At 67.2% G+C, this 54517-nt stretch carries 56 protein-coding genes (1 of these 56 cut by a window edge); 29 read left to right on the top strand and 27 right to left on the bottom strand.

Annotated elements, in window-relative coordinates; translation table 11 throughout:
- The first annotated feature begins 1 nt into the window (after position 1).
- Both ACZ5CM_RS13390 and ACZ5CM_RS13385 read left to right on the top strand, forming a co-directional pair.
- Positions 2-598: a hypothetical protein gene (locus ACZ5CM_RS13390; protein ID WP_464639295.1), complete on the top strand. Its 597-nt coding sequence runs from the start codon at positions 2-4 to the stop codon at positions 596-598.
- 74 nt (positions 599-672) lie between these two features.
- On the top strand, positions 673-1101 hold the full coding sequence (locus tag ACZ5CM_RS13385; RefSeq protein ID WP_464639294.1) for an FKBP-type peptidyl-prolyl cis-trans isomerase: 429 nt from the start codon (positions 673-675) through the stop codon (positions 1099-1101).
- A 22-nt stretch (positions 1102-1123) separates the two neighbouring features.
- On the opposite strand, the gene ACZ5CM_RS13380 is transcribed toward ACZ5CM_RS13385, so the two are convergent.
- The 4 genes from ACZ5CM_RS13380 to fabA form a co-directional block, all read right to left on the bottom strand.
- Positions 1124-1432: a hypothetical protein gene (locus ACZ5CM_RS13380; RefSeq protein WP_464639292.1), complete on the bottom strand. Its 309-nt coding sequence runs from the start codon at positions 1430-1432 to the stop codon at positions 1124-1126.
- Between the two features lie 91 nt (positions 1433-1523).
- Positions 1524-2315 carry an enoyl-ACP reductase FabI gene (locus tag ACZ5CM_RS13375; protein WP_464639290.1) on the bottom strand — a complete coding sequence of 264 codons (792 nt, stop codon included), beginning with the start codon at positions 2313-2315 and terminating at the stop codon, positions 1524-1526.
- Between the two features lie 7 nt (positions 2316-2322).
- Positions 2323-3552, bottom strand: a complete 1230-nt coding sequence (gene fabB / locus ACZ5CM_RS13370) for a beta-ketoacyl-ACP synthase I (RefSeq protein WP_464639288.1) — start codon at positions 3550-3552, stop codon at positions 2323-2325.
- Positions 3553-3606: 54 nt separating this feature from the next.
- Positions 3607-4116, bottom strand: coding sequence for a bifunctional 3-hydroxydecanoyl-ACP dehydratase/trans-2-decenoyl-ACP isomerase (fabA, locus tag ACZ5CM_RS13365; protein WP_464639286.1), 510 nt, complete (start codon positions 4114-4116; stop codon positions 3607-3609).
- 193 nt (positions 4117-4309) lie between these two features.
- On the opposite strand from fabA, the gene irrA reads away from it, so the two are divergent.
- Complete coding sequence (irrA, locus tag ACZ5CM_RS13360; RefSeq protein ID WP_464639284.1) at positions 4310-4729, top strand: iron response transcriptional regulator IrrA; 420 nt, start codon at positions 4310-4312, stop codon at positions 4727-4729.
- Between the two features lie 37 nt (positions 4730-4766).
- Here the strand turns inward: irrA and ACZ5CM_RS13355 are convergent, their stop codons facing one another.
- Positions 4767-5696: an AEC family transporter gene (locus tag ACZ5CM_RS13355; RefSeq protein ID WP_464639282.1), complete on the bottom strand. Its 930-nt coding sequence runs from the start codon at positions 5694-5696 to the stop codon at positions 4767-4769.
- Between the two features lie 12 nt (positions 5697-5708).
- The gene (gene mbfA / locus ACZ5CM_RS13350; protein WP_464639280.1) at positions 5709-6683 is read right to left on the bottom strand and encodes an iron exporter MbfA; all 975 of its coding nucleotides are present in this window, start codon (positions 6681-6683) and stop codon (positions 5709-5711) included.
- A gap of 124 nt (positions 6684-6807) precedes the next feature.
- Here mbfA and ACZ5CM_RS13345 point away from each other — a divergent pair, with 124 nt between their 5' ends.
- Complete coding sequence (locus ACZ5CM_RS13345) at positions 6808-7428, top strand: TetR/AcrR family transcriptional regulator (RefSeq protein WP_464639278.1); 621 nt, start codon at positions 6808-6810, stop codon at positions 7426-7428.
- Between the two features lie 27 nt (positions 7429-7455).
- Here ACZ5CM_RS13345 and ACZ5CM_RS13340 read toward each other — a convergent pair whose 3' ends face one another.
- On the bottom strand, positions 7456-8172 hold the full coding sequence (locus ACZ5CM_RS13340; protein ID WP_464639276.1) for an NYN domain-containing protein: 717 nt from the start codon (positions 8170-8172) through the stop codon (positions 7456-7458).
- A gap of 183 nt (positions 8173-8355) precedes the next feature.
- On the opposite strand from ACZ5CM_RS13340, the gene ACZ5CM_RS13335 reads away from it, so the two are divergent.
- Positions 8356-10005: a Y-family DNA polymerase gene (locus ACZ5CM_RS13335; RefSeq protein WP_464639275.1), complete on the top strand. Its 1650-nt coding sequence runs from the start codon at positions 8356-8358 to the stop codon at positions 10003-10005.
- A 106-nt stretch (positions 10006-10111) separates the two neighbouring features.
- Positions 10112-10456, top strand: a complete 345-nt coding sequence (locus ACZ5CM_RS13330) for a DUF2794 domain-containing protein (RefSeq protein ID WP_464639273.1) — start codon at positions 10112-10114, stop codon at positions 10454-10456.
- A 139-nt stretch (positions 10457-10595) separates the two neighbouring features.
- On the opposite strand, the gene ACZ5CM_RS13325 is transcribed toward ACZ5CM_RS13330, so the two are convergent.
- The 4 genes from ACZ5CM_RS13325 to ACZ5CM_RS13310 all read right to left on the bottom strand — a co-directional run bounded on the left by ACZ5CM_RS13325 (position 10596) and on the right by ACZ5CM_RS13310 (position 16921).
- On the bottom strand, positions 10596-11195 hold the full coding sequence (locus ACZ5CM_RS13325; protein WP_464639272.1) for a Crp/Fnr family transcriptional regulator: 600 nt from the start codon (positions 11193-11195) through the stop codon (positions 10596-10598).
- Positions 11188-12747 (bottom strand): murein biosynthesis integral membrane protein MurJ, encoded by a 1560-nt coding sequence (gene murJ, locus ACZ5CM_RS13320; RefSeq protein WP_464639270.1) that lies wholly within the window; start codon positions 12745-12747, stop codon positions 11188-11190. The genes ACZ5CM_RS13325 and murJ overlap by 8 nt, the downstream gene beginning before the upstream one ends.
- 213 nt (positions 12748-12960) lie before the next feature.
- A complete protein-coding gene (locus tag ACZ5CM_RS13315) occupies positions 12961-15789 on the bottom strand; it encodes a [protein-PII] uridylyltransferase (RefSeq protein ID WP_464639268.1) in 2829 nt (942 codons plus the stop codon).
- Positions 15749-16921: a penicillin-binding protein activator gene (locus ACZ5CM_RS13310; RefSeq protein WP_464639266.1), complete on the bottom strand. Its 1173-nt coding sequence runs from the start codon at positions 16919-16921 to the stop codon at positions 15749-15751. The genes ACZ5CM_RS13315 and ACZ5CM_RS13310 overlap by 41 nt, the downstream gene beginning before the upstream one ends.
- Before the next feature lie 87 nt (positions 16922-17008).
- On the opposite strand from ACZ5CM_RS13310, the gene rsmI reads away from it, so the two are divergent.
- The 3 genes from rsmI to gshB all read left to right on the top strand — a co-directional run bounded on the left by rsmI (position 17009) and on the right by gshB (position 19278).
- Entirely contained in the window at positions 17009-17866 is an 858-nt protein-coding gene (gene rsmI / locus ACZ5CM_RS13305) for a 16S rRNA (cytidine(1402)-2'-O)-methyltransferase (RefSeq protein ID WP_464639264.1), read from the top strand.
- A gap of 6 nt (positions 17867-17872) precedes the next feature.
- Positions 17873-18271 carry a YraN family protein gene (locus ACZ5CM_RS13300; RefSeq protein ID WP_464639262.1) on the top strand — a complete coding sequence of 133 codons (399 nt, stop codon included), beginning with the start codon at positions 17873-17875 and terminating at the stop codon, positions 18269-18271.
- A gap of 71 nt (positions 18272-18342) precedes the next feature.
- Positions 18343-19278, top strand: coding sequence for a glutathione synthase (gene gshB / locus ACZ5CM_RS13295; protein ID WP_464639260.1), 936 nt, complete (start codon positions 18343-18345; stop codon positions 19276-19278).
- 46 nt (positions 19279-19324) lie between these two features.
- On the opposite strand, the gene ACZ5CM_RS13290 is transcribed toward gshB, so the two are convergent.
- The 3 genes from ACZ5CM_RS13290 to cobU all read right to left on the bottom strand — a co-directional run bounded on the left by ACZ5CM_RS13290 (position 19325) and on the right by cobU (position 22137).
- Positions 19325-20839 (bottom strand): YifB family Mg chelatase-like AAA ATPase, encoded by a 1515-nt coding sequence (locus ACZ5CM_RS13290; protein ID WP_464639259.1) that lies wholly within the window; start codon positions 20837-20839, stop codon positions 19325-19327.
- A gap of 201 nt (positions 20840-21040) precedes the next feature.
- Entirely contained in the window at positions 21041-21619 is a 579-nt protein-coding gene (locus ACZ5CM_RS13285; RefSeq protein WP_464639257.1) for a histidine phosphatase family protein, read from the bottom strand.
- Positions 21616-22137, bottom strand: a complete 522-nt coding sequence (gene cobU / locus ACZ5CM_RS13280) for a bifunctional adenosylcobinamide kinase/adenosylcobinamide-phosphate guanylyltransferase (protein ID WP_464639256.1) — start codon at positions 22135-22137, stop codon at positions 21616-21618. Before cobU ends, ACZ5CM_RS13285 begins: the two co-directional genes overlap by 4 nt.
- Before the next feature lie 97 nt (positions 22138-22234).
- Here cobU and ACZ5CM_RS13275 point away from each other — a divergent pair, with 97 nt between their 5' ends.
- The 3 genes from ACZ5CM_RS13275 to coaBC all read left to right on the top strand — a co-directional run bounded on the left by ACZ5CM_RS13275 (position 22235) and on the right by coaBC (position 25215).
- A complete protein-coding gene (locus ACZ5CM_RS13275) occupies positions 22235-23116 on the top strand; it encodes an RNA polymerase factor sigma-32 (RefSeq protein ID WP_464639254.1) in 882 nt (293 codons plus the stop codon).
- A complete protein-coding gene (locus ACZ5CM_RS13270) occupies positions 23113-23931 on the top strand; it encodes a ChaN family lipoprotein (protein ID WP_464639253.1) in 819 nt (272 codons plus the stop codon). The genes ACZ5CM_RS13275 and ACZ5CM_RS13270 overlap by 4 nt, the downstream gene beginning before the upstream one ends.
- Before the next feature lie 84 nt (positions 23932-24015).
- The gene (gene coaBC, locus ACZ5CM_RS13265; RefSeq protein WP_464639251.1) at positions 24016-25215 is read left to right on the top strand and encodes a bifunctional phosphopantothenoylcysteine decarboxylase/phosphopantothenate--cysteine ligase CoaBC; all 1200 of its coding nucleotides are present in this window, start codon (positions 24016-24018) and stop codon (positions 25213-25215) included.
- A 20-nt stretch (positions 25216-25235) separates the two neighbouring features.
- On the opposite strand, the gene ACZ5CM_RS13260 is transcribed toward coaBC, so the two are convergent.
- Complete coding sequence (locus ACZ5CM_RS13260) at positions 25236-25463, bottom strand: hypothetical protein (protein WP_464639249.1); 228 nt, start codon at positions 25461-25463, stop codon at positions 25236-25238.
- A gap of 258 nt (positions 25464-25721) precedes the next feature.
- Here ACZ5CM_RS13260 and ACZ5CM_RS13255 point away from each other — a divergent pair, with 258 nt between their 5' ends.
- Positions 25722-26111, top strand: a complete 390-nt coding sequence (locus ACZ5CM_RS13255; protein WP_464639248.1) for a metallopeptidase family protein — start codon at positions 25722-25724, stop codon at positions 26109-26111.
- 75 nt (positions 26112-26186) lie between these two features.
- Here ACZ5CM_RS13255 and ACZ5CM_RS13250 read toward each other — a convergent pair whose 3' ends face one another.
- Positions 26187-27845 carry an NAD+ synthase gene (locus ACZ5CM_RS13250; protein ID WP_464639247.1) on the bottom strand — a complete coding sequence of 553 codons (1659 nt, stop codon included), beginning with the start codon at positions 27843-27845 and terminating at the stop codon, positions 26187-26189.
- 151 nt (positions 27846-27996) lie between these two features.
- On the opposite strand from ACZ5CM_RS13250, the gene ACZ5CM_RS13245 reads away from it, so the two are divergent.
- From ACZ5CM_RS13245 to ACZ5CM_RS13205, 9 genes are all read left to right on the top strand, one after another.
- Positions 27997-29394, top strand: a complete 1398-nt coding sequence (locus tag ACZ5CM_RS13245) for an MORN repeat-containing protein (RefSeq protein WP_464639245.1) — start codon at positions 27997-27999, stop codon at positions 29392-29394.
- Positions 29395-29632: 238 nt separating this feature from the next.
- Positions 29633-31213, top strand: a complete 1581-nt coding sequence (locus ACZ5CM_RS13240) for a 2-isopropylmalate synthase (RefSeq protein WP_464639243.1) — start codon at positions 29633-29635, stop codon at positions 31211-31213.
- Positions 31214-31448: 235 nt separating this feature from the next.
- The gene (locus tag ACZ5CM_RS13235; protein WP_464639241.1) at positions 31449-32495 is read left to right on the top strand and encodes a rod shape-determining protein; all 1047 of its coding nucleotides are present in this window, start codon (positions 31449-31451) and stop codon (positions 32493-32495) included.
- Positions 32496-32556: 61 nt separating this feature from the next.
- Positions 32557-33504 (top strand): rod shape-determining protein MreC, encoded by a 948-nt coding sequence (gene mreC / locus ACZ5CM_RS13230; RefSeq protein ID WP_464639239.1) that lies wholly within the window; start codon positions 32557-32559, stop codon positions 33502-33504.
- Positions 33497-34036, top strand: coding sequence for a rod shape-determining protein MreD (locus ACZ5CM_RS13225; RefSeq protein WP_464639238.1), 540 nt, complete (start codon positions 33497-33499; stop codon positions 34034-34036). The genes mreC and ACZ5CM_RS13225 overlap by 8 nt, the downstream gene beginning before the upstream one ends.
- The gene (mrdA, locus tag ACZ5CM_RS13220; RefSeq protein ID WP_464639237.1) at positions 34033-35976 is read left to right on the top strand and encodes a penicillin-binding protein 2; all 1944 of its coding nucleotides are present in this window, start codon (positions 34033-34035) and stop codon (positions 35974-35976) included. The genes ACZ5CM_RS13225 and mrdA overlap by 4 nt, the downstream gene beginning before the upstream one ends.
- Positions 35973-37118 (top strand): rod shape-determining protein RodA, encoded by a 1146-nt coding sequence (gene rodA, locus ACZ5CM_RS13215; protein ID WP_464639236.1) that lies wholly within the window; start codon positions 35973-35975, stop codon positions 37116-37118. The genes mrdA and rodA overlap by 4 nt, the downstream gene beginning before the upstream one ends.
- 7 nt (positions 37119-37125) lie before the next feature.
- On the top strand, positions 37126-38058 hold the full coding sequence (locus tag ACZ5CM_RS13210; protein WP_464639235.1) for a 2-hydroxyacid dehydrogenase: 933 nt from the start codon (positions 37126-37128) through the stop codon (positions 38056-38058).
- 91 nt (positions 38059-38149) lie between these two features.
- Positions 38150-39358: a trans-sulfuration enzyme family protein gene (locus ACZ5CM_RS13205; RefSeq protein WP_464639234.1), complete on the top strand. Its 1209-nt coding sequence runs from the start codon at positions 38150-38152 to the stop codon at positions 39356-39358.
- A gap of 84 nt (positions 39359-39442) precedes the next feature.
- On the opposite strand, the gene ACZ5CM_RS13200 is transcribed toward ACZ5CM_RS13205, so the two are convergent.
- Positions 39443-40501: a HesA/MoeB/ThiF family protein gene (locus ACZ5CM_RS13200; protein WP_464639233.1), complete on the bottom strand. Its 1059-nt coding sequence runs from the start codon at positions 40499-40501 to the stop codon at positions 39443-39445.
- Complete coding sequence (dut, locus tag ACZ5CM_RS13195; protein ID WP_464639232.1) at positions 40501-40956, bottom strand: dUTP diphosphatase; 456 nt, start codon at positions 40954-40956, stop codon at positions 40501-40503. Before dut ends, ACZ5CM_RS13200 begins: the two co-directional genes overlap by 1 nt.
- A gap of 123 nt (positions 40957-41079) precedes the next feature.
- Between dut and gltX the strand changes: the two genes are divergently transcribed.
- On the top strand, positions 41080-42429 hold the full coding sequence (gene gltX / locus ACZ5CM_RS13190; RefSeq protein ID WP_464639231.1) for a glutamate--tRNA ligase: 1350 nt from the start codon (positions 41080-41082) through the stop codon (positions 42427-42429).
- Between the two features lie 234 nt (positions 42430-42663).
- On the opposite strand, the gene zapE is transcribed toward gltX, so the two are convergent.
- The 7 genes from zapE to ACZ5CM_RS13155 all read right to left on the bottom strand — a co-directional run bounded on the left by zapE (position 42664) and on the right by ACZ5CM_RS13155 (position 48378).
- Positions 42664-43728, bottom strand: coding sequence for a cell division protein ZapE (gene zapE / locus ACZ5CM_RS13185; RefSeq protein ID WP_464639230.1), 1065 nt, complete (start codon positions 43726-43728; stop codon positions 42664-42666).
- 59 nt (positions 43729-43787) lie between these two features.
- Complete coding sequence (locus ACZ5CM_RS13180) at positions 43788-44705, bottom strand: ornithine cyclodeaminase family protein (protein ID WP_464639229.1); 918 nt, start codon at positions 44703-44705, stop codon at positions 43788-43790.
- Positions 44702-45319 (bottom strand): HAD family hydrolase, encoded by a 618-nt coding sequence (locus ACZ5CM_RS13175; protein ID WP_464639228.1) that lies wholly within the window; start codon positions 45317-45319, stop codon positions 44702-44704. Before ACZ5CM_RS13175 ends, ACZ5CM_RS13180 begins: the two co-directional genes overlap by 4 nt.
- Positions 45316-45792, bottom strand: a complete 477-nt coding sequence (locus ACZ5CM_RS13170) for a YaiI/YqxD family protein (protein WP_464639227.1) — start codon at positions 45790-45792, stop codon at positions 45316-45318. The genes ACZ5CM_RS13175 and ACZ5CM_RS13170 overlap by 4 nt, the downstream gene beginning before the upstream one ends.
- A 5-nt stretch (positions 45793-45797) precedes the next feature.
- Complete coding sequence (gene fghA, locus ACZ5CM_RS13165) at positions 45798-46628, bottom strand: S-formylglutathione hydrolase (protein ID WP_464642612.1); 831 nt, start codon at positions 46626-46628, stop codon at positions 45798-45800.
- A 129-nt stretch (positions 46629-46757) separates the two neighbouring features.
- Positions 46758-47375, bottom strand: coding sequence for a thioredoxin family protein (locus ACZ5CM_RS13160; protein ID WP_464639226.1), 618 nt, complete (start codon positions 47373-47375; stop codon positions 46758-46760).
- Positions 47376-47511: 136 nt separating this feature from the next.
- Positions 47512-48378 carry a hypothetical protein gene (locus ACZ5CM_RS13155; RefSeq protein WP_464639225.1) on the bottom strand — a complete coding sequence of 289 codons (867 nt, stop codon included), beginning with the start codon at positions 48376-48378 and terminating at the stop codon, positions 47512-47514.
- 127 nt (positions 48379-48505) lie between these two features.
- Between ACZ5CM_RS13155 and miaB the strand changes: the two genes are divergently transcribed.
- The 4 genes from miaB to ACZ5CM_RS13135 all read left to right on the top strand — a co-directional run bounded on the left by miaB (position 48506) and on the right by ACZ5CM_RS13135 (position 52116).
- Positions 48506-49831 carry a tRNA (N6-isopentenyl adenosine(37)-C2)-methylthiotransferase MiaB gene (gene miaB, locus ACZ5CM_RS13150; protein WP_464639224.1) on the top strand — a complete coding sequence of 442 codons (1326 nt, stop codon included), beginning with the start codon at positions 48506-48508 and terminating at the stop codon, positions 49829-49831.
- 305 nt (positions 49832-50136) lie between these two features.
- On the top strand, positions 50137-50655 hold the full coding sequence (locus tag ACZ5CM_RS13145; protein WP_464642610.1) for an OmpA family protein: 519 nt from the start codon (positions 50137-50139) through the stop codon (positions 50653-50655).
- Between the two features lie 9 nt (positions 50656-50664).
- The gene (locus ACZ5CM_RS13140; protein WP_464639223.1) at positions 50665-50961 is read left to right on the top strand and encodes a hypothetical protein; all 297 of its coding nucleotides are present in this window, start codon (positions 50665-50667) and stop codon (positions 50959-50961) included.
- 147 nt (positions 50962-51108) lie between these two features.
- A complete protein-coding gene (locus ACZ5CM_RS13135; protein WP_464639222.1) occupies positions 51109-52116 on the top strand; it encodes a PhoH family protein in 1008 nt (335 codons plus the stop codon).
- Positions 52117-52189: 73 nt separating this feature from the next.
- Here the strand turns inward: ACZ5CM_RS13135 and ACZ5CM_RS13130 are convergent, their stop codons facing one another.
- Entirely contained in the window at positions 52190-52834 is a 645-nt protein-coding gene (locus tag ACZ5CM_RS13130; RefSeq protein WP_464639221.1) for a Fe2+-dependent dioxygenase, read from the bottom strand.
- A 4-nt stretch (positions 52835-52838) separates the two neighbouring features.
- Complete coding sequence (locus ACZ5CM_RS13125) at positions 52839-53678, bottom strand: hypothetical protein (protein WP_464639220.1); 840 nt, start codon at positions 53676-53678, stop codon at positions 52839-52841.
- Positions 53679-53785: 107 nt separating this feature from the next.
- Between ACZ5CM_RS13125 and ybeY the strand changes: the two genes are divergently transcribed.
- Complete coding sequence (gene ybeY, locus ACZ5CM_RS13120; protein ID WP_464639219.1) at positions 53786-54301, top strand: rRNA maturation RNase YbeY; 516 nt, start codon at positions 53786-53788, stop codon at positions 54299-54301.
- 35 nt (positions 54302-54336) lie between these two features.
- A protein-coding gene (locus tag ACZ5CM_RS13115) for a hemolysin family protein (protein ID WP_464639218.1) crosses the window boundary here: on the top strand, positions 54337-54517 show its beginning. The gene runs 725 nt beyond the window's last position; 181 of the gene's 906 nt are visible here — the first part of the coding sequence; it begins with the start codon at positions 54337-54339; the stop codon falls past the right edge of the window.

Below are 54517 nucleotides of genomic sequence, written 5' to 3'. Positions count from 1 at the left end.
CATGGCAAGCAGGATCGACACATTGCGCGACCGGATTCGCGATCTGCAGCGGCAACTTGACGCCGAATGGGAGGCGCGCCGGCAGCGTCTGCGCTATCACCTGGAGCGGGGACGCGTGGTGTTCGAGGAGGGCGTTCGCGAACGCCACCGCGCCGCGCGGATGCGCCTGCGCGACTTCCTGTCGGCGACGCGTCCGCTGGTGGTGCTGACCGCGCCGGTGATCTACGGGCTGATCGTGCCGCTGGTGCTGCTCGACCTGGCCGTCACCCTGTATCAGCGGATCTGTTTTCCGGTCTATGGCATCCCGCGCGTGCCGCGGCGCGATTTCATCGTCATCGACCGTCATCACCTTGCCTATCTCAACGCGTTGCAGAAACTGAACTGCGTCTATTGCGGCTATGCCAACGGCCTGATCGCCTATGTGCGCGAGATCGCCTCGCGGACCGAGGCCTACTGGTGCCCGATCAAGCATGCCGCAAGGGTGCGCGGGGTGCATGAGCGCTATGCCGACTTCATGGATTACGGGGACGAGGACCGCTTCATCGAGAAATGGGCGCAAAGCCGGGCAAGGCTGAAGGGGGGGAACGGGACGGTTTGACGCGGTCGGGTTTACATCCCCCGCAGGCCCTGTAGGCTGGGGCTTTCTGCAACTCCCGAAGGATCGGAGCATATATGACCCAAGTGAAGACCGGCGACACCGTTCGCATCCATTACACCGGTACGCTGGATGACGGCAGAACATTCGACAGCTCTGCGGGGCGCGATCCTCTGGAGTTCCAGGTCGGGTCCGGCCAGATCATCCCCGGCCTCGACAAGGCGCTTCCGGGCATGGAAGTGGGCGAGACGAAGACCGTGAACATCCCCTGCGACGAGGCCTACGGCCCGGTCAATCCCGAGATGCGCCAGGCGGTGCCGCGCGAAGGCATCCCGGAGGACATCCCGCTGGAGATCGGGACCATGCTGCAGATGCAGACGCCGCAGGGTCAGGTGGTGCCGGTGACGGTGGTGGAGGTGACCGAAACCGAAGTGACGCTTGATGCCAACCATCCGCTGGCAGGTCAGAACCTGACCTTCGCTATCGAACTGGTCTCTATCGGCTGAAATACGATTCCGGCCGCGGCCGTCAGTCACCAGGGCTGGCGGCCGCGCTGACACCCGCACCCTGCGGGATGATCTCGACGGGGGGCGGAGGGTCGATGCTGTGAGCCACGGGCACGCTCTCGACCGGGTTCGGCAGGACCATCCCGATCTGTTCGGTCAGCTGACCGGTCGCCTTCTCCAGCCGGTCGAACATGCTTTCTTCGGCCAGAAACGCGATTGCCACCAGAAGGCCGCAGGTGGCAACCACCGCAAGCAGAACCAGACGATGTGAAAGCGGGCGCCGTTGCGGCGCATCCGAAGGGTCGTCGATGATGAAACCATCCCGTGCCATGCCCCCCGGTTAGCGCCGGACTGTGACCTTCTTGCGGCGCCTTGGTGAAATTCCGCGGGAAACCTCGCGGAAAGGCCGCCAAGTGTTGCGATCACATGTTTTCGGGCTGAGGCATTCCCAATACGTGGTAGCCGCCATCGACCCGGACGATTTCGCCGGTGGTGAAGCGCCCCGCGTCCGAGGCAAGCCATACTGCCGTGCCGCCCACGGCATCCAGCGTCGCATTCGATCGCAGTGGCGCGTTTGCCTCGGTGAACTTGTAGGTCTTGCGCGCCCCGCCGATCGCCGCACCGGCCAGCGTCTTCATGGGCCCGGGCGAGATCGCGTTGACGCGGATGCCCTCGGGGCCCAGATCGTTGGCCAGGTAGCGCGTGGCCGCCTCCAGCGCCGCCTTGGCCACGCCCATGACGTTGTAGTTGGGCACCACGCGGAGCGAGCCCTGATAGGTCAGCGTCAGCAGCGTGCCCCCGTTCTCTTTCATCAGCGGATGCGCCCGCCGGGCGACCTCGATGAAGGAATAGGCGCTGATGTCCAGGGATCTCTTGAAATTCTCGCGGCTGGTATTGATGAACCGCCCGGTCAGTTCCGCCTTGTCCGAATAGGCGATGGCGTGAACCAGGAAATCCATGGTCGGCCAGCGCTCGGCCAGCGCCGCGAAAGCCGTGTCCAGCGATGCGTCGTCGGTGACATCCACGTCGACCATGAAATCCGAGCCCACGCTTTCGGCCAGCGGTGCCAGCCGCTTGCCGAAGGCTTCGCCCTGGTAGGTAAAGGCCAGCTCGGCGCCGGCCTCATGCATCGCTTTGGCGATGCCCCACGCGATCGAGCGTTCATTGGCAACGCCCATGATCAGCCCGCGCTTGCCCTGCAACTGCATGGTCATGGCCCGTTTACCCGCGATACCTGGAAAGGATCATCGACCCGTTGGTGCCGCCAAAGCCGAAGCTGTTGGTCATCACGCTGTCGAGGCCGGCATTCATCACCGCCTCGGTGGCGATTTCGCCGGGCCGGATCGCCGGATCCAGCGTCTCGACATTGATCGAGGGCGCGATGAAGTCATTGTCCAGCATCAGCAGGCTGAAGATCGCCTCCAGCGCGCCGGCGGCGCCCTGCGCGTGGCCGGTCATCGATTTGGTCGAGCTGATCGGCGGCGTGCTGCCCTCGCCGAACACCCGGCGCACGGCCTCGACCTCGCCCACATCGCCCACCGGGGTCGAGGTGCCATGGGCGTTGATGTAGCTGACCTCGCGCCCCTCGGGCAGGGTGGACAGGGCCAGCCGCATGGCCCGTTCGCCGCCCTCTCCCGACGGGGCCACCATGTCGTGCCCGTCCGAGGTGGCGGCGTAGCCGGTCACCTCGGCATAGATCTTCGCACCGCGGGCAAGGGCGTGCTCCAGCTCTTCCAGAACCACGATGCCGCCACCGCCCGAGATCACGAACCCGTCGCGATCGGCGTCAAACGCGCGCGAGGCCCGTTCGGGCGTGTCGTTGTACTTGCTGCTCATCGCGCCCATCGCATCGAACAGGCAGGACAGGGTCCAGTCCAGCTCTTCCCCGCCGCCGGCGAACATCACGTCCTGCTTGCCCATCATGATCTGTTCGGCCGCGTTGCCGATGCAGTGCAGCGAGGTCGAGCAGGCCGAGGTGATGGAATAGTTGATGCCCTTGATCCTGAAGGCGGTGGAGAGGTTGGCGCTGACCGTGGACGACATGCATTTGGGTACGGCGAAGGGGCCGATACGCTTGGTGGCTCCGGTCTTGAGAACCGTCTGATGCGCAACCAGAAGCGCGCTTGTCGTCGGGCCGCCCGACCCGGCCACCAGCCCGGTGCGCGGGTTCACGATATCGGCCTCTTCCAAGCCGGAATCGGCAATCGCCTCTTTCATCGCGATATAGGCATAGGCCCCGCCCGGCCCCATGAAGCGCAGCGTGCGCTTGTCCACATGCTCGGTCACGTCGATCTTGAGCGTGCCGGCGATCTGGCTGCGGAATCCGTGTTCGATCATGTCGGGGCTGGTTTCGACCCCCGACCTGCCGGCCTTGAGCGAGTCCACCACTTCTCGGGCATTGTTGCCGATGGAGGACACGATCCCCAGACCGGTAACGACGACGCGACGCATATGCGTTCTCCTGTTGCGAATTTCGTCCAAGCTTGACCGCCCTGCGGCCGGTGGTCAACTCTCGGACAGGGCCACTTTCATGTCCTTGACCAGATAGATCACTTCGCCATCGGCCTCCACCCGGCCGTCGGCCACGCCCATGGTCAGGCGGCGGGTCTGGATCGCCTTGGTGAAATCGATGTGATAGGTCAGCATCTTGCGGTCGGGCCGGACCATGCCGGTCAGCTTCACCTCGCCCACGCCCAGCGCATAGCCGCGCCCCTGCCAGCCGCGCCAGCCCAGGTTGAACCCGGTCAGCTGCCACAGCCCGTCAAGCCCGAGGCATCCGGGCATGATCGGGTTGCCGGGAAAGTGGCATTCGAAGAACCACAGGTCGGGGTGAATGTCGAATTCGGCCACCACATGGCCCTTGCCGTGTTCGCCGCCATCGGCGCTGATGTCGGTGATCCGGTCCACCATCAGCATCGGCGGGGCCGGAAGCTGCGCATTGCCGGGGCCGAAAAGTTCCCCTCGCGCGCATTTCAGCAGGGCTTCCTTGTCGAAGCTTGTCGGGTATCGGGCCATGCTGCCGCGTCTCCTTCCTTGAGCGCCTGCCTGCCAGGCGCCTTTGCGCCCGTCTATCACCGGGCCCGCCACCGCTGCAAGAGCGCAAGCCGCCGGGGCGACAACCTGCCCGCGCGAGAAGCTGCGAATGAAATTCAATTGAATTCCAACCTGCCTGCGTCATATATGGAAGGGAAGGAAAGACGGAACGCGCATGACGACCCGCAGCCAGACCATCGCCACCGAGTGGCTGACCGGGGCCGGTCTCAGGCCCACGCGCCAGCGGCTTGCGCTGGCCGAACTTCTGGTCGGTGACGGCCAGCACCGCCACGTCACCGCCGAAAGCCTGTTCGAGGCCGCCCGCGAGGCTGGTGCCGCGGTGTCCCTGGCGACCGTCTACAACACGTTGCGTGCCTTCTGCGCGGCCGGCGTGCTGCAGGAAATCACCGTGGACGGGTCGAAAAGCTATTTCGACACCAACACCCACGATCACCCGCATTTCTACTGGGAGGACGAGGGCCGTCTTTCCGATGCCCCCGCCGACCAGCTTGAAATCCGGCGCCTGCCCGAGCCGCCGGAAGGGGTGGAGGTCGCCTCGGTCGATGTGGTGATCCGCCTGCGCCGCAAGGCCTGAGCTGCGTCCCCGGCCCGGGCCGTGGCGCGAGGGCTGGTCAGAAGGTTCCGACCCAGGAGATGATCGTCGGGATGGTCAGGATGCTGGCCGCGGTGGACAGCAGGATCGCGGCCGAGGCACGATGCGGGGCGATGCCGTAATGCTGGGCCAGCATGAACACGTTTCCCGCAACCGGCATCGCCGCGGTCGAAATCACCACCGCCGCCGAAAAGGCGTCGATCGGGAAGATGTAGAGCACCCCCAGAGCCACGAACAGCGGGTGCAGGATCAGCTTGGCAAACCCCAGCCATGCCGCGATCCGGACCCGTTCGGCGCTGCGGGCGGCAAGCGACGCGCCGATCGCGAACAGCGCCCCCGGCGTTGCCGCCCCGCCCAGGATGGTGAGAAAATCATCAAGCGCGCCCGGCACCGGCAGCGACAGCGCCGACCAGATCAGACCGGCGGTGATTGACATGATCATCGGGTTGCGCAGCAGCCCCGCGCCGATCAACCGGAAGGTCGCCCACGACAGCGTGCCGTCGCGCCCACCACTGACGAGAATCACGATCAGGCTGGAAAACACGATCAGATCGACCGACAGGGCCAGCATGATCGGGCCGATGGCGGCTTCTCCGAACAGGACCGCCAGCATCGGCAGGCCGAGAAAGCCGGTATTGCCGATGGCGGCGCACTGGGCCTCGATGGCGGCGGTGGGCACGTCCAGCCGCCGCAGGAAGGCGACGGCGGTGGCAATGCCGTAGACGAAGGCGGTCCCCCACAGATAGCCGGCAATCAGGCGGCCGTCGAAGATCTCGGAAAAGGGCAGGGTGGCGGCAAAGCGGAACAGCATTGCCGACAGCGCGAAGAAGAACACGAACTTGGTCAGGAAGGCGGTCGCCTCCTGGGTGAAGAACCGGGTATGCCCGGCCCAGTACCCCAGCCCGATGATGGCGAAGAAGGGCAGGGTGCGGATGAAGACTTCGAGCATGTGGCGGGCGCTTTAGCCGCTGCCGATCAGCACGCCGGCCGCCAGCACCAGCGCGCCGCCCAGCACCACCTGGAAGGTGGCGCGCAGGAAAGGCGTCTGCATGTAGCGGTTCTGGATCCAGGCAATCGCCCACAGTTCGATGAAGACGATGATGCCGGCCAGGATCGTGGCCGTCCAGAAGGCGGGGATCAGGTAGGGCAGGGCGTGCCCCAGCCCGCCCACGGTGGTCATGACGCCCGAGGCCAGCCCGCGCTTGAGCGGCGAGCCGCGCCCGGACAGCTCTCCGTCATCCGAGGCGGCTTCGGTAAAGCCCATGGAAATGCCCGCCCCGACCGAGGCCGCCACGCCGACAAGGAAGGTTGTCCATGTATCCTGGGTTGCAAAGGCGGTGGCAAAGATGGGGGCCAGGGTCGAGACCGACCCGTCCATCAGCCCCGCCAGCCCCGGCTGCACCCAGGTCAGGACGAACTGGCGGTGGGAGTGGCGCTCTTCCGCGGCGCGGGTTTCGTCATCCAGGTGTTCCTCGGCCAGTTCGCCGGCCATGTGCTGATGCTGCGCCTCGGTGGCCGCCAGGTCGCCCAGAAGCTTGCGCGTGGCCGCGTCGGTGGTGCGCTTTGCGGCGGTGAGATAGAAATGCGCGGCCTGACGCTCCATCTCTTCCGCCTCGGCGCGGATCTGTTCGATCCCGAGATTTTCCACCAGCCAGACGGGGCGCCGCGCGTAGAACCCGGCCACATGTTCGCGCCGGATCAGCGGGATCACCGGGCCGAAACGGGCATTGTGCAGGTCGATCAGCCGCTTGCGGTGCTCGTCCTCCTCCCGCGCCATGTCATCGAAGATGCGGGCGGTGTCGGGATAGTCCTTGCGCAGCCGCTCGGCATAGTTGCGGTAGATCTGGGCATCGTCCTCTTCGGACGAAATCGCCAGGGCAAGGACTTCCTGTTCCGTCAGGTCGCTGAACCGCTTGCGCGAAGAGAAGAACTGCATGTGGCTGCTCCGGTTTAGAACGATTCCAGCTTATAGGGCGCGCAGTGGCGAGCGCAACCGGATGCGGCAGCTTGCCCGAACTGAACCGGACGGTTTACACTGATCGCGAAGGGCGGGAGAGCCGATGAACGAGATCACCACCGTACCGCGCAAGGGGCGCAAGTTCGACCAGGTGCTGAAGGGGGCGCGCGAGGTGTTCCTGGCAGACGGGTTCGAAGGCGCCAGCGTGGACGACATTGCGCGTGCCGCCGGCGTCTCGAAGGCGACGCTGTACAGCTATTTCCCGGACAAGCGCGTGCTGTTCAAGGAGATCGCCCGCTGCGAGTGCGAACGGATGGCGGAACGGATCACCGAGACGATCGACGAAAGCCGCCCCCCGCGCGAGGTCCTGACCGTGGTGGCCCGTCACGCGGTGACCTTCATGCTGTCGCGGTTCGCGCTGCGGATCTTCCGGATCTGCGTGGCCGAACAGGAACGGTTTCCCGATCTGGCGCGAGCGTTCTACGCGAACGGGCCGGAAATGGGGCGCCGCCGGCTGTCGGAATACCTGTCCTGCGCGGTGGCGCGCGGCGAACTGGCGATCGAGGATGTGGGGATGGCGGCCGACCAGTTTTCCGAACTGTGCAAGGCCAGGCTTTGGCCACGGGCCGTGTTCGGGGTGCAGGCGGAGTTTTCCGAGGACGAGATCGAGGAGGTCGTGCGCCACGCGGTGGAAACGTTCATGGCCCGTTACGGTACCGCCTGAACGCGAGGCCGGCGTGCCCGGCCCGGCTCAGTCCACGCGGCGAACCATGGGCTGGTTGCCGTCGCCGCGGCGGATCTCGAACCGCTTGAGCCGCTCGACAAGCGAGCTGAGTTTGGACTCGCCATAGGTGCGGGTGTCGAAATCGGGATGACGGGCGATGATGGCCTGCCCGATCTGTCCCAGCGGGAACCATTCCTGATCCGGGTCGATCTGGTTCATTGCCTCGATGATGAGGGGGATCGCCTTGTCCGGCCGGGTGCGTGCGGGCTTGACCTCGGTCGCCCTGGGGTCGCGGTCGGCGATGATGTTCTCGATCAGGATGAACCGGTTGCAGACGTTGCGCAGGCTGACCGGTGCCTTGGATTCACCGATCCCGATCACGTCGAGGCCCTGTTCGCGGATGCGGTTGGCCAGCGCGGTGAAGTCGCTGTCGGACGAGACGATCACGAAGCCGTCGAAGCGGCCGCTGTGCAGGATGTCCATGGCATCGATGACGAGGCCGATATCGGAGGCGTTCTTGCCGGTGGTGTTGGCGGTTTCCTGATGCGCCACCAGGCCGAGGTCGCGCACGACCCGTGTCCAGGCGCTCAACCGTCCTGACGACCAGTCGCCATAGACCCGGCGCAGGGCCGGTTCCCCGAACGAGGTGATTTCGTCAAGGATCGCGGCAGCGTGTTTTGCCGGAATGTTGTCGGCGTCGATGAGGACGGCGTAGAGCGGGCGGTTTCTGTCGGTGCGAGTCATGGCTGGACCATAATCGCGGGAAGACGTGGGGGCCAGCCCCCACACCCCCGGAGTATTTGCGGCGAGATGAAGCCCCCGGGGCGTGGCATGAGCGGCCTGGCCGGGATGTCCCGTCTTTGCATTTCTTTTCGACTCGGTTTTCGCTATCAGAATGCGAACGAAAAACGAACATGTTGGTTCTCGATGTCAGGTCGCCGCATCCTTTCCCTGTGGTTTCCCCATCTCGGGGCCGAGAGGCTGGAGCGCACCGGGCGCGGGTTGCCGTCGGGGCCGCTGGTCGTGGTGGAAGAGCGGGGCAACATGCAGGTGGTTGTCTCGCTCGGGATCGGGGCTCGTGCGGCGGGGGTGCAGGTGGGGCAGCCGCTGCGGGACGCTCTTGCCATCTGCGCCGGTCTCGTCGTGCGTGTCCGTAACGTATCGGCCGAGGCGGCGTTTCTCGCCGCGCTGCGGCGCTGGGCGGGGCAGTTCTCGCCCTGGGTGGCCGAGGATCCCCCCGATGCGCTGCTGATCGATCTGACGGGGTGTGCACATCTTTTCGGTGGTGAAGAAGCGTTGTGCCACCGGATCGAGGCCGATTGCGCCGCCATGGGGCTGACCGTGCGGGCGGGGCTGGCCGACACGCCGGGCGGGGCCTGGGCGTTGGCGCGATTCGCGGGGCGAGGGGCGGGGCCGGATCGCAGTGGCGATGCCATAGATCAGGAGGCGCGCGCCACCCGCTCGCGGGCGACCCGGCGACAGCGGTCCTGTGCCCACCCGGTGCCGCGGGTAGAGGCCGAGGCGGGTGCTTCTCGGATCGCGCCGCCCGGCCGGACATACGGGGCGTTGTCGCCGCTGCCGGTGGCGGCGCTGCGGCTGGACGAGGCCACGGTGGCGCAGCTTTCCCGCCTGGGCCTGCGACGGATCGGCGACCTGCTGGGCCAGCCCCGCGCGGCGCTGGCGCGGCGGTTCGGGCGCCGGCTGGTGCTGCGGCTCGATCAGGCGATCGGCAGCGTGCCCGAGCCGATCTCGCCCGCCCGCCCGCCGGACCGCTTTGCCACGCGCCTGACCCTGCCCGAGCCGATCGGGCTGAAAGAGGATCTTCTGGCAGGGATTGACCGGATGCTGCCACGCCTCTGCGCGCGGCTGCAGGAACGGGGGCGAGGCGCGCGCATCCTTCGGTTCGAGGCGCATCGCACCGACCGGACGGCCGAAATCGTCACCGTCGGCCTGGCGCGCCCGTCATGGGAGGCCGCGCGCATCCGCCCGCTGCTGGAGATGAAGCTCGACCGGATTGATGCGGGGTTCGGGTTCGACATGCTGCGGCTGGAGGCCGTGCGTACCGAGCCGCTCCATGCCCGCACCATCTCCGGCCGCCTGGAGGCCGGACAGCGGGCGGCCAGGCGCCAGGCGGGCGGTGCCGGGCTCGACGACCTGATTGGGCGCCTAGGCGCGCGGATCGGGCTGGAGGCGATCACCCGCCTGCATCCGGCCGCCAGTCACATCCCGGAAAGGACGGCGACGGTCATGGCGGCGGCATGGTCCGAACCGGCCCGTGACTGGCCCGCACCGCCCGCTGCCCGACCGCTGCTGCTATGGCGGCCCGAGCCGCTCTCCGCCCCCGATACCCCCCGGCTTCCGGCGCGGTTCCGCTGGCGCGGGCGCGACCACGAGGCGGCCCATGCCACCGGGCCCGAGCGCATCGCGCCCGAATGGTGGCTGGACGACCCCGACTGGCGCTCGGGTGTGCGCGACTACTGGGTGGTGGTGACGACGGCGGCCGACCGGCTGTGGCTGTTCTACGCCCATGGCGGCACGATGCCGTCGGGCTGGTTCTGCCATGGCAGCTTTGCCTGAGGCGGGTCGTTTCGGCCCCTTCCAGAGATGGCCTGCCAGGCACAACGGCGCGTCCCTTGCCGGGCGGGGGCTTGATTTGTGTCGGAAATGCCGCAACGCTGTGCGCATGACCATCCAGCCTTCCAGCCCATTCGCAACTGGCCCGGCTTCGGTTCAGGTCTCGTTCGATCGCAGCGAACTTCTGGCCATCCTGTCCGTCTATGGCCGTATGGTGGCGGCAGGCGAATGGCGCGACTACGGGATTTCCTGCCTGAAGGATACTGCCGTCTTCTCGATCTTCCGCCGCACGGCGGAACAGCCGCTCTATCGCGTGGAAAAGACGCCGCGCCTGCGCAACCGGCAGGGGCAGTACGCGGTGGTCGGCATGGATGGGCGGATACTCAAGCGCGGCCACGACCTGAAGACAGTGCTGCGGGTTCTGGAGCGCAGGCTGATCCGGCCGGTGAACTGACACCGCCGGAGCGCTCTGCAGGCCATGCCCGACGGTTCTCCGCCTCCTTCCTCTTGCCCCAAATACTCCGGGGGAGTCGCGGCTTGCCGCGACGGGGGCAGCGCCCCCTTTTCGCCTCCCCGCATCTTCCCCCGGCCGGTCAGTCCGCGTCGGCCGCGATCCGCTCCAGCCCCCGGCGATCGAGAAGACGCACGCGCCGTCGCCCCGATTCCACCAGCCCCTGCCGCGAGAATTCCCCCAGCCGCCGGCTGACAAAGGCCCGCCCCGAGGCGGTTTCCGCAGCCAGCGCCTCATGCGTGATCTCGATCTCGTCGCCGTCTCCGGCCAGCCGCAGCAGGGCGCGGGCAAGGCGGGCGTCGAATCCGGTCAGCGCCACGTCCTCGACCAGTTGTTCGTAATCGGCAAAACGGCGGGCCACGGCGGCCAGGATCTCGGCCCGGAAATCCGGATCTTCGCCCAGGCGGCGGCTGAATTCCTCATGCGGCAGGATTTCGCCGACAAGATCGGTCTCGGCCACCCCTTCGGCGGAATAGCGGCGGCCCTCGGTCAGGCAGGCGAAGGTCTGCAGGCACACGTCTCCCGGCTGCACCCGGTAAAGCACCAGCTCGCGCCCGTTGGGGGCGGTCAGGGTGACGCGGATGATGCCCGATCTCAGGCGGACGAAGCCGGGGCACTCCTCGCCGGGGCGAAACAGCACAGCGCCGGCGGGGCAGGTCAGGGGAAGGCTGCGGTCAGTCATCCTGTCGCTCCCTGCGCCGGCGCATCATCTGCCGGAACTCGGACAGGCGGAAGGCGCCGATCAGATGGCCGGTCACGAAATACACCGCCATGCCCGTGAACACCAGAACGGCCAGCGCACCATAGCGCCAGCCGGCGGCCTCGAGCCATTCCCCGAGTGCCGCCTGCCCCCCGAAAAGCGCCAGCCCCATCACCGCCGAGGCCACGCCGATGCGCCAGATCCGGCGATGAAAACGGTCGTCGAACCGGGCCACGGAGCCGAAGCTCCGGGCCCCGCGGGCCAGTTGCAGAACCATGAACCAGCCGGCGGCGGTGGTGGCGATGGCCGGGGCGATCCAGCCGATGACCGGAGCCATGCCGATCGCGAGGACCGCGTTCACGACCATGGCGACGACCGCATAGCGGAAGGGCGATGCCGTGTCCTCGCGGGCGAAGAACAGCGGCTGGAGGATCTTCTGCAGCACGAAGGCCGGAAGCCCCAGCCCGTAGATTGCCACCGCCTGCGCGATTGCGGCGCTGTCGGCGGCGGTGGTGGCGCCGCGTTCGAACAGCACCGATACCAGCGGCAGCGGAATGACCATAAGCGCCACCGCCGCGGGGATGGTCAGGGCAAGGGATATCTCGCCCGCCCGGCTGAAGGCATGTCGGCCCCCGTCGTCGTCACGGGCGGCCAGCCGCCGCGAGAGGTCGGGCAGCAGCACCACCCCCACGGCGATGCCCACCACGCCCAGCGGCAGCTGGTAGAGACGATCGGCGGCAAACAGCCAGCCCACCGCGCGGTCGAAATAGCTGGCCACCTGCTGGCCGACCAGAAGGTTGACCTGCACCACGCCGCCGGCAAGTGCTGCCGGAACGGCGATGACCACCAGCCGACGCAATTCCGGCGTCAGCCGCGGCCGGCGCAGGCGCAGCGCAAAGCCGGCCCGCCGGGCAGCGACCCAGACGATTGCAAGCTGGGCGATGCCGGCCACCGGAATCGCCCAGATCAGGGCCCGGGCCACGTCGCCCCCCGCCGCCGCCGCCGCCGCCATCGCCGCGGCCAGGATCACGTTCAGCAGCACCGGCGCGGCGGCAGCAGCCGCAAACCGCCCCGTCGCGTTCAGCACCCCCGACAGCAGCGCCGCCAGCGAGATGAACAGGATGTAGGGAAAGGCGATCCGCCCGAATTCGACCGAAAGCGCGAACTGTTCCTGCCCGGCAAAACCGCTGGCCAGCCCCCAGATCAGCCAGGGCATGACCGCCTGCGCCAGCAGCGTCAGGGCGATCAGCACGCCCGCCAGCCCGGAAAACGCATCCTCGGCAAAGCCCCTGGCATCCTCTTCGGCCTCCAGCTTCTTCGAGAACATCGGGATGAAGGCCATGTTGAACGCCCCTTCCGCGAAGAAGCGGCGGAACATGTTGGGCAGGCGAAAGGCGACCACGAAGGCCTCGTAGGCCGGACCGGTGCCGAGGAAGGCCAGGATCATCGCGTCGCGGACGAAACCCAGAACCCGGCTGGCCAGCGTCCAGCCGCCGACGGTGAGAAAGCCGGATATCAGGCGGATGGGTTTCATCGGCGCGCCTTTGGTGGTCGGGTCCGCTCGGACGGTCCGGTCCTGATTACCGGGTTCGCGGCACCGGTAAAGGAAAAAGCGCGCCCAAGGTGTTTTGAAACAGCTTGGCGCATGCGGCCCCGAAGTCGCGCGCCCCCCGAAACAGGGCAGGAAAGCCGGTTCGAACCGGCTTTCGCAAGGGCTTTCGAAAGCCCTTGCTCCGTCGTCGTCCGGTCACCTTCCGGCGCGCTCGGCGCCCTCCTCGATCGCCCTGCGCAGTTTCCGCTCCAGTGCCTTCTGCTTGGCCTTCGAGTGGTATTTCAGTCCGAACATGTCCTTGACATAGAAGGTATCGACCACCTGCTCGCCATAGGTCGCGATCACCGCGCTGGCGACATAGACATTGTTTGCCGCCAGCGTGCGGGCCAGATCGTATAGCAGCCCCGGGCGGTCGCGGGTGTCCACCTCGATGATCGTGTAGATCTCGGATCCCTCGTTGTCGAAGGTGATATGGGTGGGCCGCTCGAAGGCGCGTTCGCGCTTCCTGATCCGGTCGCGCGCGCGCAGCGCCTCGCGGGCGATCACCTCGCCCCGCAGCGTCTTGCGGATCATCTGGGTCAGGCGCGGCAGGCGGCTGGCCTCGAAGGGGTGGCCCTCGGAATCCTGGATCCAGAAGGCATCGGTCACATAGCCGTCCTTGCTGGTGAAGCTGCGGGCATCGACCACATTCGCCCCCACCAGCGCCAGCGCCCCGGCAAGGCGCGCGAAGATTCCGGGATGGTCCACCATCACGAAGCAGGCCCGCGTGGCGTCGCGATCCTCGTCCGGGTAGAGATCGATCAGGATCTCGCCCGGGTCGCCCTTTTCCTCGAACTCCCGCAGCAGCCGGGCAAAGACCACATGGGCGGTGACGTGCAGCCCCTGCCAGTAGGGCGGGTAGTGGCGGGCGATCTCCTTGTCCAGAAGCTCCTTCGGCCAGTCCGAGAGCGCCTCGCGCAGCGCCCTTTTCGCCTCTTCCCCGCGGTTTTCGCGGTTGAGCGCCTCCATCCCCGATTCCAGCGCCACCCGCGTCTGCCGGTAGAGCGCGCGCAGCAGCACCGCCTTCCAGTTGTTCCAGGTATCGGGCCCGACGCCGCGAATGTCGCAGACCGTGAGCACCGTCAGCAGGTCCAGCCGCTCCACCGTGCGCACGGCCTTGGCAAAATCGCGCACCGTGCGCGGATCGGCGATGTCGCGTTTCTGCGCCATGTCCGACATCAGCAGGTGATAGCGCACCAGCCATTCAACCGTCTCGCTCTCGCGCGCATCCAGGCCCAGCCGCGGCGCCACCTTGCGCGCGATCTGCGCGCCCAGGATCGAATGATCCGCCGGCTGGCCCTTGGCGATGTCATGCAGCAGCAGCGCCACATAGATCACCCGGCGGTTGATGCCCTCCTCCAGGATGGCCGAGGCGATCGGCAGATCCTCGATCAGCTCGCCCTTCTCGATCCTGGCCAGCTGGGCGATGCACTGGATGATGTGCTCGTCCACCGTATAGCTGTGATACATGTTGAACTGCATCATCGCCACGACCGGCTCGAATTCGGGGATGAAGGCGGCCAGCACGCCCAGTTCGTTCATCCGTCTGAGGGCGCGTTCGGGGTTGCCGTGCTCCAGAAGCAGGTCGAGGAAGATCTTCTGCGCCTTGGGGTCGTTGCGCATCTCGTCGTCGATGAGATGCAGATTGGCCGAGACCAGCCGCATCGCGTCCGGGTGGATCAGCAGCCCGGTGCGCAGCGCCTCCTCGAACAGCCGCAGCAGATTCACCTTGTCCTTGAGGAAGCCCTCCGGGTCCTTCACGTCGAGGCGGTTGTGCACCACCCGGTAGCCGGCGCGCACGCGGGGGCGGCGGCGGAAGATTCGCTCCAGCAGCGGGGCGCTCTTGACGTGGGCGGCCTCCAGCTTGGTCAGCAGGATCCGCGTCAGCTCGCCCACGGCGGTGGCCTCGCGGAAATAGCGCTGCATGAAGATTTCCACCGCGCGGCGCCCGGCGCTGTCCTCGTAGCCCATCCGCGCGGCCACCTCGACCTGCAGGTCGAAGGTCAGCTGCTCGGTCGCCCGCCCGGTGATCAGGTGCATGTGGGCGCGCACCGCCCAGAGGAAATCCTCGGCCCGGCGGAAGGTTTCGAACTCTTCGGGCAGAAAGATGCCCAGCGGCACCAGTTCCGCCACGTCGCGCACGCCGTAGATGTATTTGGCGATCCAGAACAGCGATTGCAGGTCGCGCAGGCCGCCCTTGCCCTCCTTGACGTTGGGCTCGACCATGTAGCGCTGGCCCTGCTTGCGGTGGCGCTCTTCCCGTTCGGCAAGCTTGGCCTCGATGAATTCGCGCTCGCTGCCCTTGAAGAGGTCTTCGCGCAGCCGCGTGTCCAGTTCCGCCGCGAGGCTTTCGTCTCCGGTCAGGAAGCGCTGTTCCAGAAGCGCGGTGCGGATGGTGAAATCCTCGCCCCCGAGGCGGAGGCAGTCCTTGATGGTGCGCGAGGAATGCCCGACCTTGAGGCGCAGATCCCACAGCATGTAGAGCGTCGATTCGATCAGGCTTTCGGCCCAGGCGGTCAGCTTCCAGGGCGTCAGGAACAGCAGATCCACATCCGAAAAGGGCGCCATTTCGCCCCGCCCGTAGCCGCCCACGGCCAGGACCGCGATGCGCTCGCCCGCGGTGGGGTTGGGGCGGGGGTGCAGCCATGTCCTGCCCACCGCCAGCACCGTCGTCACCACCCCGTCGGTCAGCCAGGTATAGGCCCGCGTCAGGGGCCGTGCGGCAAAGGGGTCTTCGGCGAAGGCGGCGGCGATGGCCGCGCGCCCCGAGCGGATCGTCTTGCGCAGGATGTCCACCGTGGCGGTGCGCAGGGCGGCATTGTCCTGTGCGGTTTGCGCGGCGGCCTCGATTTCGCGCCACACCGCGGCCGGATCGAAGATCCGTTCGGGAGCGCAGATCAGGGGCCCGGGCGGATCCGGCAGGGCGGGCGCGGTGGAGGCCGGGTCAGAACCCGGCGCCGGAGAAGCTTGTCGGGGCAGGGTCAATCACAACCACCTGTTTGTTCTGGATCGTGGCCACGGCGAGGCCGCGTTCGTTGGTGCCGTCCGGGCGCAGGCGGAAGATGCCGCCGACGCCTTGGAAACCGGCGGGCTGGGTCAGCGCCGCGCCGGTCAGCGCATCGGCCTTGCCCGCCCCCACCAGCGCGCCGATCGCGGCGATGCCGTCATAGGCCAGTCCGCCGATCGGGTGCGGCGCGCCCCCGTAGGTGGCCTGATAGCGGGCCTTGAACTGTTCCATCTTGGCCGGATCGGGCAGGGCGAACCATCCGCCCTGCACCCCCGGCAGCTCCAGCGTCTGCACGGGGATGTCCCAGCGGGTCAGACCGATGAACTGGATCTGGTCGGGCGAGATGCCGGCCTCGGGCAGAAGCTGCGTGTAAAGGGGCAGGGCGCCGGCAGTGGTCGCGGTCAGGAAGATCGACTGGGCTCCGGTGCTGGCGACCATGTCCTTGACCAGCTGGATCGAGTCGATCACGCTTTGCTGGTTCCGGTCATAGGAGACCGTGCCCGCCAGCGTTGCACCGCTGGCGCCGATCGCCGCGATGATCGCGTCACGGCCAAGCTTCCCGGCCTGGTCCGAACTGTGAATGACGAGGATGTTGCCCTTGCCCTGCCGCACCGCGAATTCGGTCAGCCGGCGCGCGGTGTTGTCGAAGGTGGGGCCAAGGATGAACACGTTGCCGCCGGCGATCTGCGGGTTGTTCGAGAAGGACAGGAGATTGACGTTGCGGTTGAGCACCGCCAGCCCCGCGGCATTCGCCGCCTGTGCATAGACCGGTCCGAGGATGATTTTGGCGCCGTCATTCACGGCCTGGCGGGCTGCCGCGGCGGCGGTGTCGGGGTTGCCCGCCGTGTCGTAGACGCGCAGGTCGATACTCACGCGTCCGAGATCTCCGATCGCCATTCTGGCCGCATTTTCAAGGCTTTGCGCCAGAACGGCATCACCCGACTGGGGCGAGCTGCGCGGCACCAGAAGCGCCACCGGAACCGGCTTGGAGGTGTTGATCGTGGGGCCGCGGGTCATCGCGACGGGTTCGCACCCGGCCACGGCGAAGGTTGCCAGCAGCGCGAAAACGGTCAGGGTCACCTTGCGGACCGGTGCAAAAAGGGCAAACATTTAAACCACTTCTCCCCGCTTCGGGCGTCTGCGCGCCGCCTTGCCATCGGGGAGCGATAATAGTCGTCACGAAAGGCGGGTCCAGCGTTGAATCACCTCAAGGTCATATTGCCGCCGGGGCTCTATTTCGTCGGCACGCCGATCGGGACCGCGCGCGACATCACGCTCAGGGCGCTGGACGTGCTGGCTTCGGCCGATGTGATTGCGGCCGAGGACACGCGCAGCCTGCGCCGGCTGATGGAGATTCACGGCATCCCGCTGGAGGGGCGGCCGCTGATCGCCTATCACGACCACAGCGGCGGCGGGGTGCGCGCGCGCCTGCTGACCGAGCTGCGCGCCGGCCGGTCGGTGGCCTACGCCTCCGAGGCGGGGATGCCGCTGATCGCCGATCCCGGCCATGACCTGAGCCGTGCCGCAGCCGCCGAAGGTCATCTGGTGACCGCCGCGCCAGGCCCTTCGGCGCTGCTGACCGCGCTGACGCTGGCCGGCCTACCGACCGATGCCTTTTTCTTTGCGGGTTTTCTGCCCAATGCCTCGGCGGCACGGCGCCGACGGCTGGCCGAACTGGCCGCCATTCCGGGCACGCTGGTGTTTTACGAATCACCGCGCCGTACCGCAGCCAGCCTGCGCGACATGGCCGATGTCCTGGGGGGCGACCGCCAGGCGGCCATATGCCGGGAACTGACCAAGAAATTCGAGGAAATCCGCCGCGGAACGCTGGCGGAGCTGGCATCGGACCTGGCCGGGGAAACGCTGCGCGGAGAGGTGGTCCTGCTGGTGGATCGAAAGCGTTCGGAAAATGTTAGCGAATCGGACCTAGAGTCGGACCTGAAGGCGGCGCTGAAGATCGGAACGGTCAAGGATGCTGCGGACATGGTGGCCCGGATGCACGGCGTTTCGCGCCGGACGGTCTATCAGAAGGCGTTGAAACTGGCGAAGGAATGAAGGGCCATGGCGGGGGGAAGAGAACGCACCGCCGGTAACGGGTGCTCGTATCGGGGGCAGGTCGCTCATCTTGCAGGGCTTGCGGCGGAAGCGCAGATCGCGCGGGAATACGAACGGCGCGGCTATACGGTTGCGCGGCGGCGCTGGCGCGGCGCGGGCGGCGAAATCGATCTCATCACGCGCGGCCGTGACGGCGTCGTCTTCGTCGAGGTCAAGAAGGCCCGCGATTTCGCCCGGGCGGCGGAACGGGTGACCCGCCGTCAGATCCGCCGGATCTGTGCATCGGCCGCCCAGTTTCTGGCCGACGAGCCGGACGGCCAACTGACGAATGTCAGGTTCGATGTGGCGCTGGTCGATTCTGCGGGGATGTTTCGTATCGTGGAAAACGCCTTTGAAGCGGCCTGAACGGTCCGGGCGGCATTGAACCTAGCCGCTGGCTGGGTCATGTATCGGGCGACCGATCCGAGGATGCCGCCATGAAGATCGCCTTTCAGATGGATCCGATCCAGTCCGTGGACATTGATGCCGACAGCACCTTCCGTCTGGCCGAAGAAGCCCAGGCCCGTGGGCACGAGCTGTTCTATTACGGCCCGGACCAGCTCGCCTATCAGGAGGGGCGCATCACCGCGCGCGGTCATGACATGACCGTACAGCGTGTTGCCGGCGCACCTGCCGTTCTGGGAGAGGAACGCGAGATCGACCTGTCCGAACGGGATGTCGTCTGGCTGCGGCAGGATCCGCCCTTCGACATGCACTATATCACCTCGACCCACCTTCTGGACCGACTCGGCCCGGGGACGCTGGTCGTCAACGATCCGTTCTGGGTGCGGAACTTCCCGGAAAAGCTGCTGGTTCTCGACTTCCCCGACCTGACACCGCCGACGACGATCGCCCGCGATCTGGAAACGATCCGGGCGTTCAAGCACCGGCATGGCGACATCATCCTCAAGCCGCTATATGGCAATGGCGGTGCCGGTGTGTTCCGGCTGGACGAGAACGATCGAAACCTTGGCGCGCTCTATGAACTTTTCACCGGCTTCTCGCGTGAACCGCTGATCGTCCAGAAATTCCTGCCCGAGGTGCGCAACGGCGACAAGCGGGTGATTCTGGTCGATGGCGAGCCCGTGGGCGCGATCAACCGGATCCCGGCGGCGGGCGAGACGCGGTCCAACATGCATGTGGGCGGGCGGCCCGAACCGACCGGTCTGACCGACCGCGACCGCGAGATCTGCGCCCGCATCGGGCCGCTGCTGCGCGAGAAGGGGCAGGTCTTTGTCGGGATAGACGTGATCGGCGATTACCTGACCGAGATCAACGTGACCTCGCCCACCGGCATTCAGGAACTCGAGCGTTTCGACGGCATCAATGTAGCGGCGCGCATCTGGGATGCGGTGGAGGCGCGTCTGCGCTGATTGCCGGTGGGGAAATGCTGGTTCGCGCGGGAGATTAGATTCGGGCTCAGGCAGCGACGGGCGTTGACAGCCGGAAGCTGAGGGCCTCGGCGACGTGGGGGCGGCGGACCGTCTCCGATCCGTCGAGATCGGCAATGGTGCGTGCCACCCTGAGAATTCGGTGATACCCGCGCGCCGAAAGGCGGAATCTTTCGGCCGAACGTGTCAGGAGTTTCCGACCTTCGGCGTCAGGTCTGGCAATTTCGTCCAGCACCCTGCCGTCGGCATCAGCGTTCTGACGCAGATGCGCATGCGCGGCATAGCGGTCGGCCTGCACCTGCCGTGCCGCCGCGACCCGGGCGGCGACAGCGGCCGAGGTTTCGCCGTCGCCGGGCAGGTCGAGGTCCATGAAGCTCACGGGCGGCACTTCGATACGCAGGTCGAACCGGTCCATCAACGGGCCGGAGATCCGCCCCATGTAGTCGGCGCCGCAGGCCGGCGCGCGGGCGCAGGCCCGGGCCGGGTCGCTGAGATAGCCGCAACGGCAGGGATTGGCCGCCGCCACCAGAAGAAAGCGGCAGGGGTATTTCACGTGGGCATTGGCGCGGGCGACGACCACTTCTCCGGTTTCGATCGGTTGGCGCAGGGTTTCGAGAACCGTGCGGGAGAATTCGGGAAACTCGTCCATGAACAGCACGCCATTATGGGCAAGACTCATCTCCCCCGGTCCCGCGCCACGCCCGCCCCCAACGATCGCAGCCATCGAGGCGGTGTGATGCGGTTGGCGGAACGGCCGGGTTCGGCTGATGCCGCCCTGGTCGAGCAGCCCGCAAAGCGAGTGCACCATCGAGGTTTCCAGCGCCTCTGCCGGCGTCAGAGGCGGCAGGATGCCGGGGAGTCTTGCCGCGAGCATGGATTTGCCCGAGCCGGGCGTGCCGACCAGCATCACGTGGTGCCGCCCCGCGGCCGCGATCTCCAGCGCGCGCTTGGCCCGCTCCTGTCCCTTCACGTCGCGCAGATCGGGTGCCCGCGATGGCGCGTGGATCTCGCCTGGTCTGGCCGGAGCCAGAGGTGACTGCCCTGTACAGTGGCGCACCACGTCGCCCAGCGAATCCGCCCCGATCACTTCGGCCGCGCCGACCCAGGCGGCCTCGGCGCCCGAGTCGCGGGGGCAGAGCAGCGTCCGTCCGGATTCGGCCGCCGCCAGCGCCGCAGGAAGCGTGCCGATCACCGGCACCAGCGATCCGTCAAGCGAGAGTTCGCCCAAGGCCACGGCACGCTCGGTTGCCTTGGCGGGGATGATGTCGAGCGCGGCGAGAAGGGCCAGGGCGATCGGCAGGTCGAAATGGCTGCCTTCCTTGGGCAGGTCCGCCGGGGACAGGTTTACGGTGATGCGCCGGGAGGGCAGCGCCACCGCCATTGCCGACAGCGCACTGCGCACCCGGTCGCGGGCCTCGGATACCGCCTTGTCCGGCAGGCCCACCACGGAGAACGCCGGCAGCCCCGGCGTGATGGCGCACTGAACCTCGACCAGGCGGGCCTCGATTCCCAGAAAGGCGACCGTGTAGGCGCGTGCGACCATGATTTTCTGCCCGGTGGTGATGGATGCTCCACCGCTAACCTCGCGCGGGTTGAGAAAAGGTTAACCCAAGTGGTTTCAAGTGGGTGGCTTGACGTGCGCGGCGTGGCCGGATGGCGCTGTGCGCCATGCCTCCGGCGGGAGTATTTGTTGCAAGAGGAAGAGGGAGGCGAGGTGCGAGAGGAAATGCGGATGGTTTGCCGCTCAGGGCAGGTGGTTGATCCGCGCCACCTCCCAGCCGCCGGGTCGGCGGGTGATTTCGGTCACCGACAGGTTGTCGATGCGATGGCCGAATGCTTCGTCCGCGGCAAGTCCCAGCGCCCTTTGAACCTGGGTAAGGATAACGCCGAAATGGGCGACGACGACCAGGTTGAGGCCGGTGTGCTCGGCGATCAGCCGGTCCATGGCGGCGTTGACCCGGGCGCATACCTCGTTCCAGCTTTCGCCGCCGGGCGGGCGCACGTCGCCGGGGTTTTCCCACCATGCCCGCGCGCGCGCGGGATCCTGCGCCTCGATCTCGCGAAAGCTGCGAAGTTCCCATTCGCCGAAGTGGATTTCGCGCAGGGCCGGATCATGCGGCAGCCGCAGGCGGTGGCGCTGGATCGCATCGGCCGTGGCGACGGCGCGGTCGAGATCCGAGGACACCACGAGTGCATCATCTGGCAACAGCGTGGCAAGCCGGTCCAGCTTCGCCCGGTCGCTCAGGTCGGCCGGCAGATCGGACCAGCCGACCATTGCCCTGACATGGGTCGGCCCGTGCCGGACGAGAAAGAGGCGGGTCACGGCAGGCGCCCTTTCAGCACCTGCGGCAGTCCGGCCGTGACCAGCAAGGCGCAATCCGCGCAGGCGGCCAGCGCGATGTTGAGACGCCCCTGTGCCTCGCGGAACCGGCGCGCGAGCGCATTTTCGGGCACGATCCCGTGGCCGACCTCGTTCGAGACGATGACCAGATCGGCGGCGCAGGCGGATATGGCGGCGAGCAGGCGGTTCTGCTCGGACTCGATGTCGTTTTCGGCCAGCAGGTGGTTGCCGAGCCACATGGTTGCACAGTCGATCAGGCAGACGTGATCGCGGCCGAGCCTCGACAGTGCGGGGGTGAGGTCGTATGGTGCCTCGACTGTGGTCCAGCCCCTTCCGCGCCGTGCCTTGTGGAGATTGATCTTCGATCGGGTCTCGTCATCAAGCATTTTTGAAGTGGCTAGGTAAATCTTTGATTTACCGTACTTTTCAACAAGCGACTCTGCAAATTCCGACTTTCCCGACGCGGCGCCGCCAAGAATGAATGTGACTCTGGGAAACACTTTTCGTAGCCTCGTGGTGATCTTCGGGCCGAGTTTCTGCGCAATCGCGGGGGAAACGCAAGATCACGGAAGTTGTTGCCGTTCCGGGGGAAAGGCCATGCCGAAGGACCGAAATGCTAGGGACAGGGCGCTGTCGCGCAGGGCGATGCGGGCTGAGTTGCTGGATGCCGAAACCGAGCAGGCCCTCGCCAGGGCATGGCGCGACCGGCGCGACGAGGCGGCGCTGCACCGACTGATCAACGCCTACATGCGGCTGGCGATCTCGATGGCCGGGCGCTACCGCCGCTATGGCGCGCCCATGAACGACCTGATTCAGGAGGCGGGCCTGGGGTTGATGAAGGCGGCGGCCAAGTTCGACCCCGAACGCGGCGTGCGGTTTTCCACCTATGCCGTGTGGTGGATCAGGGCCAGCATCCAGGATTTCGTGATGCGCGACTGGTCGCTGGTGCGGACCGGCTCGACCTCGGCGCAGAAGGCGCTGTTCTTCAACATGCGCCGGGTGCAGGCGCGGCTTGAACGCGAGGCGCGCGCGCAGGGCGAGGCGTTGGACCGCTTCCAGCTGCGCCAGCTGATCGCGACCGAAATCGGCGTTCCGGCGCGGGATGTGGAGATGATGGAGGGGCGCCTCTCGGGGGCGGATTTTTCGCTCAATGCGGTGCAGTCCTCGGATGAGGAAGGGCGCGAGTGGATCGACGTGATCGAAGACGACGCCGCGCAGGCCGCCGAACTGGTCGAGGCGGCGCTCGACAATGCGCGGCTGCGGGACTGGCTGATCGAGGCGATGCGCTCGCTGAGCCCGCGCGAGCGGCTGATCGTGCGCGAACGCAAGCTGCGCCCCGATCCGCGGACGCTGGAAAGCATCGGAACCGAGCTGGGGCTGTCGAAAGAGCGGGTGCGGCAGCTCGAGGTGCAGGCGTTCCGCAAGATGCGAAAGAGCCTTGAGGCCTGCGCGCACGAGGTGCAACACTTCCTCGCATGAGGTTTCCCGGGATTCTGCCTGCCGCCCTGCTGGTGCTGACGACCATTTCCGCGGCGGCGGGCGAGTTGCCCGCGCAGCTGCTTGAGCGGATGCGCGCGGCGGATGTGGTGGTGTTGGGAGAGGTGCACGACAACCCCGCCCATCATGCCGTGCAGGCCGCTGCCATCAGGGCGCTGGCGCCGAAGGCCGTGGTCTGGGAGATGCTGACGCCCGAGACTGCGGCGCAGATCAATGCGGCGGGGCCGGCAGCGTCCGACCGGGTGGACAGGGCCCTGGCCCTGGGCGCGACTGATTGGCCGGGTTTCGCGATCTACCGGCCGGTGCTGGCGGCTGCGGCCGATCTGCCCTTCCTGGGCGCGCTGGTGCCGCGGAGCAAGACCCGCGCGGTGCCCGAAAGCGGGCTGGCCGCGGCCTTCGGGACCGAGGCGGCGCGCTATGGCCTGACGCGTCCCCTGCCCGCCGTCGAACAGGCGGTGCGCGAGGCCGAGCAGGCCGAGGCCCATTGCAATGCCCTGCCGGAGGCGCAGTTGCCGATGATGGTGGACATCCAGCGCCTGCGCGATGCGGTGCTGGCGCGGGCTGTGGTGACGGCGCTTGCCCGCCACGGTTCCCCGGTCGTGGTCATCACCGGCAACGGCCATGCCCGCGCCGACCGGGGCATGCCCGCGGTGCTGCGCCGGGTCCGCCCCGACCTGAAGATCCTGGCGCTGGGCCAGTCCGAGGACGGGCGGATCGAGGGGCGCTTTGACGCGGTTCTTGACGCCCCGGCGGTTGAGCGTCCCGATCCCTGCGCGGTGTTCCGCAGCCAGGGCTGAGCGGATGGCGTGCGACGGGCTCTGGCGGTTCGCCGCAAGCGGGCCTATTGTCCGGGGCGAAGGTGGACTCCGGGAAGGGTGCGGATGCTGGACGGCAGGCGGGTATTGCTCATCATCGGCGGCGGGATTGCTGCCTACAAGTCGCTCGACCTGATCCGGCGTCTGCGCGAAGCCGGGGCCGAGGTGGTGCCGGTGCTGACCCGCGCGGGGGCCGAATTCGTCACCCCGCTTTCGGTGGCGGCGCTGGCCGGGCGGAAGGTGCACACGGATCTGTTCGACCTGACCGACGAGGCCGAGATGGGCCATATCCGCTTCAGCCGCGCGGCCGATCTGGTGGTGGTGGCGCCGGCCACCGCCGATCTGATCGGCAAGATGGCCGCCGGGCTGGCCAACGATCTGGCCTCGACGCTGCTGATGGCGACCGACAAGCGGGTGCTGCTGGCGCCGGCGATGAATGTGCGCATGTGGGAGCACCCCGCCTGCCGCCGCAACGTCGCCGTGCTGGCCGGTGACGGGGTGCTGTTCGTCGGGCCGAACGAGGGCGGCATGGCCTGCGGCGAACACGGCCCCGGCAGGATGGCCGAGCCGTCGGAGATCGTCGCGGCGATCGCGGCAGCGCTGGGTGCTGGGCCGCTGGCCGGGCGGCGGATCGTGGTCACTTCGGGACCCACGCGCGAACCCATCGATCCGGTGCGCTACATCGCCAACCGCTCATCCGGGGCGCAGGGGGCGGCGGTGGCGCGGGCACTGGCCGACCTGGGCGCCGAGGTGATCTTCGTCACCGGCCCGGCCGAGGTGCCGCCGCCACCGGGGGTGCAGGTGGTGGCGGTGGAGACCGCGCAGCAAATGGCCGAGGCGGTGCTGGCCGCGCTGCCGGCCGATGCCGGGGTGTTCGCGGCGGCGGTGGCCGACTGGCGGGTGGTGCAGGCGGCGGATCGCAAGCTGAAGAAAAGCCGCGACGGCATTCCGGCGCTGGAATTCACCGAAAACCCGGACATCCTGAAAACCGTGGCGCAGATGCGGCAGGGGCGCCCGCGGCTGGTGGTCGGCTTCGCGGCGGAAACCGATGACGTGATCGCCAATGCCACGGCCAAGCGCGAACGCAAGGGCTGCGACTGGATCGTCGCCAATGACGTGAGCCCGCAGACCGGGATCATGGGCGGGACCGAGAACGCGGTGGTGTTGATTACCCCGGAAGGGGTCGAGGAATGGCCGCGCATGGACAAGGCCGAGGTCGCCCGGCGGCTGGCGCACCGCATTGCCGCGGCGCTGGAAAGCGGCTGAGGCAACCGGCGGGAGAGGGCTCAGCCGCGCGCGCCGCGGCGAAGCAGTGCCATCAGCGCGCCGCGCCGTGCCCGTGGCGGGGCGGCGACCACCGGGACGGGCGCGCTTGCAATGGCGATGTCCGGCGGCAGCAGTTCGGCGCCTTTTTCGAGGATCCGCCGGATCGATTTGATTGCCGCTTCCACGGCCGGATCCGTCTGCGGGGCCTGATGCTGCGGGGGGTTGTGGCGAAGGATCCGGTCGGTCATGGCAAATCTCCCTGGTACTCGCATGGTCACGCGGGCCCGGCGGCTGTCGGCAAAATTGACAGGATCGTGGCGCCGCTGCCCTCAATTGGCCATATTCCGCCACAATCGGGCGATGAAAGGGCTGAAATGGGGCATGATTCAGGCATTGTACTCAGGTAGTGACAAATGGGGCGGGCGAGGCGCGGATTGTTTCCCATCCCGCGCAATTCAGTGGTCCGGGGCTTTCAGGCGGCCCGTGGCTGCGGCATATCTTTTGCCATGACGGACATTTCCGGAGCCCATTTCGAATCTGTCGCGCGTCGCACCGTCGAGGGCCTGCCCGAACCGTTCCGCAAGCTTGCCCGCGAGGTGGCACTGCGCGTTGCCGACTGGCCGGAGCGGGACATGCTGGCCGATCTGGGAATCACCGATCGGCGCGGGCTGACGGGTCTCTACGAAGGGATCCCTCTGACCGAGAAATCGGTCTGGGACGTCCCGCAGCAGCCCGACATGGTCTGGATCTTCCGCGAGCCGATCCTCGCCGAATGGCGCGAACGCGGCGACGTGGCGCTGGACGATCTCATCGCCCATGTAGTGATTCACGAATTTGCCCATCATTTCGGCTGGTCCGACGAGGACATCGCGCGCATCGACCGCTGGTGGGAATGAGGGGCGCGCCGCCTGGCGCATGCCCGGGCCGCGTTGCGACCCGGGTGGAACCAATCCGCATAGGCGCGACATCCCCTATCCCGGATCGCGCCAGCGGTTGACGATCGGATAGCGTCGGTCCAGCCAGAAGGCGCGACCGGTCAGGCGGGTACCGGGCGCGGACTGGAAGCGCTTGTATTCGCTGAGATGGATCAGCCGTTCGACCCGCTGTGCCGTTTCCCGGTCGTAGCCGGCAGCTACGCAGTCGGCCACCGACCCGTCGCGATCCACGAGGATGTCGAGGATCCCGTCCAGCACCTCGTAGGGGGGCAGGCTGTCCTCGTCCTTCTGGTCGGGTCGCAGCTCGGCGCTGGGCGGCTTGTCGATCACCCGCGGCGGGATCACCTCGCCCGCCGGTCCCTTCATCCACGGGCGGTGATGGGCGTTGCGCCAGCGGCAGGTCTCGAACACGCGGGTCTTGTAGAGGTCCTTGATCGGGTTGTAGCCGCCGGCCATGTCGCCATAGATGGTGGCGTATCCCACCGCGATCTCGGACTTGTTGCCGGTGGTCAGCAGCATTTCGCCGAACTTGTTGGACATGGCCATCAGCAGCAGTCCGCGCAGGCGCGACTGGATGTTTTCCTCGGTCACGTCGGGGGCGCGGCCCGCGAACAGCGGCGCCAGCGTTTCCGTCACCGCCGCGCGCGGCCCCGAGATCGGCACATGATCGTAGTGACATCCCAGCGCCTGTGCCACGGCCCTGGCATCTTCGAGCGATTCCCGGCTGGTATATTCCGAGGGCAGCATCACGCAGCGGACGTTTTCCGCCCCCAGCGCATCGGTGGCGATGGTAGCCACCAGCGCCGAATCGATGCCTCCCGAAAGGCCCAGCAGAACCTTGGAAAAGCCGCTCTTGCGCAGATAGTCGCCCAGGCCCACGACCATCGCGTGATAGTCCTGCTCCCATTCGTCGGGACGGTGCGCGCGCACGCCTTCCTGCGCGTGCCAGCCTTCCGGGCCGCGCTCCAGATCGACATGGGCAATTGCCTCTTCGAAGACCGGCAGCTGTACTGCCAGCGCGCCGCCGGGGTTGAGCACGAAGCTGCCGCCGTCGAACACCTGGTCATCCTGCCCGCCCACCATGTTGAGATAGATCAGCGGCAGGCCGGTTTCGATCACGCGCGAAACCATGTGATTCAGCCGCAGGTCGAACTTGTCGCGGTCATAGGGCGACCCGTTCGGCACCAGGAGGAACTCGGCCCCGGTTTCGGCCAGCGTCTCGGCCACGTCCTCGTACCACGCGTCTTCGCAGATCGGGCTGCCGATGCGCACGCCGTTCACCGCGTAGGGGCCTGCCACCCGCCCCGAGGCGTAAAGCCGTTTTTCGTCGAACACGTTGTCGTTGGGCAGGTGGTGCTTGAACACGCGGGCCCTGATGCGCCCGCCGGCCAGGATGTAACAGGCGTTGTAGAGCCCTGCGCCTTCGACCGCCGGGCCGCCGATGGCCAGTGCCGGCCCCTCGGCGCTCTCGCGCGCCAGCTGTTCGACGGCGGCGATCGCGGCCTGGTGAAAGATCGGCTTTCGCACCAGGTCCTGGGTCTGGTAGCCGGTGATGAACATCTCCGGCAGTGCCACCAGGTCGGCGCCGGCCTCGCGCCCTGCCTGCCATGCCTCGCGGGCCCTGGCGGCATTGCCGGCAAGGTCGCCCACCGTCGGGTTCAGCTGCGCCAGTGTCACGCGGAAACGGTCGGCCATGATGCCCCCTTGCCCAGTTCCTGCGCACGCATTTACCAGATCGGCGCCCAAGGAAAAGGGACAAGCGGGAAAACCCGTTGCCCCGGCGCGCGCCCTCGCCTAATTTCAAATGGTTCCGCGATCGGCGGCAACGGGTATGACGGGTGAGCGCATGAGGATTCCGGGAACGGCGATGGCGATGGTCGCGGGGCTGGCCCTTGCCGGTGCGGCGCTGGCGCAGGAGGGGCAGGTCCGCACGACCCAGGACGAGATCGGCGGCGTTTACGAGGGCACCTTCCGCAACGGGTTGCAGCACGGCTTTGGCACCTATCGGCTGCCGAACGGGTATGAATACACCGGCGAATGGGTCGATGGCGAAATCCGCGGCAAGGGGATTGCACGCTTTCCCAACGGGTCGGTCTATGAAGGCGAGTTCGCCAAGGGCAAGCCGCACGGCATCGGCAAGATCACCTTTGCCGATGGCGGCACCTATGAGGGCGAATGGAAGGACGGTGTGATCGAGGGGCAGGGGGTTGCGGTCTATGCCAACGGGGTGCGCTACGAGGGCGCCTTTCGCAATGCCCGCCATCACGGCTATGGCGTGATGACCAGCCCCGGCGGCTACGAATACCGGGGCGACTGGGTGAACGGCGAAAAGGAGGGCAAGGCCGTCATCACCTATCCCGACGGCGCCGTCTACGAGGGCGAGGTCAAGGCCGGCAAGCGCCACGGTCAGGGCAAGCTGACCCTGCCCGACGGGCTGGTCTATGAAGGCGCGTGGAAGGACGGCCAGATCAATGGCAAGGGCCGCCTGACCCAGCCCAATGGCGACGTCTACGAAGGCGACCTCGTGGCCGGCCGGCGCGAAGGCTACGGCCGCGTCACCTATGCCAATGGCGACGTCTACGAGGGCGAGTTCAAGGACGACCGCCGCCACGGTCAGGGCACCTTCACCGGCGCCGACGGCTATGTCTATACCGGCAGCTGGGTCGCCGGCCAGATCGAGGGCGAAGGCGAGGTCCGCTATCCCGACGGCTCGGTCTATGTGGGCCAGTTCCGCGCCGACCTGCCCGACGGCAAGGGCCGGATCACCTATCCCGACGGCTCCACCTACGAAGGCGACTGGGTTGCCGGCGTGATCGAGGGCGAAGGCATCGCCACCTATGCCAACGGCATCGTCTACAAGGGCGGGTTCCGCAACGCCCGCAACGAGGGCTACGGGGTGATGACCTATCCCGACGGCTACCGCTACGAGGGCGAGTGGAAGGATGGTCAGCGCCACGGCCAGGGCAAGGCCACCTATGCCGACGGCTCGGTCTATACCGGCCAGTTCGTCAACGGCCGGCGCGAGGGCCAGGGCGAAATCGTGATGGCCGACGGTTTCCGCTACAAGGGCGAATGGAAGGCGGGCGAGATCACCGGCTATGGCGTGGCGACCTATGCCAATGGCGATGTCTATGAAGGCATGTTCGAGAACGGCAAGCGCCAGGGCAAGGGGACGATGCGCTATTCCTCGGGGCAGGAGGCCACCGGCGAATGGGAAGACGGCGCGCTCAAGGATGGCGGCTGAGCGGCGCCTTTCATCGATTTCCGGCCTTGCAATTCCGGTTGCGCCCCGCGGTTGGACCCGTATAAACTGACCCGCATGATGAACCACGCACATATTTCCGCCCCGACCGCCGCCCGCGGCGGGGCTCTGCGTGGCCTCCTGCTCCTAGTCCGCCTCTGAGCGTGCCCTTCCTGGCGCGCCCGCTCAGAGGAGACGCCTGCGCGCCAGACGGCTTGGGACAGACACGAAAGATACCGACATGACCAATTCTTCCGAACAGGATCGCGTCCTGATATTCGACACCACCCTGCGTGACGGCGAACAGAGCCCCGGCGCGACCATGACCCATGAGGACAAGCTGGAAATTGCCGCGCTTCTCGACGAGATGGGCGTGGACATCATCGAGGCGGGCTTCCCCATCGCCTCCGAGGGCGATTTCCGCGCGGTTTCGGAGATCGCGAAGAACGCGAAGAACGCGGTGATCTGCGGGCTGGCGCGCTCGGCGCCGGGGGATATCGACCGCGCGGCCGAGGCGCTGAAGGCGGCGGAACGCTGGCGGATCCACACCTTCATTTCCACCTCGCCTCTGCACATGAAATACAAGCTGCAGATGGAGCCCGACGCCGTGATCGAGGCGATCGAGGCCTCGGTCAGCCGCGCCCGCAACCTCACCGACGACGTGCAGTGGAGCCCCGAGGACGGCACCCGCACCGAACCCGACTTCCTGTGCCGGGCGGTGGAAACGGCGATCAAGGCCGGCGCCACCACCATCAACATCCCCGACACGGTGGGCTATACGGTGCCCAATGAAAGCGCCCGCCTCATCGCCATGCTGCTGGAACGGGTGCCCGGCGCCGATACGGTAACCTTCGCCACCCATTGCCACAACGACCTCGGCATGGCGGTGGCCAATGCGCTGGCCGCGGTCGAGGCCGGCGCGCGGCAGATCGAATGCACCATCAACGGGTTGGGCGAGAGGGCCGGCAATGCGGCGCTGGAAGAGGTGGTGATGGCGATGCGGGTGCGCAACGACGTGCTGCCCTATCGCACCGGCATCGACACCACGAAGATCATCCGCGCCAGCCGGCTGGTCTCCACCGCCACCGGCTTTCCGGTGCAGTTCAACAAGGCGGTGGTGGGCAAGAACGCCTTTGCCCATGAAAGCGGCATCCACCAGGACGGGATGCTCAAACATGCCGGCACCTACGAGATCATGCGCCCCGAGGATGTGGGGCTGAGCCAGTCGAACCTGGTGATGGGCAAGCATTCCGGCCGCGCGGCGCTGCGCGACAAGCTGCGCCAGCTGGGCTACGAGGTGGGCGACAACCAGCTCAAGGACATCTTCGTCCGCTTCAAGGAACTCGCCGACCGCAAGAAGGAAGTCTATGACGACGACATCATCGCGCTTGTGGGTGCCACCGCCGATGGCGATGACGAAAGGCTGCAACTGGTCTCGCTCAAGGTGATCTGCGGCAGCGGCGGCCCGGCCGAGGCCACGATCGAGATGGAGGTGGATGGCCGCGAAGCCATCGCCACCGAACATGGCGACGGCCCGGTGGATGCCACCTTCAAGGCGGTGCGCGCCATCTATCCCAATGATGCCCGGCTGCAGCTCTACCAGGTCCATGCGGTAACCGAGGGCACCGACGCCCAGGCCACCGTCAGCGTCCGGCTCGAGGAAGACGGCCACATCGCCACCGGCCAGTCGGCGGATACCGACACGGTGGTCGCTTCGGCGCGGGCCTATATCAATGCTCTCAACCGCCTGGCCGTCCGGCGTCAGAAATCGCGCCCCGATTCTCCTGCCGCGCCTTCGGCCGGGGCACGCGACGCGTCCTGACATCCTCCCCGGCCGCTCGGGCCGGGGGCCGTTCCTTTTTCTGGCAGCAAATATCCCGGGGGAGTCGCCCGGCACGGGCGACGGGGGCAGAGCCCCCTTGCCCCGCCCGGCGGATTTGCGCCAGCGGTCCGGATTCGGCCCTTTCACCTGTCGCACGGTCCGCCTATAAGAAATCCGCCCGGTCCGGGATGGGAATCGCCGGGCCGAAGGCAGTTCTCTACAGGATCACGCAGGCATGGCGATTTTCGGAAATCTTGGCGGTCTGTTCGCCGCTGACATGGCGATCGACCTCGGAACGGCGAACACGCTCGTTTACGTCAAGGGCCGCGGCATCATCCTGTCGGAACCCTCCGTGGTGGCCTATCACGTCAAGGACGGCGTCAAGAAGGTGCTGGCGGTGGGCGAGGACGCCAAGCTGATGCTGGGCCGCACGCCGGGCAGCATCGAGGCCATCCGCCCCATGCGCGAAGGCGTGATTGCCGATTTCGACACCGCCGAGGAGATGATCAAGCATTTCATCCGCAAGGTACACAGGCGCTCGACCTTCTCCAAGCCCAAGATCATCGTCTGCGTGCCCCATGGCGCCACCCCGGTGGAAAAACGCGCCATCCGCCAGTCGGTGCTGTCGGCGGGCGCGCGCAAGGCGGGGTTGATCCCCGAGCCCATCGCCGCCGCCATCGGGGCGGGGATGCCGATCACCGATCCCACCGGCAACATGGTGGTGGATATCGGCGGCGGCACCACCGAAGTTGCGGTACTCAGCCTCGGCGACATCGTCTATGCGCGCTCGATCCGGGTCGGCGGCGACCGCATGGACGAGGCGATCATCTCCTATCTGCGCCGGCAGCAGAACCTGCTGATCGGCGAGGCCACGGCCGAACGCATCAAGACCTCGATCGGCACCGCGCGGATGCCCGATGACGGACGCGGCCAGTCCATGCATATCCGCGGCCGCGACCTGCTCAACGGCGTGCCGAAGGAAATCGAGATCAGCCAGGCCCAGGTGGCCGAAGCCCTGAGCGAACCGGTCCAGCAGATCTGCGAGGCGGTGATGACCGCGCTGGAAACCACGCCGCCCGATCTTGCCGCCGACATCGTGGATCGGGGGGTGATGCTGACCGGGGGCGGCGCGCTCCTGGGGGATCTCGACCTTGCCCTGCGCGAGCAGACGGGGCTTGCCGTCTCGATTGCAGACGAAAGCCTCAACTGCGTGGCGCTGGGCACGGGCAAGGCGCTGGAATATGAAAAACAGCTGCGCCACGCGATTGACTATGACAGCTAGGATGCCCACCCTTTCCGGGGAACGCTGAAGCAATCGCGTAACCGGCGCCGGAAGGAGTCGCTTGGCCAGGGACCGCACACAGCGCGAAGACTACGCCACCCCGCTGCGCCGCCTGCTGCTGGGGATCATCGTCCTGTTGCTGCTAGCGATCTTCCTGGTATGGCGAATCGACAGCCCGCGGGTCGAACGGTTCCGCGCCCAGGTTGCCGACAAGGTGGTGCCACCGATGGGCTGGGCGATGGCCCCGGTGACGGGCTTCATCAACCTCGTCCGCGACTTCCAGAGCTATCAGCGCCTGGCCCAGCAGAACCGGGAACTGCGCAGCGAATTGCGGCAGATGCAGGCGTGGAAGGAGGCCGCACTGCAGCTTGAACAGGAAAACGCGCGGCTTCTCGATCTCAACAAGGTGCGCCTCGACCCGCGGCTGACCTACATCACCGGCGTGGTGCTGGCCGACAGCGGCTCGCCCTTCCGGCAATCGGTGCTCATCAATGTGGGCGCGCGCGACGGGGTCGTGGACGGCTGGGCGGCGATGGACGGGATCGGCCTTGTCGGGCGGATTTCCGGCACCGGCCGGACCACTTCGCGGGTGTTGCTGCTGACGGATGCGGCAAGTTCGGTGCCGGCGGTGATCCAGCCCTCGGGGCAGACGGCGCTGGTGACCGGCGACAACACGCCGGCGCCGGTCATCGACTTCGTGGAAAACCCCGACCTGGTGCGTCCCGGCGACCGGGTGGTGACCTCGGGCGATGGCGAGGTCTTTCCGCCGGGGCTGCTGATCGGGCAGGTGGCCGAGGACCGCACCGGCCGGCTCAGGGTGCGCCCGGCGGCCGATTTCGAGCGCCTCGAATATCTGCGCGTCCTGCGCCACTACGGGACCGAGAGGATCACCGACCCCGGCGGCATCGTCGCGCCCGACCCTGCCGATACCGGCTCGGCGGTCGGGGCCGGAAGTTCTGCCGCCGATCCCGATTCCGCCGCCGGACCGGAGGCCGCCACCGATGGCTGAGCTGGCGCCGACCCGGCTGGTGGCCATGCGGGCGCTGTACGTGGGGCTGGCGCTGGGCGTGATCTTCTTTCATCTGCTGCCGCTGACCACGCACCCGGTCCGCTGGGCGCCGCCCGACCTTCTGGTGGTGCTGACTCTGGCCTGGGTGGTGCGTCGGCCCGAGCATGTGACGGCCCTGCCGATTGCCGCGGTCATGCTGCTGGCCGATCTTCTGTTCCAGCGGCCGCCGGGGCTCTGGGCGCTGCTGACGGTGCTGGCCGCCGAATATCTCCGGCCCGGACCGGCCAGCCAGGGCGAAACCGGCATGATCGGAGAGTGGCTGGGTTTCGGACTTGCGGTTCTGGTGATGATAGTGGCCAACCGCATGATCCTGGGATTGCTGGCCGTGCCGCAGGCGCAGATGAGCCTTGACGTGATCCGCCTGGTCCTGACCGTGGCCGTCTATCCGCTGGTCGTTCTTTTCCTCCAGGGCGTGCTTCGCGTGCGCCGACCTGCACCGGGGGATGCGGCCGTACCGGGGGGGCGGGCATGAGACGCAATCCGCGCGAACTCGACCTGCTGCATCGCCGGACCGGCCGGCGCGCGCTTCTGGTGGGGGGGCTGCAGCTGGCCTTCGCCGGGGCGCTGGTTCTGCGGATGCGTTACCTCCAGATCGAACAGGCCGACCAGTATCGCCTGCTGGCCGAGGAAAACCGGATCAACATCCGCCTGATCCCGCCCACGCGTGGCCGCATCTACGACCGCAACGGCGTGATCCTTGCCCAGAACCGGCAGAGCTATCGCATCGTCATCGTTCAGGAAGATGCAGGCGACGTGGAAAAGGTGATCGAGAACCTCGGGCGCCTGATCCCGCTCGATCCCGAGAACATCGAAAACGCGCTGGAAGAAATGCACCGAAGCGCACCCTTCCTGCCGGTGACGCTGGTCGATCAGGTCGCGTGGAACGACATGGCCAGGGTCGCCGCCAACGCGCCGGCGCTGCCCGGGATCACCCCCGAGGTCGGCCTGACCCGGTTCTACCCGCAGCGCGAGGTTTTCGCCCATGTGGTCGGCTATGTGGGTCCGGTCAGCGATTACGACCTCAAGCGGCTGGAAGAGCCGGACCAGGTGCTGCGCATTCCCCGTTTCCAGATCGGCAAGACCGGGGTCGAGGCCCGGCGCGAGGATCTGCTGCGCGGCAAGGCCGGCGCGCGCCGGGTCGAGGTCAACGCCACCGGCCGGGTCATGCGCGAACTGGACCGGCAGGAAGGCACGCCGGGGGCCGACCTGCAACTGACGGTGGACACGGACCTTCAGGCCTACATCCACGATCGGGTGAAGGGGCAGAGCGCCTCGGTCGTGGTGGTGGATTGCGAAACCGGCGATCTGCGCGCGGTCGCCTCGTCCCCCAGTTTCGACCCCAACCTGTTCGTGCGCGGCATTTCGGTGGCGGATTACCGGGCGCTGATGGACGATCCGTACCGCCCGCTTTCGGCCAAATCCGTTCAGGGCACCTATCCGCCCGGCTCGACCTTCAAGATGATCGTGGCGCTGGCGGCGCTGGAGGCGGGCGTCATCACCCCCGAGGACACCACCTTCTGCCCCGGCTATCTGGATGTCGCAAACCGCCGCTTCAATTGCTGGAAACGCTCGGGGCATGGACGGGTCGATCTGCTCAAGTCGCTGGAGCAGAGCTGTGACGTCTATTACTACGCCGTCGCGCTGAAGCTCGGGATCGAGAAGATCACCCAGATGGCCAGGCGGTTGGGGTTGGGTTACAAATACGACCTTCCCCTGTCGGGCATCGCCCACGGGAACACCCCCACGAAGGAATGGAAGAAGAAGAACTACAACCAGGAATGGCTGATCGGCGACACGGTGAACTCGGCCATCGGGCAGGGGTTCGTGCTGGCCTCGCCGGTGCAGCTGGCGGTGATGACCGCGCGGCTGGCCACCGGACGGGCGGTGACGCCGCGGCTGATCAAGTCGATCAACGGCATCGAACAGCCCTCCGGCGCCGGAGAGCCGCTGGGCCTGAACGAGAACGACCTGCGCGTGGTCCGTCGCGGCATGTTTCAGGTCTCCAACAGCCGCCGCGGCACCGCATTCCGCAGCCGCATTGCCGAAAAGACCCTGCTCATGGCCGGCAAGACCGGGACCAGCCAGGTGCGCAACATCTCGGCGGCCGAGCGTGCCTCGGGCGTGATCCGCAACGAGGACCTGCCGTGGGAGCGGCGCGATCACGCCCTGTTCGTCTGCTATGCCCCGTTCGAGGCGCCGCGATACGCCGTGTCGGTGGTGGTCGAACATGGCGGCGGCGGATCGACCGCGGCGGCCCCGGTGGCGCGCGACGTGATCCTGCAGGCGCTCTATGACGGAACGCCCCCGCTTGCCGCCTATCCCGAGCGTGATCGCCCCCGCATCAAGGCCCAGCAGGAGCGGCTTTCGCGCGAACGCGCCCGCCGCGATGCCGGCAAGAGGGACCGGGCATGAGCTATCTCGAATACACCGTCAGGTCGGTGCCCACCGGCTGGCGCAAGGTATTCTACATGAACTGGCCGCTGACGATTCTTCTGGTCGCGGTTGCCAGCGTCGGGTTCCTGATGCTGTACGCGGTCGCCGGGGGATCATTCCAGCCCTGGGCCGAACCGCAGATGAAACGCTTTGCGGTGGGGATGGTCGCGATGTTCGCCATCGCCATGGTGCCCATATGGTTCTGGCGCAATGTCGCGGGCGTCGCCTATCTCGGCTCGCTTCTGCTGCTGGTCATGGTGGAGCTGTTCGGCTCGGTCGGCATGGGGGCGCAGCGGTGGATCGACCTCGGGTTCATGCGCCTGCAGCCGTCGGAACTGACCAAGATCGCGATGGTGATGATGCTGGCGGCCTATTACGACTGGCTGCCCGCCAACCGGACCTCGCACCCGTTCTGGGTGCTGGTTCCTCTGGTCATCATCCTGTTGCCGACCGCGCTGGTGCTGCGCCAGCCCGACCTTGGCACCGCGATTCTGCTGCTGACCGCAGGAGGCGGGATGATGTTCCTCGCCGGGGTCCACTGGGGCTATTTCGCCGCCGTGATCGCCGCCGTCGCCGGGCTGGTGGCGGCGGTCTTCGAAAGCCGCGGCACCAGTTGGCAGCTTCTCAAGGACTACCAGTACCGCCGCATCGACGTGTTTCTCGACCCGGATCTCGACCCGCTGGGCGCGGGCTATCACATCACCCAGTCCAAGATCGCGCTCGGTTCGGGGGGCTGGGCCGGCCGCGGATTCATGCAGGGAACCCAGACCCGCCTGAACTTCCTGCCCGAGAAGCACACCGACTTCATCTTCACCACCCTGGCCGAGGAATTCGGCTTCGTCGGCGGGGTCTCGATCCTCGTCCTCTACCTGCTCATCATCCTGTTCTGCATCCACACCGCGCTGGCCACCCGGGACCGGTTCGCCTCGCTCAACACGCTGGGCATCGCCATCACCTTCTTCCTGTTCTTTGCCGTGAACATGTCGATGGTGATGGGGCTGGCGCCGGTGGTCGGCGTGCCGCTGCCGTTGATCAGCTATGGCGGTTCGGCCATGCTGGTGCTGCTGGCGGCCTTCGGACTGGTGCAGAGCGCCCATATCCACCGTCCCCGCCAGAAATAGGCTGCCCATGAGCGTCAACGTGCTCTTCTCTGCCCCGCCCGACGACTGGCCGCTCTACGAGGCGCCGCTGAGCCGCGCCCTGCGCACCACGGGGCTTCGGTTCGAGCTTGCCACCGACATGCCGCCCGGGCAGGTCGACTACATCGTCTATTCCCCGAAAGGCCCCCTGCAGGACTTCTCTGCCCATACCCGCCTCAAGGCGGTGCTCAGCCTCTGGGCCGGGGTGGAACGGATCGTCGGCAACCCGACGCTGAAGGTGCCGCTGACGCGCATGGTCGATCACGGGCTGAGGCAGGGCATGATCGAATGGGTCGCGGGCCATGTGCTGCGCCACCACCTGGATATCGATGCGCATGTCCTCAACCAGGACGGCGTCTGGCGCCCCTGCACGCCTCCGCTGGCCGAGGACCGCCCGGTCACCATACTCGGCCTCGGCGCGCTGGGCCGCGCGGTCGCCGGCGCGCTGGCGGGGCTGGGCTTCGACGTGACCGGCTGGAGCCGCACCCCGCGCCACATCGAGGGCATCCGCACCACCCACGGCCCCGAAGGTCTTGCCCGCGCCCTGGAGCGGGCCGAGATCGTCGTGCTGCTGTTGCCCGACACGCCGGAAACGGAAAACCTCCTGAACGCCGAGACGCTGGCGCTTCTGCCGCGCGGTGCGGTGGTCATCAACCCGGGCCGGGGGCCGCTGATCGACGACGCCGCCCTGCTTGCCGCGCTCGACAGCGGGCATCTGCGCCACGTCACCCTGGACGTGTTCCGCACCGAGCCCCTGCCGCCCGATCATCCCTTCTGGGCGCATCCCCGCGTCACCGTCACCCCCCATGTCGCCGCCGAAACCCGGCCCGAATCGGCGGCAAGGGTCATTGCCGAGAACATCCGCCGCGCCGAAGCCGGAGAGGCGCTCCTCCACCTCGTTGACCGCGAACGCGGATATTGACCCGCCCGCCATGGGGGGCGGGCGCAAGAATCCTGTTGCGCGACCGGCGCGGAATCGCCCAAGTGGAAAAAACCATTCCGGGAGAGACGCCATGACCCGCCGCAACCGCTCCTTCGGCCCCATGACAACCGCCATTCACGCCGGCGAAGGCCCCGACCCGGCGACCGGCGCGTCGGCGCCGCCGATCCACATGTCCTCCACCTATGTCAGCGAGAGCGTCGCCGGCTTCTCGGCCCACGATCTGGCCGAGGACAGCGGCTGGCTCTATTCCCGCTGGGGCAACCCGACCGTGGCGATGCTGGAAACCAAGATCGCCGCCCTTCAGGGAACCGAGGCCTGCCTGTGCACCGCCTCCGGCATGGCCGCGGCCACCGCGATCTTTCTCACCTTCCTGTCGGCGGGAGATCACTGCGTGGTGTCGGACGTGTCCTATGCGGGGGTGGCGGAACTGGCCCGGGACACGCTGCCGCGCCTCGGGATCGAGGTGACCACCGTCAACATGGCCGATCTCGACGCCGTTGCCGCGGCGATGCGGCCCGAAACGCGGCTCGTTCACACGGAAACGCCGGTCAACCCGATCGGGCGGCTGACCGACCTCGCGGCGGTGGCCCGCATCGCCCATGACACCGGCGCGCTGCTGTCATGCGATGCCACCTTTGCTTCGCCACTGGGGATGGACACGGCGGCGCTTGGCGTCGATCTGACCATGCATTCGATCACCAAGTATATCGGCGGGCACGGCGATGCCGTGGGCGGAGCCGTGGCAGGCAGCGCCGAGCTGATCGGACGGATGCGACTCGAGGCCGCCATCCACCACGGCGGTATCCTGTCGCCCTTCAACGCCTGGCTGATCGCGCGTGGAACCGCAACCCTGCCGTTGCGCATGAAGGCGCACGAGGCGGGCGCGCGGATGGTGGCGGAATGGCTCGAAGCCCACCCCAGGGTGACGCGGGTGATCTGGCCCGGCCTCGCCTCGCACCCGCAGCACGACCTCGCGGTGCGCCAGATGCGCAACATGTCCGGCATGATCGCCTTCCAGGTGGGCGATGCAGCCACCGGAGAAGCCATCGCGCAGGACATGATCGACCGGCTCGAAGTGATCCACTACGCGGTGTCGCTGGGTCACCACCGGTCGCTGATCTTCTGGATGGGGACCGAAGGCCTGATGGAAACATCGTTCCGCCTGACCGGCGACCAGCTTGCCGATTACCGCGACTGGGCGGGCGACGGGATATTCCGCCTCTCGGTCGGTCTCGAGGATCCCGAGGACCTGATCGCGGACCTCGACCGGGTCCTTTGACCCGGCCTTTTTCTGGCTTTCAAATATCCCGGGGGTGAACTGGCCCGTCAGGGCCGGGAGGGGGCAGAGCCCCCTTCCATCGTCTCAGCCCCCGCCGCAGACCGGGCAATCCCCGCGCCGCTTCAGCGTGATCTTGCGGCTTTCGCCATAAAGAGCGTCATAGATCAGCATCTGGCCGCGCAGCGGCTGGCCCGCGCCGGTGACGAGCTTGATCGCCTCCACCGCCATCATCGCGCCGACCACGCCGGGCAGGGGGCCGACCACCCCGGCCTCCGCACAGCTGGGGGCCAGCCCGGCGGCGGGCGGTTCGGGAAAGACGCACTGATAGCAGGGAGCGCCGCGGGCGGGGTCGAACACGCTGAGCTGCCCTTCCCATTGCGACAGCGCCCCCGAGACCAGCGGTTTCCCCAGCGCCACGGCAGTCCGGTTGGCCAGATAGCGGGTGTCGAAATTGTCGGTGCCGTCGAGGATCAGGTCATAATCGGCGAAAAGCTCCTCGGCAATTCCCTCCTCCAGCCGGCGGTGATAGGGCCGCACCGTCACGGCCGGGTTCTGCGCCTCCATCGCGGCTTGCGCCGAAAATACCTTCGGCTTGCCGATATCGGCATCGGCGTGAATGATCTGGCGCTGAAGGTTTGCGTTTTCCACCACGTCGTCGTCGATCACGCCGATGGTGCCCACCCCGGCGGCGGTCAGATACAGCAGCGCCGGCGAGCCCAGACCGCCCGCCCCGATCACCAGCACGCGGGCCTGCTTGAGCTTCTTCTGGCCGGGGCCACCGATCTCGCGCAGAACCACGTGCCGGGCATACCGCTCCAGCTCCTTTTCCGTGAAGGTCCCCCCGGACACCGGTGCGCTCTCCTCCGTCTGCCCTGTCCGTTCTGCGGCCCGTGCCCTGCGCCCCAGCGCCCGCACCCCTGCCGCGTAGAAACCGACGATGCCCGCAACCGCGCCCAGATACAACCACGGCACGATCGAGCCCCCGGTCGCCGCGCGCATGGGGTGGCCCGGTGGCAGGAACAGCTGCACAGCGAAAACCAGGGCGAACAGAACCGCCTGCACACCCAGCCGCGCCCGCACGGGCACCCGCATCAGATGCCCCATCCCCCAAAGCGCGGCGGCCATGGCCAGAACCAGCAGCATCAGCCCCGCCCCGTCGAGCCGAAGCCGCCTTCGCCGCGCGCCGTTCTGCCCAGCTGCGCGACCAGTTCGAACCGCGCCTGCAGCACCGGAGCCACCACCATCTGGGCGATGCGGTCGCCATGGGCCACCGCGAACGGTTCGCTGCCGGCATTCATCAGGATCACGCCCACCGGCCCGCGGTAATCGGAATCGATCGTGCCCGGCGCGTTGGGCAGGGTGATGCCATGTTTCAGCGCCAGCCCCGAACGCGGGCGGATCTGCACCTCGTAGCCTTCAGGGATTTCCATGCGCAGCCCCGTCGGGATCAGCGCCCGCGCCCCCGGGGCCAGAACCACCTTGCCCCGATCGGGCAGGTTGGCGCGCAGATCGGCCCCTGCCGCGCCTGCGCTTTCATAGGCGGGCAGCGGCACGGCGCTGTCGGCGCCGGGTTCGCGGATCATGCGGATCGTGACCATGCGGCCCCCTTCCTTCGTCTTCGCGCCCCCGCATAGCAGTCGCCCCCGCGCCCCTGCAAGGTGCCGCGCGCGGCTGGACAAGGCGGCAATGCTGTGACAAAGGGCCGACAACAGGAGGCAACCATGACCACCACCCGTTTCGCCCCGTCCCCTACCGGCTACATCCATGTCGGCAACCTGCGCACGGCGCTGATGAACTGGCTCATTGCCCGCAAGGCCGGCGGCACCTTCATCCTGCGCATCGACGACACCGACCCCGAACGCTCCCGCCAGGAATATGTCGATGCCATCAGGGAAGATCTGGAATGGCTCGGCCTGACCTGGGACCGCGAAGAGCGCCAGTCCGCGCGGCTTGACCGCTATGCCGAGGCCGCCGACCGGCTGCGCGAGATCGGCCGCTTCTACGAGGCCTTCGAGACCCCGACCGAGCTTGATCTCAAGCGCAAGAAGCAGCTGAACATGGGCCGTCCCCCGGTCTATGACCGCGCGGCGCTGAAGCTGACCGAGGCCGAAAGGGAGGCGCTGCGGGCCGAGCGCGGCAACGGCGTGTGGCGGTTCAAGCTCGATCACGAACGCATCGAATGGACCGACGGCATCCTCGGAGAGGTGTCCATCGACGCCGCCAGCGTCTCCGACCCGGTGCTGATCCGGGGCGACGGGCAGGTGCTCTACACGCTGGCCTCGGTGGTGGACGACATGGAGATGGGCGTGACCGACGTGGTGCGCGGGTCGGATCATGTGACCAATACCGCCACCCAGATCCAGATCATCCGGGCGCTGGGCGGCACGCCACCACGCTTTGCCCATCATTCGCTTCTGACCGGCCCGCAGGGCGAGCCCCTGTCCAAGCGGCTGGGCACGCTGGCGCTGCGCGAGTTGCGCGAACAGGGGGTGCAGCCGATGGCGCTGCTCAGCCTGATGGCGCGGCTGGGCTCGTCCGATCCGGTGGTGCTTCGTACCGACATGGCCGAACTGATCGAGGGCTTCGACATCTCGCGTTTCGGCGCCGCGCCGACCCGGTTCGACGTCAACGACCTCTTTCCGCTGACCGCGCGCTATCTGCAGACCCTGCCCTTCGCGGCGGTGCGCGACAAGGTTCTGGCGCTGGGCGTGCCTGAGGAGATGGCCGAGCGGTTCTGGCTAGTGGCGCGCGAGAACATCACCACGCTGAACGATCTTGAAAAATGGTGGGCGCTGTGCCGCGACGGGGCCGAACCCCTGATCGACGAGGCGGACCGCGATTTCGTGGAACAGGCGCTGGCGCTGCTGCCCGAGGGGCCCTTCGACGACGACACGTGGGCCGAATGGACGGCGGCCGTGAAGGCCGCGACCGGGCGCAAGGGCAAGGCGCTGTTCATGCCGCTGCGCAAGGCGCTGACGGGGATGGAGCGCGGCCCGGAGATGGGGGCGCTCATGCCGCTGTTGCAGGTGGTGCGGGCGCGTGAGGGGCAGGCGCGTGGCCGGCGCGGCTGAGCTGGTCTGGTCGGAGCAGGTTGACGGGGCGCCGATGAAGGGGGCTCTGCCCCCTCCGGGCCTGCGGCCCGTTCACCCCCGGAGTATTTGGAGCAAGAGGAAGAGGCGGACCGCGGAGGTGGTAAAGCCCCGCATCTTCTGCGGGATGTTTCTTGCAGGGCGTGGCGCGTTGCAGCGGGCAGGGGCGATTGCCGGGTGGAACGCGTGCGGGCAGGGTGATGGTCTGGAAGAGGTTCAGCCCGTTGCCCATTCGTCGCTTTGCATCTCGCGCAGCCGGCTGACGGTGCGTTCGAATTCGAACGCGCCATCGCCTTCGACATAGAGCATCTCGGGTTCAGCCGCGGCCGAGCAGATGAGCCGCACGCGGGCCTCGTATAGCGCATCGACCAGGGTGACGAAGCGGCGGGCCTCGTTGAAATTCGATCGCGACAGGCGGGGGATGTCCTCGACGATCAGGACCCTGGCCTCGGCCGCCAGCGCCAGATAGTCGGCCGGGCCGAGGGGGCGGCCGCACAGGTCGTGGAACTTCATGCGCGCGACGCCGTTGTGGAAATGCGGGATCAGGATTTCCCGGCCCTTGACGTGCAGGGTCAGTGGCTCGGACCGGCCGCCGGTGAGGTCGCGCCACAGCGCGTCGATGGCGGTGCGGGCCCGGGAGTCGTCGGGGCTGAACCAGGTCGGGCTGCCCTGGATGCGGCCCAGGCGGTAGTCGGTCGGCCCGGCCAGTTCGTGCACGACCATGCGTTCCTTGATCAGCGTGATGAAGGGCACGAACAGCTGGCGGTTGAGTCCGTCCTTGTAGAGGTCGTCGGGCGGGCGGTTTGAGGTGGTGACGATCACTACCCCCGCCTCGAACAGGTGTTCGAACAGCCGGCCCACGATCATGGCATCGGTGATGTCGGTGATCTGCATTTCGTCGAAGGCCAGCACCTTCGCCTGCCGGATCACCTCGGCCGCCGCGGGCGCCAGCGCGTCCCGGACGCCGCGCCGGCGGGCGGCGTGCATGGCCTCGTGGATCTCCTGCATGAAGGCGTGGAAATGCACCCGCCGCACCGGCACGCCGCCGTCAAGGCTGTCCACGAACAGATCCATGAGCATCGACTTGCCGCGCCCGACCCCGCCCCACAGGTACAGCCCCCTGGGCGGCGGAGGCGGCTTGCGGAACAGGCCGCGCCGGGGCGGGGCAAGAACGCCCGCGCGGATACGGTCGAGTTCGGGCAGCACCGCCTGCTGCGCCGGGTCGGAACGAATGATGCCGTCGCGCAGGGCGGCGGCATAAAGGCTGGATACGTCGTTCATGGCCGGCTGCATATCGCGTGGCGGCGGGGTTGAAAAGCACCCCCCGGCCGGAGCCGTCGTCAGCGGGCGGCCTGCCACTTGTCCAGGATGTAGCGGCTGGTCATCAGGTCCAGATGCGCCCCGCCGCCATTCTTGAACAGGGTGATCTCGGCCTCCTCGCAGCGGGTGAAGGCATCGAGGTCGTAGAAATCGGCAATCACGTCCTCGCGCGCGATCACGCCTTCGGCGAGGGGGGTCTTGAGCTCTCCGATATGGTCCAGCGTGGTGTCGAAGCTGTCCACGAAGATGCGCGCGCGGCGCAGCGCGTCGTCGTCTGCCTCGCGCATGTCGGGGCGGTAGGCGCCGATCAGGTTCAGATGCTGGCCCGGTTGCAGCCATTCGCCGCGGATCACGGGATCGGAGGACATGGTGGCCGTCACGATGATGTCGGCGCCGCGCACGGCCTGCTCCAGATCGTCGGTCAGGCTCACGCCGGGCAGCGAGGCCGCCAGCGCCTCGGCCCGCTGGCGGGTGCGGTTCCACAGGGTGATGCGGGCGCCGGGAAAGCCGGCTCCGAAGGCCTCGACCAGCGATCGGCCCACCGTGCCCGCGCCCACGATCAGGATGTCGCGGCTGTCGGGGCGGGCCAGGCGGCGCGCGGCCAGCAGGCTGTCTCCGGCGGTCTTCCACTTGGTCACCAGGTGGAAATCTACCAGCGCCGAAAGCGACCCGTCATGGTCGGAATAGACGCAGACCGCGCCGTGGATCATCGGCGCGCCCATCTGCGGGTTGCGGGGAAAGATGTTGGCGGTCTTGACCGCCATTCCCAGCCCGTCGATCCAGGCCGAGCGGGTCAGCATGGTATCGGGATCGCGGTAGAGGAAGGTGTCGCCGATCTCGGCCTTCGGCAGGTCGTGGGCATCGGCCAGCGCCTGCGTCAGCTCCAGCCAGTCCAGCAGCGCCTCGCCTTCGGCGAAGGGAATGAAGGGAACGGTCATCGGGCTTCCTCCTGTGTCAGCAGACCCTCGGCCACCAGCCGCCCGGCCCAGCCCTGCGGGCCGTCGAACAGGTGGGCGCGCCATCCGCGGCGCCGGGCGGTTTCGATATTCTCGGGCCGGTCGTCGGCAAAGAGCAAGGCGCCGGGCGGCATTCCGGCGCCAGATTCGAGGATTTTGTAGATTTCCGGGTCGGGTTTGAGCACGCCCAGATGGCCCGAGAGGAAAACCCGGTCGAATTCGCGCAGGATTGGATAACGCGAGGTGGCCAGTTCGAACGGTTCGGGGCCGAAATTGCTTAGCGCGAAGACCGGCACGCCCCGCCGCCGCAGCGCCAGCAGAAGCCGCTCTGCCCGCGGCATGGGCGTGGTGAAATCCAGCCAGGCGTCGTGCCACAGCAGGATTTCGTCGCGCCAGTCCGGGTGCGCGGCAGCGGTGGCTTCGACCGTCTTGCGGAACGGGGCGCCGCGGTCGATCTCAAGGTTCATGGTGTGCAGATCGACGGCCGCGAACAGGGCGCGGCGGCGGCCCGCGCCGATGTGCCGGTCGTAGAAGCGCACCGGATCCCAGCCGATCAGCACGTTTCCGATGTCGAAGACGACCGCCTGCACTGTCATCCCCGCGCCTCGTTGTCCGCGCAATCGCGTGCCGCGGCGCGCAACTCGCGCTCGAGCGCGTCGAGAAACCGCGACCGGTCGGCGCGGGTAAACGGCCGGCCCCCGCCCCCACCGCCCAGCGGGCTGGCCGCGCGCAGGTCGGCCATCAGGTCGCGCATGGCCAGCTGCGCGCCGATATTTCCGGGTGTGAAGGGCTCTCCGTTCGGACGCAGCACCCGTGCGCCGGCCTCGATGCAACGCGCGGCAAGGGGGACGTCGGAGGTCACCACCACGTCGCCCGGCCCGCAGCGGGTGGCAATCCACCTGTCGGCCTCGTCCGCGCCCTCGGCCACGATCACGGTCTCGACCAGCGGATGCCGTGACGGGCGCAGCCCGCCATTGGAGACCACGAACATCTTCAGCCCGTGGCGCGTGGCCACCCTTTCGGCCTCGGCCCGGACCGGGCAGGCATCGGCATCGACGTAAAGCGCCACCCCTCTCAGCCCCACAACGCCTCGGCATGGAAGGCCACGTGATCTTCCATGAAGCTGGCGACAAAGAAATAGCTGTGGTCATAGCCCTTCTGGAACCGCAGCGTGGCCGACTGGCGGCGCGCGGCGATGGCGGCGGCCAGCGCTTCGGGGCGCAGCAGGTCGATGAACTGGTCATCGGTGCCGCTGTCGATCAGAAGCGGCACGTCGAGGCCCCGCTCGCGCATGAGCAGCGTCGCGTCGTGGCGTGCCCACGCGGCTTCGTCCCCGCCCAGATAGGCGCGAAACTGCTTGCGCCCCCAGTCCGACCCGGTCGGGTTGCAGATCGGCGCGAAGGCGGAGACCGAGCGGAACCGCCCCGGCAGGTTCATGGCCAGCGTCAGCGCCCCGTGCCCGCCCATGGAATGACCGGTGATCGCCTGCCGGTCGGGATCGATGGGGAAGGTTCCGGCCAGCAGTTCGGGCAGTTCCTCGGCCACATGATCCCACATGCGGAAATGCGCAGCCCACGGGGCCTGCGTCGCATTCACGTAGAACCCGGCCCCCTGTCCGAGGTCGTAATCCGGGCTGTCGGCCACGCCTTCTCCGCGCGGGCTGGTGTCGGGAAAGACGACGGCGATGCCCTGTTCGGCCGCCCAGCCCTGCGCACCGGCCTTGGTCATGGCGTTTTCATGGGTGCAGGTGAGGCCGGAAAGGTACCACAGCACCGGCACCGGGCCGTCGCGGGCCTCTTCTGGCAGGAACAGGCCGAAGGTCATGTCGCAGTCGCAGGCTTGCGAGCGGTAGCGGTAGACGCCTTGGGTCCCGCCGAAGCAGCGGTTTTCCGACAGGGTTTCCATCATGTGCCTCCCATCTGTCCGGCACATGGCTAGCGGGCGCCGGCGCGGGCGTCCAGAGCGTGCGCGCCGAACCGGCGGATTTCGCGGCGGGTGGCGGGCCGGGCGGGGCGTCATGCCTCGCCCGCGCCATCACTTCCAGAGTTCCACTTCGATCCCCTGTTCGCGCATCCGGTCGGCGCGCTCCTGCACGAAGCGCTGGAAATGCTGGGAGCGATACGTGTCCCCGGCGGCGAATTGGAGGCCGGACAGGAAGTGGAAGGGCTTGAAATAGCCGGGCATCCGGAAGGCTTCGGCCTCCGTCATCGATCTGGCGCCCATGTCGCGGCGGTTGATCAGCATGACCGTCGGGGTGAAGTTGACGAACCATTTCTTGGCCATCCGCTTTTCCGGCAGGGTCTCGCCGTCGAAATCGGTCACTTCGCGGTCGCCCCAGAGGTTCAACTGCACCACAAGGTAGTTGTCCTGCAGGAAGTCCACGATGTCCTTGCGGCGGAAATTCACCCGGTGCAGCTCGCGGCAATAGGGGCAGCCGCGCTGTTCCCACAGGATCATCAGGTTCTTGCCCTGCGCCTCCGCGTCGGCGAGGTCTTCGGACATGTCGAGGAACGAGGTGTGAAACCATTCCTGCGTATAGAGCCCGTCGGCATCCACGGGCGGTTCATACTCGTCGGTTTCCTGTGCGTGGGCGATGTTGGCGGCCGACGCGGCAGCAGCCAGCCCGGCAAGCACGGCGCGTCTGGAGATCATGGCGTTTTTCCTCCCCGGTGCGGCATTTCTCTTGCGTGGTTCGAATTATGAACCAGAAATGCCATTTTGAACAGGCCCGCGCGGCCGGCGCCGGGGGCAGGGGGGCGAAAACGGGCGCGTCACCGAAGCGGGCGGTTCAGAACCACTGACCCGGTTCCATCAGCCCCAGGTCCAGCAACTGCCGGGAATGCCATTCGAACCGGGTGGAATTGTGCCACCGAAAGGTGGGGATGTCGAAGGTCGAGCCGGGATTGCGCTTGAGCGCCTTGGCCACGCGGAACGAACAGATCGCTGCCGTCAGGTTGTGGTGCCAGGGGCAGGAATAGGTGTTGTATTCCTGATCGTTGAAGGTGTGATCGGGCAGCAGCTCCAGCCCCGGCCTGGCCCGGAACAGGGCGATGCGGTCGATCTTGCGGCGGGGTTTGGGGACGTGTTCCTCGTAGCGCCACTTGAGCCCGCCGAAGAAATCGAGCTGCCGCTCGCGCGGGTGGCCGGTCTCGGGGTCGGGGCGGGCCAGGGCGTAATAGCCCGTGCGGTCCAGATGGGCCCGTTCCAGCGATACGGCATTCGGAAACTTCTCCAGGTCGTCGGCGTAAAGGTCGATGACATAGCACAGCATCGCATCGCGCCGTTCTTCGGCGTGAAAGGTCAGCATCTCGCCCACGCTGCGGGTTTCGCAGAACGGGTAGAACAGGTATTCGGCGTTGTAGCAGTAGTAGAACCACGTGCCGGGGGCGGCTGCGATCATCCGGTTGATCGCCTCGAATTCCGCGCCCCTCAGCCCGCAGTCGAAGGCGATGCGGTGGACCTTTTCCCCGACGTCCGCGGGCAGGTCGAAATCCTCGGGCATGAAGGCAAGCACCGACCGGAACCCGCAGGCGAGGTGATGGCGCAGGGTGGTGGCGACCTCCACCTCGTCCTCGACGAAGATCATCGCCACCGGCCCCTCGGCCAGAAGCGCCTTTTCCACCTTGAGAAAGGAATCGAAGGACGGGTGCCGCATGAACCGCTCCGCTTTGCCCTGCCTGCCATTTTTGCGGGAAGGTTCCGACAAATGCGCGCGCATTGCAAGGCCGCCGCGAAAGGTCTATGTGAAGCCGCCGAGCCCCGCAAACAGGAAGGCGCCGCACATGACCGCCCCCAAGAAGCTGTTCATCAAGACCTATGGCTGCCAGATGAACGTCTATGACAGCGAACGCATGGCCGAGGCGCTGGGCGGGCGGGGCTATGAGCAGACCGACCGGCCCGAAGAGGCCGACATGATTCTGCTCAACACCTGTCACATCCGGGAAAAGGCGGCCGAGAAGGTCTATTCCGAGCTGGGCCGCTTCAAGGGGCTCAAGGCGGCGCGCCCGGATCTGAAGATCGCCGTGGCCGGCTGCGTGGCTCAGGCCGAGGGCGAAGAGATCATGCGCCGCCAGCCGCTGGTGGACCTGGTGGTCGGACCGCAAAGCTATCACCGCCTGCCGGATCTCGAAGCCCGCGCGCGCGCAGGCGAAAAGGCGCTGGATACCGATTTCCCCGCCGAGGACAAGTTCGAGCATCTCGGCACCCGGCCCCGGGCGTCGCGTGGCCCCACCGCCTTTCTGACGGTGCAGGAGGGCTGCGACAAGTTCTGCGCCTTCTGCGTGGTGCCCTATACCCGCGGGGCCGAGGTCAGCCGCCCGGCCGGGCGCATCCTTGCCGAAGCCCGCGACCTGGTCGCGCGCGGCGTGCGCGAGATCACCCTGCTGGGTCAGAACGTGAATGCCTATCACGGCGCCGGGCCGGATGGCGCGGACTGGTCGCTGGCCCGGCTCATCCGCGAGATGCACCGCATTGACGGGCTGGCGCGCATCCGCTTCACCACCTCGCATCCCAACGACATGGCCGACGACCTGATCGCCGCCTTCGGCGAATGTGAGCGGCTGATGCCCTATCTTCACCTGCCGGTGCAGTCCGGCTCGGACCGGATCCTCAAGCGGATGAACCGCGGCCATACCGCCGAAGGTTATCTACGGCTGGTCGAGCGCATCCGCGCCGCCCGCCCCGACATCCTGCTTTCGGGCGATTTCATCGTCGGCTTTCCGGAGGAAACGGAAGCGGACTTTCAGGCCACGCTCGACCTGATCGAGGCGGTGGGCTACGGCCAGGCCTATTCGTTCAAGTACTCGCCGCGTCCCGGCACCCCGGCGGCCGAACGGGCGCAGGTCGCCCCCGATGAGGCCGCCGATCGCCTGCAGCGGCTTCAGGCGCTCATCACCCGCCAGCAGCGGGCGATTCAGGACGCCATGGTCGGGCGCGAGGTCGGCGTGCTGTTCGAGCGGCCGGGCCGCCTGCCGGGGCAGGTGGTGGGCAAGTCGGAATACCTGCACGCGGTCCATGTCCGCGACGGGCGTGCCCGGACCGGCGACATCGCGCGGGTGCGCATCACCGAGTCCGGGCCCAACTCGCTGTCTGGCGAGCTGGTCGGCTGAAAAAGTGCCGTAGGGGCGGGCTTTGCACCGCTGCACGGAAGGACGATGAAGCAGTCCCCAATCTTTGCGATATTATAGACAGTGCGCGCATATTTTTGTGAGTGTTCTGGGATGAGACACAATATGTGGTGAAATCTGCTTCACAAGCGGGTTCTACTTGCCTAACCTGTCGGCAATTCGTTTGTCGGGTCGTCCGCGCAGTCCGGGCGGGCACGCATTGCAGGGAAAAGGGTGAGGGACAAGTCGTGATTGAAAGCAGGATCTGCCGCATCGTCGCGGCCCTGGTGATTGCCGTGGCCTCGATCATGTCGGTCATTCCCGAGGTGGCCCACGCGGGCGCCGATGGCGGGCGGAAGGTCGTCAAGGGCGAAAGATACATGCCGACCATCTGGGTCGATCCCGACGGCTGCGAACACTGGGTCATGGATGACGGGGCCGAAGGCTACATGACCCCTCACGTGACCCGCGACGGCAAGCCGGTCTGCCGCACGATCAACCTGTGCGGTACCATGCCGACGGACCAGTTCTTCGCCACCGACAGCTATCGCATCAGCGCCGCCGGCAAACAGCGCCTGCGGGAATTCTTCAAGTCGGCCAATGCACGGGGTTTCATCATCAAGGGGCATACCGACAGCCGGGCCTCGGACGCCTATAATCTTCGATTGTCGAAGAACCGTGCCAACGCCGTGGCGAAGGTGGCCAGGAGCGTCGGCGCGAAGGTGTACGATGTTCAGGGCTTGGGCGAGCGCCAGCCGCGGGTGCCGAATACCTCGCCCGAGAACATGGCGAAGAATCGCCGCGTCGAAATCATGTGCGTGCAGTAGGGGGCGGTCATGGCACTTCTGAGAAACTTCGTGATCCTCGCCACTCTGGGGGCGACGGCCTGTGCGCCGATCCGGGACAAGACGGTGGACAATCAGCTTTTCGACAAGCACGACCTCAGCACGATGACCGCCGGCATCTGGGTCGATCCCACCGGATGCGACCACTGGATCATCGATGACGGCCTTGAAGGCTACCTTTCGCAGCGGCTCGACCGTGACGGCAAGCCGGTCTGCTCGGGCGTTGCCCCGCCGGGATATGCCGTGGGGCCGTTCAAGAAGCAGAACACCATTGCCGATTCGCTCTGAGGCGATACGGAATGGCGCGATATCCGGCCGCCCCGACCGCGGGGCGGTCATTTTTCGTCGCAACCGGGTGAAAATCGCGCGCCTTCGCTTGAATGGCGCGTCTGGAATTGGCACCTTCGAATCACACGGGCACATGAGGAGAACGGATTGGCCATCGGCGCGCTGACCCAGAACCGCGGTACCGACACGCCGCACGAAGTGCGGATCGAATTCCCCGACAACCGGTTGCTGATCGACCTGTGCGGCGAATACGACCGGAACCTTGCCGAAATCGAAAGAAAGACGGGCGTTCAGATCGTCCGGCGCGGCAATCAGCTTGTGGTGATGGGCGACGAAGAGGCGCAGAAGCAGGCCGTCGAGGTGCTCGAGGCGCTCTACGACCGGCTCGAGGCCGGGCGCGAGGTTGCCGCCGCCGACATCGACCGCGAACTGCGCATGGGCGGCGCCGAATCTGCTCCCGGCGGCGAACAGCTGGAAATGTTCAGGGGCGGCAAGGTCGAGATCAGGACCCGCCGCAAGGTGGTCGAGCCGCGCACCGAGGCGCAGAAGGCCTATGTCCTTTCGCTCTACGAGAACGAGCTTGCCTTCGGCATCGGTCCGGCCGGGACCGGCAAGACCTATCTCGCCGTGGCCGTGGGCGTGTCCATGTTCATCGGCGGGCTGGTGGATCGGATCATCCTTTCGCGCCCGGCGGTCGAGGCGGGCGAGAAACTGGGCTACCTGCCCGGCGACATGAAGGAAAAGGTCGATCCCTACATGCAGCCGCTCTATGACGCGCTGAACGATTTCCTGCCGGGCAAGCAGTTGGCCAAGCTGATGGAGGACAAGCGGATCGAAATCGCGCCGCTGGCCTTCATGCGCGGGCGAACGCTGTCGAACGCCTTCGTCGTGCTGGACGAGGCGCAAAATGCAACCACCATGCAGATGAAGATGTTTCTCACCCGTCTGGGAGAAGGCTCGCGCATGGTCGTCACCGGCGACCGCAGCCAGGTCGATCTGCCGCGCGGCATGCCTTCGGGGCTGGCCGATGCCGAACGTCTGCTGAAATCGGTGCCGGGGATCGGCTTCAACTACTTCACCTCGGCCGATGTCGTCCGCCACCCGCTGGTCGCGGCGATCATCGAAGCCTACGACGCCGACAGCCGCCGGACCTGACCGCGCTCTGCCCTTCCTCTTGCTGAAAATACTCCGGGGGAGCGGGGGCAGAGCCCCCGCCTGCAACGCGGCCTTACACCGCCCACATCCGCAACAGATTCGACCGCGCCTTCGACAGGAGAACCCTGCGCTCTTCGCCTTCCGCCCAGTCGATCGCCCGCCACAGATCGAACAGGATTTCCCGCTTCTGCGGATCGGGCACCCAGCTCGTGACCCAGCCGATCACCACGAGACGACAGCCCGAAACCACCGGGTTGACCCGGTGCAGCGTGTTCGACGGATAAACGATCGCTTCACCCGGTCCCAGCTTGAAGGCCCGGTCCTCGACCCGGTCGCCGATCACCAGTTCCCCCCCTTCATAGCTGTCGGGCGGAGACAGGAACAGGGTGAAGGACACGTCCGCCCGGGCGCCAGCGATCAGGGCGTTGTCCACATGGTTGCCATACTGCCCGCCGTTCTCGGTGCGCGACACGATCATCCTGGCCACCGCCTTGGGACAGGCCGCCGCCTGGAAAAGGGGATGAGCCAGCAATGCCGAGCGCACCTTCTCCAGGACCGCATCGGTGCGCGGCCCCGGCACTGCCTGAAGATTGTCCTTGACGGCCCGCGCGACGGGTCCGGCGCTGGCCCTGCCGTCCTCGAAGTCCAGCGTCAGGACCGCTTCGCGCAGCACCTGCGCCTCGGTTGCGCTCAGCACGTCGCTCAGAACGATCGGCATCGGATCACTTCAGTTGCAGTGAGATGATCTCGATCCAGCCGGCCGCTCCATAGAGCACCGACGGATCCCCCTCCACGCGCGAGGCCGACAGCGATGGCAGCAGCGGTGCCACCTTGTCCAGCTGTCCGAGCACCGCGCGCCCGGCACCGGCCACTGCTGCATCCTCGGATGCCGCCAGGGCCTCGGCCCGGGCCCGCGCAGTGGCGACAAACCCCCATGCGTCGCGGTATTCGGGGGCAAAGGTGACCTGGCCGTCCTTCACGCCGCCGTCGAAATCGGCGGCTGCTGCGGCAACCAGCGCCCTGATCGAGAGCACCCGGTCGCGCGGTGAGACCTGTGCCGCCGTCCGTGCCGCGTCGATGGCCGCCAGAAGAGCGGCTTTGCGCTGTGCCACGGTCGCGGCGTCGGCTCCGCCCGCCACCGCCTCGGCAAAGGCGCGGGCCTTGTCCTCGAAAGGCGGGGCGCCGAACGTCTTCAGGTCGTCCCTCACTTCGTCGTAATCGGCATGGTGCGCGTTTTCCAAGTGCTCTTGCGCCTGCGCCACCAGGCCTTCTGCGTAAAGCCCGCCGACAATCCGCATGGTTGCCTCGAACATGCCCAGTTCGGTCAGGAAGCCCGCCGGCCCGTTGGTGCGGGAAACGCCGCTTTCGCCTGCCTCTCCCGCTTCGCCCGCTTCTCCGGCCTCCACCGCAGGCGGCAGCACCACGCCTGCCTCTCCGGCCTCGCCGCCGTCGCCGGCCGCAAGGGCGGGCGAAACCTGTGCCGCCGCCAGCCCGGTGGCCGCAATCAGCATCCACTTGCGCGGCTCGACCAGCCGAAAGTCGCTCTTGCCAGGCCTTGTCATGCTTGCGCCCCCAATTTCCGAGTTTTTTTATCGGATAAGTCCTCCGCCTTCCTCCGTCAACCGAAAATCCCCTGTCCTCCGGCGAAGGACCGGGATAGTTTGCCGGCATGAACGATATCCCGACAATCGAGCTGACCATTGACGACGACCGCTGGAATGCACTGGACCTTGCCGCGCTGGCCCGGCGCGCCCTGTCCGGGGCGCTGGCGTTCCCCGAGTTGGGGGTGGAAATGCAATGCGAGGTCAGCCTGCTGGCCACCGATGATGCCCGCATCGCCGAACTCAACGGCGAATTCCGCGGTCGGCCGGCGCCCACCAATGTGCTCAGTTGGCCCGCGCAGGACCTGGCCCCGCAACGGGCCGGCGAGCGCCCCGCTCCGCCACGACCCGATTTCACCGGCGAGATCGCCCTTGGCGACATCGCGATTTCCTTCGACACCTGCGCCCGCGAGGCCAGCGCCGCAGGCAAGCCGATGGAGGACCACGTGACCCATCTGCTCGTCCACGGTCTGCTGCACCTGCTGGGCTATGACCATGTCCGTGACCCGGATGCCACTTTGATGGAGGGGCTGGAGACGCGGATACTTGGCAGACTGGGCATCGAAGACCCATATAGGGGATGATCGGGGCCGGATCGGCCCGTTTTGGAAAAGGATCGATGGACGGATCAGACAGTGGCGCCCACGCGCAGCCGGCAAGGGCGGCGGGCGCGCGGACCGACGAGGGCGAAAGTCCCGGCGACGGGTCGGGAAAACCCGGTTTCTTCGGACGCATCATCGAGGCCCTGACCCAGGGCGAGGACAGGCGGGACGAGGGCGATGCCGCCCGCGAAGGGGTCC

Source organism: Piezobacter thermophilus, from assembly GCF_055386745.1.
Note: the sequence above shows the minus strand (reverse complement) of the source record. Positions and strands in the feature narration are given on the sequence as shown.

What these genes read in the sequence shown, in the direction of transcription:
- ACZ5CM_RS13390 (WP_464639295.1), top strand. Translation starts at nt 2, where the DNA reads ATGGCAAGCAGGATCGACACATTGCGCGACCGGATTCGCGATCTGCAG.
- ACZ5CM_RS13385 (WP_464639294.1), top strand. Translation starts at nt 673, where the DNA reads ATGACCCAAGTGAAGACCGGCGACACCGTTCGCATCCATTACACCGGT.
- ACZ5CM_RS13380 (WP_464639292.1), bottom strand. Translation starts at nt 1,432, where the DNA reads ATGGCACGGGATGGTTTCATCATCGACGACCCTTCGGATGCGCCGCAA.
- ACZ5CM_RS13375 (WP_464639290.1), bottom strand. Translation starts at nt 2,315, where the DNA reads ATGACCATGCAGTTGCAGGGCAAGCGCGGGCTGATCATGGGCGTTGCC.
- fabB (WP_464639288.1), bottom strand. Translation starts at nt 3,552, where the DNA reads ATGCGTCGCGTCGTCGTTACCGGTCTGGGGATCGTGTCCTCCATCGGC.
- fabA (WP_464639286.1), bottom strand. Translation starts at nt 4,116, where the DNA reads ATGGCCCGATACCCGACAAGCTTCGACAAGGAAGCCCTGCTGAAATGC.
- irrA (WP_464639284.1), top strand. Translation starts at nt 4,310, where the DNA reads ATGACGACCCGCAGCCAGACCATCGCCACCGAGTGGCTGACCGGGGCC.
- ACZ5CM_RS13355 (WP_464639282.1), bottom strand. Translation starts at nt 5,696, where the DNA reads ATGCTCGAAGTCTTCATCCGCACCCTGCCCTTCTTCGCCATCATCGGG.
- mbfA (WP_464639280.1), bottom strand. Translation starts at nt 6,683, where the DNA reads ATGCAGTTCTTCTCTTCGCGCAAGCGGTTCAGCGACCTGACGGAACAG.
- ACZ5CM_RS13345 (WP_464639278.1), top strand. Translation starts at nt 6,808, where the DNA reads ATGAACGAGATCACCACCGTACCGCGCAAGGGGCGCAAGTTCGACCAG.
- ACZ5CM_RS13340 (WP_464639276.1), bottom strand. Translation starts at nt 8,172, where the DNA reads ATGACTCGCACCGACAGAAACCGCCCGCTCTACGCCGTCCTCATCGAC.
- ACZ5CM_RS13335 (WP_464639275.1), top strand. Translation starts at nt 8,356, where the DNA reads ATGTCAGGTCGCCGCATCCTTTCCCTGTGGTTTCCCCATCTCGGGGCC.
- ACZ5CM_RS13330 (WP_464639273.1), top strand. Translation starts at nt 10,112, where the DNA reads ATGACCATCCAGCCTTCCAGCCCATTCGCAACTGGCCCGGCTTCGGTT.
- ACZ5CM_RS13325 (WP_464639272.1), bottom strand. Translation starts at nt 11,195, where the DNA reads ATGACTGACCGCAGCCTTCCCCTGACCTGCCCCGCCGGCGCTGTGCTG.
- murJ (WP_464639270.1), bottom strand. Translation starts at nt 12,747, where the DNA reads ATGAAACCCATCCGCCTGATATCCGGCTTTCTCACCGTCGGCGGCTGG.
- ACZ5CM_RS13310 (WP_464639266.1), bottom strand. Translation starts at nt 16,921, where the DNA reads ATGTTTGCCCTTTTTGCACCGGTCCGCAAGGTGACCCTGACCGTTTTC.
- ACZ5CM_RS13300 (WP_464639262.1), top strand. Translation starts at nt 17,873, where the DNA reads ATGGCGGGGGGAAGAGAACGCACCGCCGGTAACGGGTGCTCGTATCGG.
- gshB (WP_464639260.1), top strand. Translation starts at nt 18,343, where the DNA reads ATGAAGATCGCCTTTCAGATGGATCCGATCCAGTCCGTGGACATTGAT.
- ACZ5CM_RS13290 (WP_464639259.1), bottom strand. Translation starts at nt 20,839, where the DNA reads ATGGTCGCACGCGCCTACACGGTCGCCTTTCTGGGAATCGAGGCCCGC.
- ACZ5CM_RS13275 (WP_464639254.1), top strand. Translation starts at nt 22,235, where the DNA reads ATGCCGAAGGACCGAAATGCTAGGGACAGGGCGCTGTCGCGCAGGGCG.
- ACZ5CM_RS13270 (WP_464639253.1), top strand. Translation starts at nt 23,113, where the DNA reads ATGAGGTTTCCCGGGATTCTGCCTGCCGCCCTGCTGGTGCTGACGACC.
- coaBC (WP_464639251.1), top strand. Translation starts at nt 24,016, where the DNA reads ATGCTGGACGGCAGGCGGGTATTGCTCATCATCGGCGGCGGGATTGCT.
- ACZ5CM_RS13260 (WP_464639249.1), bottom strand. Translation starts at nt 25,463, where the DNA reads ATGACCGACCGGATCCTTCGCCACAACCCCCCGCAGCATCAGGCCCCG.
- ACZ5CM_RS13255 (WP_464639248.1), top strand. Translation starts at nt 25,722, where the DNA reads ATGACGGACATTTCCGGAGCCCATTTCGAATCTGTCGCGCGTCGCACC.
- ACZ5CM_RS13250 (WP_464639247.1), bottom strand. Translation starts at nt 27,845, where the DNA reads ATGGCCGACCGTTTCCGCGTGACACTGGCGCAGCTGAACCCGACGGTG.
- ACZ5CM_RS13245 (WP_464639245.1), top strand. Translation starts at nt 27,997, where the DNA reads ATGAGGATTCCGGGAACGGCGATGGCGATGGTCGCGGGGCTGGCCCTT.
- ACZ5CM_RS13240 (WP_464639243.1), top strand. Translation starts at nt 29,633, where the DNA reads ATGACCAATTCTTCCGAACAGGATCGCGTCCTGATATTCGACACCACC.
- ACZ5CM_RS13235 (WP_464639241.1), top strand. Translation starts at nt 31,449, where the DNA reads ATGGCGATTTTCGGAAATCTTGGCGGTCTGTTCGCCGCTGACATGGCG.
- ACZ5CM_RS13225 (WP_464639238.1), top strand. Translation starts at nt 33,497, where the DNA reads ATGGCTGAGCTGGCGCCGACCCGGCTGGTGGCCATGCGGGCGCTGTAC.
- mrdA (WP_464639237.1), top strand. Translation starts at nt 34,033, where the DNA reads ATGAGACGCAATCCGCGCGAACTCGACCTGCTGCATCGCCGGACCGGC.
- rodA (WP_464639236.1), top strand. Translation starts at nt 35,973, where the DNA reads ATGAGCTATCTCGAATACACCGTCAGGTCGGTGCCCACCGGCTGGCGC.
- ACZ5CM_RS13210 (WP_464639235.1), top strand. Translation starts at nt 37,126, where the DNA reads ATGAGCGTCAACGTGCTCTTCTCTGCCCCGCCCGACGACTGGCCGCTC.
- ACZ5CM_RS13205 (WP_464639234.1), top strand. Translation starts at nt 38,150, where the DNA reads ATGACCCGCCGCAACCGCTCCTTCGGCCCCATGACAACCGCCATTCAC.
- ACZ5CM_RS13200 (WP_464639233.1), bottom strand. Translation starts at nt 40,501, where the DNA reads ATGCTGCTGGTTCTGGCCATGGCCGCCGCGCTTTGGGGGATGGGGCAT.
- dut (WP_464639232.1), bottom strand. Translation starts at nt 40,956, where the DNA reads ATGGTCACGATCCGCATGATCCGCGAACCCGGCGCCGACAGCGCCGTG.
- gltX (WP_464639231.1), top strand. Translation starts at nt 41,080, where the DNA reads ATGACCACCACCCGTTTCGCCCCGTCCCCTACCGGCTACATCCATGTC.
- zapE (WP_464639230.1), bottom strand. Translation starts at nt 43,728, where the DNA reads ATGAACGACGTATCCAGCCTTTATGCCGCCGCCCTGCGCGACGGCATC.
- ACZ5CM_RS13180 (WP_464639229.1), bottom strand. Translation starts at nt 44,705, where the DNA reads ATGACCGTTCCCTTCATTCCCTTCGCCGAAGGCGAGGCGCTGCTGGAC.
- ACZ5CM_RS13175 (WP_464639228.1), bottom strand. Translation starts at nt 45,319, where the DNA reads ATGACAGTGCAGGCGGTCGTCTTCGACATCGGAAACGTGCTGATCGGC.
- fghA (WP_464642612.1), bottom strand. Translation starts at nt 46,628, where the DNA reads ATGGAAACCCTGTCGGAAAACCGCTGCTTCGGCGGGACCCAAGGCGTC.
- ACZ5CM_RS13160 (WP_464639226.1), bottom strand. Translation starts at nt 47,375, where the DNA reads ATGATCTCCAGACGCGCCGTGCTTGCCGGGCTGGCTGCTGCCGCGTCG.
- ACZ5CM_RS13155 (WP_464639225.1), bottom strand. Translation starts at nt 48,378, where the DNA reads ATGCGGCACCCGTCCTTCGATTCCTTTCTCAAGGTGGAAAAGGCGCTT.
- miaB (WP_464639224.1), top strand. Translation starts at nt 48,506, where the DNA reads ATGACCGCCCCCAAGAAGCTGTTCATCAAGACCTATGGCTGCCAGATG.
- ACZ5CM_RS13145 (WP_464642610.1), top strand. Translation starts at nt 50,137, where the DNA reads ATGTCGGTCATTCCCGAGGTGGCCCACGCGGGCGCCGATGGCGGGCGG.
- ACZ5CM_RS13140 (WP_464639223.1), top strand. Translation starts at nt 50,665, where the DNA reads ATGGCACTTCTGAGAAACTTCGTGATCCTCGCCACTCTGGGGGCGACG.
- ACZ5CM_RS13130 (WP_464639221.1), bottom strand. Translation starts at nt 52,834, where the DNA reads ATGCCGATCGTTCTGAGCGACGTGCTGAGCGCAACCGAGGCGCAGGTG.
- ACZ5CM_RS13125 (WP_464639220.1), bottom strand. Translation starts at nt 53,678, where the DNA reads ATGACAAGGCCTGGCAAGAGCGACTTTCGGCTGGTCGAGCCGCGCAAG.
- ybeY (WP_464639219.1), top strand. Translation starts at nt 53,786, where the DNA reads ATGAACGATATCCCGACAATCGAGCTGACCATTGACGACGACCGCTGG.